Below are 44,023 nucleotides of genomic sequence, written 5' to 3' on the forward strand. Positions count from 1 at the left end.
GTACTCTTCCGCATTGACGATTCCACCTTCAAGGACCAGGTATCCAGGGCCAAAGCCACGCTGGAACAGGCCCGGGCCCAGCTCCAGCAGTTGAATTACGACGCGGAGATTTACAAGCCGCTGGCCGCGGAGAACGCCATTTCCAAGCAGAAGTATGAGGACACGCGCCTGTCCGCCATTGCCGCGCAGGCGCAGGTGCAGCAGGCCACCGCGGCCCTGGCCCTGGCGGAGAAGAATCTTTCCTATACGGTGCTTTATGCCCCCTTTGACGGGATTGCCGGCATTTCCAAGACGAACATCGGCGACTTGGTCAGCCCGGAGAGCGGCCCCCTCGCCATCGTTTCCTCCGTCAACCCCATCCGTGTCAATTTTGCCGTCACCCAGCAGGAATGGATCCAGCAGGCGGGCAAGAACGGAGATGAAGGCGTCCAGACGGGCAGCAAGCTGGACATTACGCTGAAGGACGGCACCAAGTACCCGGAACAGGCTACCGTGGTAGCCATTGACCGGGCGTTCAACCCCCAGACGGGCACCATCCGCGTGCAGGCGGACCTTCCCAACGGAAATTACCTGCTGCGCCCCGGCATGTTCATCACCGCCACGGCAAAGCTGGCTACCGTCCAGAACGCGCTGACCGTTCCGGCCAAGGCCCTTCTTTCCACCCAGGGCCGCTTTTTCGTCATCACGCTGGATGAACGCAACCACCCTTCCATCATCCCCGTACAGGCCGGAACCCAGGTAGGGGAGCGCCAGCAGGTCATCCCGCTTCAACCGGATTCCCTCACCCCGCAGAGCAAGGTGGTGGTGGATGGCCTTCTCCAGGCGGAAATGGCCTCCAGGAACCCGGCCGCACATCTGAAGGCCGTCCCCGCCAGCAACCCGTAAGCTCCTCTCCCCATGGCTGATTTCTTCATCAAGCGCCCCATTCTTTCCATCTGCCTCTCCATCATCCTTGTGCTGCTGGGGAGCTTTGCCATTCTGCGGCTTCCCATCTCCGAGTATCCGGATATCATCCCTCCCTCCATCCAGGTGACGGCCACCTATCCGGGCGCGGACTGCGAAACCGTGGTCAAGTCCATCGCCTCCCCCATTGAGCAGCAGATGTCCGGTGTGGACGGCATGTCCTACATGACTTCCGTCAATACCAACAACGGGCAGATGAGCATGATGATCCTCTTCGAAACCGGAACGGAGGCGAATATGGACCAGGTGCTTTCCTACCTGCGCTACGGGCAGGCCACCTCCCAGCTTCCGCCGGAAGTGAGCGAGCTGGGCGTCTCCCTGCGCAAGACCAGCGGACTGCCCGCCCTGGTGGTCAGCTTTTATTCCCCCCAGGGAACCTACGACGGCCTCTGGCTGGCGAATTACGCCTATATCAACATGGTGGACGCCATCAAGCGCGTGCCCGGCGTGGGCGACGTGCAGGTGTTCGGAGCCGGCCGTTATGCCATGCGCATCTGGCTGAATCCGGAAAAGATGGCGGCCCTGAACATCACGGCCCGTGACGTGATGCTGGCCGTGCAGGCCCAGAACGCCGTGAACCCCGCGGGCAAGATAGGCGCGCAGCCCGCGCCGCCGGACCAGCAGCTTTCCTTTACCGTGAAGGCCCCCGGACGCCTGACCAGCGTGAAGGAGTTTGAGAACATCGTGGTGCGCGGACAGGGCAGCTCCATTGTGCGGGTGAGCGACGTCGCCCGCGTGGAACTGGGATCGGAGACGTACAGCCTGAGTTCTTCCGTGAACGGCATGCCTGCCGCCTCCATCGGCATCTATGAAGCGCCCGGAGGGAATGCCCTCCAGATGGTGGACAATATCAAGGCCCTGCTGGAAAAGAGCAATTTGCCTCCCGGAATGGACTACCTGGTGTCCCTGGATTCCACCCTGGCCGTCCGCGCCGGCATTGACGACATCGTCAACACGCTGGTCACGGCCCTGGGCCTCGTGGTGCTGGTGGTGTTCATCTTCCTGCAGGGCTGGCGCGGCACGCTGATTCCGGCCTTTGCCGTTCCGGTCTCCATCATCGGCGCTTTCATCGCCTTCCCGTTCTTCGGTTTCTCCATCAACACTATCTGCCTGATGGGGCTGGTGCTCGCCATCGGCCTGGTGGTGGATGACGCCATCGTGGTGGTGGAGGCGGTGAAGAACCATATTTCCCACGGGGAAAAGCCCATGCAGGCCACCATCGCCGCCATGCGGGAGGTTTCCGGCCCCGTGGTGAGCACGGCCCTGGTTATCGCCTGCGTGTTCGTTCCCACCATGCTGCTGCCCGGCGTCACGGGCAAGCTGTTTGAGCAGTTTGCCGTCACCATCGGCACGGCCATCCTCATTTCCGCCTTCTGCGCCCTGTCCCTCAGCCCCACCCTGTCCGCCGGGCTGCTGAAATCGGGCCAATCAGATACCATTCCCCTGCTGGGACCGTTATTCAAGGCTTTCAACAACGGATTCGGCAAAGCGCGGGACTGGTACGTGAACGCCTGCGCGTGGCTCATCCGCCGCATGTGGCTTTCCATCCTGCTGCTGGCCGCCATGACGGCCGCGCTCTTCCCACTGGCCAAGCTCATTCCCACAGGTTTCCTGCCCAATGAAGACCAGGGCTACCTGTTCGGCGGCGTGGAAATGCCGGACAATACCTCCCTGAACGTCACGGAGGCCACCTCCGCACGGATTGAACGGATCATCCGGGAGAACCCCGGCGTGGAGGTGGTCACCACCGTGAACGGCTTCAACCTGATCAGCTCCGTCCAGAGCTCCTCCAACGCCTTCTTCTTCATTTCCCTGAAACCGTGGTCCGAACGGAAGGCTCCCGGGATGACGGCGGACGGCATCGCCGCCAGGCTGAAGAGCAAGCTGAACGCGGAGATTTCCTCCGGCATGGCGTATGTGGTGCCGCCGCCGCCCCTGCCGGGCGTGGGCACGTCCGGGGACGTCACCTTCCTGCTGGAAGACCGCCAGGGCATCGGCGAGAAATTCCTGGCCGCCAATACGGCCAAATTCATCGCGGCCGCCGGGAAACGGCCAGAAATCGCGGGCATCAGCAATTTCATGTCTCCCTCCAACCTTCAGTACAATCTGAATGTGAACACGGAACAGGCCACCCTCCAGAACATGAACGTGGATGAGATTTACGCGACCATCCAGGCGTACATGGGGAGCACCTTCCTGAACAACTTCAACATTTATGGCCAGGAATGGCAGGTGTACATGCAGGCGGACGCACCGTACCGGAACAACATCGACAAGCTTTCCATGTTCTACGTGCGCAACAATGACGGAGACCCGGTCCCGCTGGATTCCGTCATCAACGTCACGCATGGCTGGGCCCCGGAATTCCTGATCCGCCAGAACATGTTCAACAGCTCCCAGCTTAACGTCACTCCGGCGCCCGGCTATTCCTCCGGGCAGGTGATGGGCGCGCTGGAGGAAGTCTTTGCCCAGACCATGCCGGCAGGCATGGGCTATGACTATTCCGGCATGAGCTACCAGGAACAACAGGCGCAGAAGGGCATCACCATCGGCATGATCTTCATTGCCTCCGCCGTGTTCGTCTTCCTGATCCTGGCCTCCCTGTATGAAAGTTGGTCACTGCCCGTGGCCATCTTCATGACCGCTCCCATCGCCATCCTGGGCGCTTTCCTGGCCCTGTGGATATTCGGGCTGGACCTGAACATTTACTCGGAAATCGGCCTCATCGTGCTGATTGCGCTGGCGGCTAAAAATGCCATTCTTATCGTGGAATTTGCCGTGCTGGAACTCCGGCAGGGCACAGACCTGCTCACGGCCACGCTGGACGCGGCCAGAATCCGCCTGCGCCCCATCCTGATGACCTGCTTTGCGTTCATCATGGGCTGCCTTCCGCTGGCCCTGGCTACGGGCGCGGGAGCGGCGGCGCGGCAGGTGGTGGGCGTGGGGGTGATTGGCGGGATGATTACGGCCGTCTTCATCGGCGTATTCTTCATTCCCTCCTTCTTCTACCTGATTGCCAAACTGGCCAAGCTGGATAAGAAAGCGGCGCGGAAGCTCCAGGAAAAGGCGCAGGGCGCATCCGCTCCGGCAAAATAAAACGCCACCCCGCGGCACTCTCCACTCTCCACTCTCCACCCTACATCCAGAAGATCCACGCCCAGAAGGCCTTGACGAAGATGAGCACTCCGTCAATCAGCAAGCCTACCTTGACCATGGTCATCTGGGGGAATTTCCCCGTGGCATAGGCCAGGGCGTTGGGCGGCGTGGATACCGGGAGCATGAAGGCGCAGGAAGCGCCTATGCCCACCAGAAGCACCAGCGGCGTGGCGGACATTCCCATGGCGGCGGCCACCGTCACCATCAGGGGAGCCACCAGGGCAGCACTGGCCGTATTGGAGCAAAATTCCGTGAGTGACGAGATGAAGACGCTGATAATGAGCAGAATGACAAGGGGGTTCTGCCCCATGGCAATGGCGGATACCTGGTCCGCAAGAAATCCGGCCGCGCCTGTCTGGACGAGAATACTGCTGAGCGTGATGCCGCCGCCGAACAGGAGCAGAACGCCCCAGTCCGTATTTTTGGCAATGCCGCCCCAGTTGATGACTCCGCACAGGGGCAGGAGCACTGCGGCGCACAGCGCAATGAGCGTATCCATGGCCGGAATGCCGCCCAGCGCGGCGGAAAGGAAGCTGCTGCACATCCAGCTCCCCGCCACCAGCACGAATAGGACCAGCACGCGCACCTGTTTGGCATTCAACCGCGCGGCGGATTCCTCACTGTCTTCCGGGGTCATGTCCACATGCAGGCCCAGCCGCGGCCGGAAGAACAGGTACATCAGGAAGAAGACAATTACCCCGAACACCAGGACAAGCGGCATGGCAATCCGGAACCATTCCGCAAATCCCATGCCGAGCTCATGCGCCGCAATGGCATTGGGCGGGGAGCCTACCAGCGTTCCCATGCCGCCAATGGAAGCGCTGTACGCCACTCCCAGCACGGCAAAGGGAGCTGTGGTCTTGAGTTTTTCCGGAGGAATACGGTCCAGCAGGCCGATCACCAGGGGGAGCATCATGGCCGCCGTGGCCGTGTTGGACATCCACATGGAGAGGAAGGCCGTAGCCAGGAAGATCAGCACCAGCGCCATGCCCAGGCTTCCCCGGGCCATTTGAAGAATTTTCCCCGCCAGCCAGATGTCAATTTTCTGTTCATGAAGGGCACCGGCCATGGCAAAACCGCCAAAGAACAGAAAGATGGTGGGATCAGCAAAACCTGCCAGCGCCCTGGCTCCCGGAAGAATGCCCATGAACATGGCAAGCACCGGCACCATCAGGGCGGTTACGGTCACGTGCAGGGCCTCCGTCAGCCACAGGATGCCGATGAAGGTGAGTATGGCCAGCCCCCTGGCTACTTCCGGCTCCACGGGGAGCCACTTGAGCATGGCCAGGAAAAGAAGCACGTCAAATGCAATGATGATGTAATTGCGGTGCCCCTTGGCGGTGTCTGTAGTACGATGGCGCATATTTGAGAAAACAAGATGGTGTTATTTCTTTTTGTACGCCTCCGGGCGATAGAGTCAATATCATTCCGGAAGACCCCAGAAGAAGCCTCGTTTACATGTCATGAACCGGGGAAGAAGACGCCATTCAAAACCCCTCCCGTGCCTTCCCGGCGCGGGAGGGAAAATCCCTCCTCCCCTGCCCTTGACCCTTTTGAAGGCAGGAGGGTTCCGGGTATGCAAAAAGCCGCCACGCAAATACGCGGCGGCTTGTGAAAACTGTTTGATTGACGCACGGAGGGAGAAACCTCCGCCCGGGCAATTATTCAGCGGCGGGTTCGGCGGCCTTCTTGGCAGCCGGCTTTTTGGCGGGGGCCTTCTTAGCTGCGGGGGCCTTGGTTTCAGCCTTCTTGGCGGGGGCCTTGGCCGCGGTCTTTTTGGCGGGAGCTTCCTTGGCGGCAGGCTTGGCGTCCTTGGCAACGGGAACGGCCAGACGAATAGGCGTATTGGAATTCAACTTGGACTGTTCCTTCTTACGCTTGATGTATTCAACACGTCTGCGGCGCTTGGTGACTTTGCGGATTTGCTGTCCCATAGTGATAATTGCTATGATATTTACTAATTTTTAAGAGCTCCATGTGGCACATGGGCGTGGATACAACTACCAACCCCGCATGCCATACGCAAGCACAAAGCATTATTAAGGCACAGAAAGACCTCGGCACTCCCTGCTTTTCCCAACCGGGCCCCGGTAAACGGAACGGAGGGAAGCAGCGCGGAAAGGAGACGGCATTCTACCACAATTTCAGCGCGTCCACCCGTACCGGATGTTCCCACCGCAGGTGGTCCCGGATGGCGGCGGCAATGAAGTCCAGGCCGCGTTCCACCGCCGTGGCCAGCCCGTCCCCGGCGGCCAGCCGCGCCGCAATGGCGGCGGAGAGGGAACAGCCCGTTCCATGGGTGCTCACATCCTGCACGCGCGGACGGTTCCATTCCCCCAGAATGCGGCCGTCCGGCCCGGCCAGCACGTCCCGGCAGTCTCCTTCCAGATGGCCTCCTTTTAAAAGAACAGGGCACCCGTACCTGAGGGCCAGCCGCGCGGCGCACTCCGGCAGTTCATCTCTCCCGGGATTGGCGGAACTCCGGAGCAGGACGGCGGCTTCATCCAGATTGGGGGTCAGCAGGGCCGCGCCCGGCAGCAAAAGCTCTTCATAAACGGCTACGGCCTCTTCCCTCATCAGGCGGTCTCCCGCCGTAGCGATCATGACAGGGTCCACCACCACGGGAATATCCGTGCCGGAAAGCACCTCATGCACCGCACGGACAATGGCCGGAGAATACAGCATGCCCGTTTTTACGGCGGTTATGGGAAAATGCTCCAGATTAATCCTCACCTGGTCCGCGACCAAGGCCGGGTCCACCTCCTGAATGCCGCGCACCAGCCCCGGCACCTCGGAAACGACGCAGGTGACCGCCGTCAGCGCAAACGCCCCCATGGCATGGGCCGCCTTCAGGTCCGCCTGAAGTCCGGCCCCGGCGGAACAGTCTGAACCGGCAATCGTCATCATTACGGGAATACTCATGCCCCTGTTTTTAATCGGGAGGAGCGGCATTGAACATCCAAAAATCCGCGCACACCGCCTCAATGTCACAAATCCGGGTGGGAAAATGCCGCCGGAATGCCACAATCCGCCCATGACCCACGCCGCCCCAGCCCCGGAAGAGCAGGAATTCTGGCTTTTTATTCAGAATGAGCCCCTGCCCGTGGCGGAGGAATTGCAGAAGAACATGTTCCGCCTGGACGCCTGCTTCCGTCTGAACCTTTCCGGCGCGCCGGAACATGCTCCGGAGCATGTGCTGGAAGGAGAATACCTGGACGAAGAGGGGGAATCCCAGCTGGACGTGTTCTGGGTCATGGAGACGGACGACGCCCGGCAGGCGTTCAAAAGGGACCGCGCGGCCCTCCAGCAAATAGGGAGCCGCACCAAAATGCTGCGCTTCATACTGGAGGATGAATGCGCCCTGGGCCACGTTTTCGCCATGATCCACGCCATTCTGGAACACCGGGACGGCCTGCTGGTCATCCCGGACGGCCAGGGGAACATTATTCTGGAACGCAAACAGGCCCTGGATTTCCTGAACCGTGAGATACGGGAAGGCATTGCGGAAGACTAGCGTTCCTCCGTCCGCGGCGCGGAGGCCCCCTCCCGCTCCGCATTCAACTGGAGCGCCTTCTTTTTCCAGACTTCCGCCATGTCCGCATCCTGCCTGGTTCCCTTTCCGGTGCTGTAGCAGACGGAAAGCATCAGCATGGCGTTGACGTGGTCCTGCCCGGCGGCCAGCCGGAGCCAGTTGAATGCCTTTCCCTCGTCCACGGGAACGCCGGAACCATCCAGGTACGCCAGGCCCACGATGTACTGGGCATGGGCGTCCCCGGCGGAAGCCGCCTGTTCATACCATTTCATGGCGCGCTCCATGTCCTGCGGCACGCCCTCCCCCCTGGCATAAAGGTTCCCCAGGTACACGGAGGAAGGCGTATTGCCCCCGTTGGCGGCCTTTTCCAGCAGCACCAGTCCGGAGGCGGCATCCTTGTCAAAGCCCATTTTCCCTTCCATGTAAGCCCGGCCCAGCAGCCCCATGGCCGCAGGGTGCTCCTCATCCGACGCCTTGTGCCACAGCTCCAGCGCCTTGTTCGGGTCCCGGTTCACCCCGTCTCCCTTGAAATACATCATGCCCAGCATGTACAGGGCATTTCCCCGCTGGCTGCCGGGGCGTGCCAGCCCGTATTCAAACCATTCCCTGGCCGCCGCGGCGTCACGCTTGATGCCGGTTCCGTACAGGTACATGGCGCCGATGACCGTTTCCCCGGAATATCCGGACCCGGCCTCCGCCACGGAGTCACACCAGGCGCGCACATCCAGCGGGTGCGCCCAGCCGTTCTGCAATCCCTCCGCGTACAGGGCGGCCACATCATTGAGAGCCTTCACCTGCTCCTTGTCATTACCCTTCTTATGGGATGCGGCGGAGGCGGCGTCCAGACGGTCCTTCCATCTTCCGGCCTCCCCTTTTTCCGCCTTTTTCGCGGCAGGTTCTTCCCGCTCCCCGGCAGGGGCCCCCTGTTTTTCCCCGGAGACGGCCTTGCGGTCACACCCGCACCAGAGAAGGGATACGGAGGCGGCCACACACCCGGCAACAATTTTTTTCATCATGCCCATCACCATAGGACAGGCGCACGGGCGTGCCAAGAAGAGAAATGACGGAAATACCGCCTCCGGCACACGAAAACGCGCAAAACGCCGTCATGCGCCGCAGAAACGGGATTTTCTCTTTTATCATTGAATATTTCCCCTCTTTTTGTTTTACTGAAACCAGTTCAACCACTAATGAAATTTGCACCGCGCCTGTATCTCCTGACGTGCCTGGGCCTGGCGTCCCTGGGATGGTTCTGTGGCGGAGCTTCCGCGACGGAACTGCCTGTAAAGTACATTTTTGAACTGTCGGACGAGCCGGTAAAGGTCCGTCCCGGCAAAATAGACACCAAGAGCGTTTTCTTCCCCAAATACGCGCGCGGCACCTCTCCGGAAGCCCTCAAACGGCAGGCAGCCCTGTTCCATTCACAAATAAGGCACACGGCTCCCAAAAGCAGCCCCGCCATTGATATCCACATGAATGACGACAGGATGGAAAGGGACGGCAACGCCCTGTCCGGCTATGAATTCCACCACACGGACGACCGGAAGGAAACGGTCATCACCACCGAACCGCCGGACGAGGAAATCTGGCTGAACGACGGCGACCCGGACAGCCCCTTCTTCCACACACCCCGTTCCGCCACCAACACGGAAATCCGTGAAATATCCTCGCCGTCCGACGTCTGGCCCGCCTGGAACGAAGCGGAGGTCAACCTGAACATGAACCTTCAGGAGTCCGCCCCGCGTCCCTTCGTGATCCAGCCGGCTCCGTCCGGGGCCATCCGCACCATCATCAAATCCTTCAACGGAGCCGTTTTTGAAGCGGACGCGCAGCCCATGCATCCCGTGTGGGACCAGCTGCCTCCGGGCTATGTGCCTATTCCGGCGCTACCCGCCTACCAGCCCACCGTACTGAGAAAATTACAGTAGGGCCGGACGGAAAATCAGAACTTGAAACGGACGGCGCCGAATACGCTCCAGCCGTTGAACGCCTTGGCCATTGCGGAATCCACCCGGCTGGTGACGTACTCCACCGCCAGCATCAGCTTCACCGCATTGACCGCTTCCGGGCACAGGTAGCAGTTCAGCCCCAGGTAAAAGGAATGCATGCTGTCCACCCACCCGGGATAATGGGTGACGCTGGGAGCGTACCGGGTGTTCAGTTTCACGGAACGGTTGCCGAACGAACACTGGTACTGGAATACGCCTTCCAAATGGGGTGAAATCCGGTAAACGGGCTGAAGAACCAGGCCGTACACATTCTTGGCGCCCGGCTGGCCCACAATCCCCACGCCCGCCAGCAGGTTTCCCATCACGGAAAAAGCCCCCCGGCTGGCATCCCAGCTCAGGGAAATAACGTCCTGGGCTCCCGTTCCGCAGTAATCGGAAGTGGAAGGAATCTTTCTTCCCCGCCATTCCGTAAAATTATGCGCGTACTGGTAACCCAGGGTCTGGCTGTCCCATGCGGGGGACGCCACCTTCCATTTCATGGCGTTCAGGGCAAACACGTTGTCTGCGGAATGGAACTGTATTTCATCCTTCAGGTCCGTGCCGTTCGCATTCAGATAAATGCCGTAGGAATGGTACAGGCTCCTGGCGTTCTTCTGGAAATTGGCCTCCAATCCCCAGTTGGAGATGGGAATCAATTCATTGCACAGGGCGGACCTCTCCACCGTCTTGATCCGGGAGGATGCCAGGCAGTATTCGGACGTCAGGTGCGGAGTCAGCTTCCCGGCCCTGAACTTGACGCCGGGCACGGTCTTTTCCAGATAAAGTTCATACAGGGACCACTCCGTGCGGCTGCCGGTCCATTCCCCGCGCACTTCACGGTGGCGGCCCTCCAAGTCCCCCACGTTCGTCAGGTTGGACAGGCGCCAGGAGCCGTCCCCCATCACAACATCCCCGCCCAGGTAGGCGCGCCGCCACTCGCTGTTATGGCCGCCGGAGGAGGGGCAGAACTTGTTGGCCCCGTTGGAACTGACGGCGGCCGTCTGGTACTGGCCGATCAAGGTCAGCTTCACTTTTCTAATCCAGGAAGAATCACTCCGGTACAGAACGGGGCCGCGGTCCAGCACACGGCACAGGGACGGAAGGGGCGCGCCCGGCACCGACTGGGGCTGCGTTATTCCCACGCCGGCCTCCGCTGCGGAAAAAGCGGCGCACCAGCAGACGGCAAACAGGCCGTTTCTCAGAAAAAGAGACTTCATCACAGCATCAACAACAGGTTGCAGGACGGACACCTTAAGGGGGCGTTCCTGAAAATCAAGCCCGGATGTTTCTTTTGCCATTGCAGTTTTCCCGCGGGACGTGCTATGAAAACGGGCAGACATGAATACCCAAACGCGCCCCTCCCTCTGGAAATACTTTATCCTGTGCCTCACCAGGAATTACTGCTCCTTCTCCGGAACGGCCCCGCGGCGCGAATTCTGGGGCTTCTACCTCTTTCTGTACCTCTTCTCCCTGATTTTCGGCATAGCCGCCGCAGTCCTCTTTGCGGCGGCGCTGCCGTGGGGGGAGCTGAAAGGAGTACATGACCAGGCTCAAATGCAGGCCATGCTCTTTCCGCACATCGCCTCCTTCGTCCTCGTCGTGCAAATCATCATGATGGCCTTCTACCTGCCCATCTGGGGAGTCACCATCAGAAGGCTCAGGGACGCGGGATTCAGCACGGCATGGGGTTACGGCTACATGGCGCTGGGCATCATCGGCCTGCTTAACTGGGCTGTGCTGGACCGCTTCCAGTACGAGGGCGGCCCCGTGACGCAGTTCCTGGGCATCCTTTCCTCCGCTTACTGGCTGCTGCTCATCATTCTGGCATGCTTCCCCTCCCGGCCTGCTGCGGAGGACACGCCTGAATAACCACTTCCCGCTCCTGCGGGGAAAGGCCGTAAATATCTTCCACCAGCCTGTTCATTCGTTCATCGTCCTCCGGACAGTAGGAGGCATGCAGGGCCCCGGACAGCCTTTCCGCCTCCTCAAGCATGTCCGGATGGGGCACGCGGACGGGGGCCCGGAGGATAGGCGCCGTATCCATCTGGAACGCATCCCCCTGCATTTTCCCCCGCAGGCGGAACCAGAACTGCATCAGCCTGGAATTCAACAGGGCCGCCAGGTACTTCATGCTCACGCGCTCCGTACGGATTACGTTAAAGGACATCATCACGTACGCTTCCCGTTCCGTGTAGGTGAACGTGGGCCGCGCACATTTGCGGGCGGCGAGAATTTTGGGTCCGGATAAAAAGAACTCCTCCCTTCTGGGCCAGTGCACATGGTAATACTTCATGCGGCCCATCCTCGTTTCCCTGCGGCGCTCCATCAGGGGGCGGAACCTTTCCAGATGGCGAATCAGCGTCACTGCCTGGTCCGAGCCATTATCCGGGGTCAGGTACAGCAAAACCTTCTCCGGCTCCTTCAGGGAATACCTGCCTGCCAAGACAGGCTCATACAGGGGTTTGAGAAAACGCCGTTCCCGTTCCGGCAGCCCATGGAAGTAATCCCGCGGAACCACAAATACCCCATCCCCCCTCCGGATTCCGGAGCGGAGCGCCGCTTCCGGCTCCAGGCTCTCCAGCGCACGGGAGGAAACAACGTCCGGATTCGGTACAATCCCCTGGGTGATTTCCTTACGGCCATCCAGCCTGAAATTCCCGGCAGCCTCCATCTTTTCCAGAACGGCCCATTGGGCGGCAGAGCAAAAAGACAGCCCCTCCTCCACGCACGTCCCGGCATCTTCCGGCAGAGGAAACTGACGGTAAGGCTCATGTTTCAGAAATGCGTCCACTTCTTCCATGGGACCGCAAAAGCGCCGGTATTCCGGAACCAGCGGACCGGCTCCGCCTCCCCTCCTTTCCGCCAGAATGGTCATGGTATGGACCCGCGCGTTTTCAAACACCCGGCAGGCCCCGAAATCCGACAGGCGCAGCAAACTGCAATCCGCCAGCAGCTTGCGGCGCAGGGGAGCCGCCCCGGCATTCGCCATCCACTTGTTGGGGACAACCAGGTGCATTACTCCCCCCGGCCTCAGGGCATCCAGGCCCACACAGGCGAACACGTACCAGTAATCCATGCGGGAAGAACAGAAGGAGGCCAGAGGAGAGGATTTCAGCCGGGCAAACAGCTCCCTGTTTCCCTTTTCCCCGACAAAGGGGGGATTTCCGATGACAAGGTCAAAGCCCCCGCCCTCCATCACCGCGGCAAGCCCCTGCCGCCAGACGCCGCCCGCGGTCAAATCCAGGCTGTCCCCGCACAGGAGATGGTCCCGGAAAACGCCCTCCCCACCCGCGGCCAGCAGCGCGCATTGAAAACGGAAACGGGCCACGTCCAGAGCCTCCGGAGAAATATCCACCCCGTAAATATTCTCTTCCAGAATGGAGCGGATTAAATCCGCTTCCGGACATTCCGGCTCCAGGCGTTTCCTGCGGCGTACAAGCTCCTGAAGCATTCCCATGGCAAATGCCCCGGCCCCGGTGGACAAATCCAGAACCCGGATATTTTTCAGCAATGCGGCTTCTTCACCACTCCCGTAGTGCGGCAATCTGGAATCCAGCCAGAGGGACACCGCCGCCCGCACCATCCGGCGTACCAGGAATGCCGGGGTATACACAGTCCCGGAGCGGGGGGCATCCGCCAGGGAGCGTTCCAGCAAACTCCCCAGTACGGACGGGGTGACAGCGCGGAAATCATCTTCCTCCCGCAGGGAAAACGCGAACCCTTCCGGGAGAAGGCATTCATCCCCGGCGCACCGCTTTAACAATTTTCCCATGAGCGCCGCTTTCAACCGCTCCCATACTTCAGGGCAGCTCCCGCCGCCTTTCTCCGGCAGGAAACACCGGGCCATGAAACACTCCTGAACGCTGCGCTCCTTCACTGCCGTATTCCTACACCACCCAACTCTTCCACGCAATCAAAAGGGGCGGTATCCCAAAATCCCGGCGGGGAGCCGCTTCAGGCACCGGCCTTGTTTTATTACTCTGGAAAATGAGCTGTTATCATGTATTCTCGGCACAATATTGACGGTACCGGCCAATCCCCGGCAACAGAATCACCAACCCCATGAAAAAAAACCTGTTCAAAAGATTTTTCCTGATTACATTAATTATTTTAATCCCGATCTCAATTATTCTGTTTACAAAAAACAACCGCGTCCATATTCAAATTGAACTAACGTCTGGAGAAACTGTTTTTTCCGGAGATGTAGCAGTGACTCAAAACCCGTATTTTTTAAACTTCTCTTCTGACAACATCAAGGAATTCCTGGCGGGAAATGACATTAGGGACGCGGATCAAATAACCATTCGCCATGACGGCCATATGATTTACCAGGGGTATAAAGGCTATCTCAGGCCGTTAGACGGTTCTCAACAATGGGGGCTGCCCGGCAGAGTTATTAAAGACGGCAACATCCTGGCCGACATGTTCGCCATTTCCCATTATTACAATGGCCATATTTTCGACGAGCCGTATTCCAACCAGTACTTTCTTGAGATGTCATGCGTGGATGAAAATGACCCTTTCCCCATGTACGGGGAAAACCCGTAACCGGCAGCGCGGGGATACAGGAATAAACGGCTGCAAACATCCGAATTGACGGAACAAACCGTTTTTTCAAACAAAGTCCGGCTTGCTGAGGGCAAAGCCGGACTTAAAAAAGAAGTGGTACCCCGTCACGGGCTCGAACCGTGGACAAACTGATTAAGAGTCAGCTGCTCTACCAACTGAGCTAACGAGGCACTTGAATGCAGTGGCGTTCCTTGCCGGAACAACCGGATGGTACCCCGTCACGGGCTCGAACCGTGGACAAACTGATTAAGAGTCAGCTGCTCTACCAACTGAGCTAACGAGGCATGTATCCGGCAGTTCCCCACGATGTGTTCCAACTCTGAAGATGGAGCCACTGGTCGGAATTGAACCGACGACCCACGCATTACGAATGCGTTGCTCTACCCCTGAGCTACAGTGGCATCGCGAGAAGCGCGGAGGTAAGTAACCATAACAGCCCCCTTTTAGCAAGTCTTTTTTGCAATAAGGCCGTTTTTTTGCGCCTTGAATCCGGAATTGGAGACAAGCGCGGCGGTTGACAGTAGAAGAGCTTGCATAGGAGGAGGAAACATGGTGGAGTTCATGTCCTCAAAGAGCTTTACTTTCCTTACTTATCATGAAGGCATATTACATTTTCCAGCAGGCGGACGAACAGACCATCAGCGACATTCTGGACTGGATGCGCAACCAGGAACGCGCCATTTACCGCGCCGCCGTACGTGAACTGGGCGCCCTGAAAAAGCTCCGCCCGGAGTTCATCCAGCGCAAGCCCCTGAAGGAACAGTTTTCCTTCATCCAGAAAATGCTGGGATGGAAGCCCAGCAATGAAATAGGCGACCACCTGCTCCAGGTCTGGCTCCTGCGCAAGCACCAGGACATGCTGGTTACCTTCCTGAACACGCTGGGCATCCCCCATGACGGCAACGGCATTGTCAACGAACTGCCGGAAACGCTGGACAAGGAAAAGCTTTCCAAAGCCGTGGACGAATTGTTTGAAAAGTACTCTCCCGGCGTGGCGTCCGTATACCTTCAGATGTTCCAGCTCCAGACGGAAGACGGCTGGGATGAACTGGCCGAGGTCCTGGCGAACGATCCCCGCGTCACCATTCGCTGATTTTTATCATCCTGCTCCCGTGAAGGGAATATTGGAGCCGCTCCGGAAGGGAGCGGCTCTTCTTATTTTACATTGACTGTCAGTCAATATACTGCTATCTGCGGCAGTACCCTATGAAACGTTTCCTCCTCCTGCCGGCGGCATGCCTGCCGCAGCCATTACCTGCCGTCAGGAGGAAACACCGTCCGGCGGCTCCGGACGGAACGTCCAGCCCTCATCCCCGTGATACACCATCATGCGGGTCATGCCGCCGTCAATGACCAGGTTTTCCGCATTGACGAAGCCGGAACGGCAGAGGAAGAAGACAGCCTGGACAATATCCTCCGGCGTTCCGGCGCGCCCGGCAGGATGCTGGAGCGCGTCTTCCCGTGACAGGGGCCCGAATGCCCCCGTATCAATCCAGCCTGGGCTGATGCTGTTCACCCGGACGCCGAAGGGAGCCAGGCTCATCGCGAGGGCGTGGGTCAGGGAGACGAGGGCGCCCTTGGCCGCACTGTAGCTTTCCGTGTCCTTCTGGGACATGGAGGCGCGGGTGGAGGCGATGTTGATAATGGAAGCGCCGCGGGAAAAATGATCACGGAACAGAAGGCTGAGCAGGTAGGGGGCGGAGACGCCCACGCGCAGAACTTCATTAAAGTCCTCATAAGAGCAGCCGGAAAGAATGCCGCGGCGCGTGATGCAGGCATTGTTCACCAGGACATCCACATGAGCGAAGTGGTCCAATACCTTTTCCGCGAAAAAACGCACGTCCTCTTCCGCTCCCGCATCCCCCGTCACGCAGAGATGGCCCTCTCCCGGCAGTTCCTCCAGCAGGGCGGCCGTTTCCTCATGCCTGACATCCAGCACTGCCAGCCGTGCGCCTGCCGCGGCATACGCCTCCGCGATAGCGCGGCCGATGCCGGAAGCGCCGCCCGTCACGACCACAACGCGGCCGGAAAAATCAATATCCGTCATGGACCGATTTTCCTGTTCCACCGGTGGATGTCAATAGGCTCTCTCCGGCATGCCACTCTTACTGCGTGTACATCACGTAGCGGTAAAAGCCCATGGCGCGGGAAAGAAGCGGAGAACGGCTCACCACGTCCGTCTCCACAATGAGATGGGCCATAGTGCTGGAAACAGCCATTTCCGCATCCTCCGCCCGGCGGCTGATCCGCTCCATATCTTTGGTTTTCACCATGTTCATCCGTCCGGATTTCTGAAAAATATCAACAACGTAGCGCAGCCTTTTCAGTTTGGCCACCACTTCCACCACCTCCATGGCGCGCTGGTCCGCCGTCGCGGGGTCCTTGATGCCCCCCAGGAGAAACTGGACTCTCTCCAGGCACAGGCAGAATTCCTCCATGGTCATGATGGGGTCCGCCCAGAATTCCTGAAAATCCATCAGCCTGGGCTGTTCCATTTCAAGGCTTACCACCGCTTTCTGCATGGCGGGGGAATCGTACATCCTGACAGTCGCCAGCTTCAGCAGGACCCGGAACGCCCGTTTGCGGTCTTCATCCGCCTTCCTCCTCATCTTCTCCAGCCCGTTATGGTAGTACCGTTCAAATCCGGGAATCCATGTCCTGTACTCCTTTTCCAGCCGGCTGATATTGCCCACCTGCTCCTTGACCATGCGGCCCTGGAGGGCTACGGACACGGCATAGGCTTCCGCCGCCACTTTATTATCAATCCCTTCCAGCATGTCCACCATGGCGGAATACTGGTCCAGATAAGCTTTCAGGAACGGCAGAATCCTGTCGTTCAAATACTGGGCCATTCGTTCCTCCGTCAGGTTGAGCCCGTACTTTTCCAGCCCCTCCCGGATCAGGCCGGAATCATAATACCCGAGTTGATGAATCTTCAGCAATCCCTCCATCATCCGCTCGTGGGCCTGGTCCACACGCTCCTGAAGAATGGAATGAAAGGCGGGATGCTCCTTCCGGGACTCTTCATGCACACGCGGGTTCAGGATCATCAGCCGCCCGCAGTTCATGTCGTAAAGCTTCAGCCTTTCCGTCAGGCGTCCCAGCTCCTCCATCGCGGCTTCTCCCATGGCGCGGTCCTGAATGGAGGCGACCAGATCCGTCATCTGCTCCACATCCTTCAGGCGCAGGGAAAGGAGCTCTTCATAAGATTCCACCGGGGAAAGCTTTCCAGAGTCGCCTTCTTCAACGTATTCCGGCTTATCCTCCTTATCCCCGCAGGAAGACAGCGCCAGCAGGCACGCCCCCCCCGACAGCGTTAAACTTAAAAACAGGGAAAAACGGGGACTGAGCTTCATAGGAAAGTGGCGTTGACGAGGGGATTCTGCCCCCACCCGCATCGGGCAACAGAATTACCGTAAGAAAGCGGCCCCAAAGTGCAAGGCCTTTTCACTTCATCCGGAAAAAACATTTCCGCAGGCTTGAAGCGCGGAAATGTTTTTTTAATATCATGAACGCTCTTCTGAAAGAGGAGGTCTCACCTTATTACCCACTCCATCATACCTGCCGTGATTCTTAACATTCTTCAGTACGGGCATCCTCTTCTGCGGGAGGAATGCAGCCCGGTAATCCATATCAGCAGCGACATTCTTTCTCTTCTGGACGACATGCAGGAAACCCTGGCCCAGGGGGGCATAGGCCTGGCCGCTCCGCAGGTGGGAAAGCCCATCCAGATGGTTACCATCAATATCCCCGCCACGGATACCACCACTACCTGGCTGGAGGTAGACGGGCGCCCGGCTACGCTGGAACAGATCATGCCCCTGAATTTCATCAATCCCGTTCTGCACCCCTTCGGCAAAAAAGTGCCGTACCGGGAAGGCTGCCTGAGCATCACCAAGGTTTACGCGGACATTATGCGCCGTTCCTGCGTGAAGGCCGTTCTGACGCTGATGGACGGGCGTACCGTGACCATCAAATGCAACGGGCTGCTGGCCCGCTGCCTGCAGCATGAGGCGGACCACCTCCATGGCGGCCTGTTCACGGACCTGGTTTCCCCCCAGGACCATGACAAGGTAGTGCGCAGGCTCAAGCTGACCCACCCGGACGCCTTTGAGGAAGACGATGACAGCTACGCGCGCCGCATGAAGGAGGAGCGCCGCGCCCACGCCCGTGAGGCCCATACGCCGCTCCCGCCCAGAAAAACGGCCTGACGTTCCGCCCTATTCCGCCACCCAAAAAAATGCCCCGGCTTTCCACATGGAAAAACCGGGGCTTTCGTTAACATGGTAAAAAAGGCCGGGCAGATCAGACAATCCAGTCCAGAACCACCTTGCCGGACTTGCCGGAATTCATGGCTTCAAAGCCTTCCCGGAATTCCGTGTAAGGCAGGCGGTGCGTGATGATGGGCGCTATGTTCAGGCCGCTGCGGATCATGGAATCCATCTTGTGCCAGGTTTCAAAGATTTCACGGCCATAAATGCCCTTCATCTTCAGCCCCTTCCAGATAAACTTGTTCCACTCGATGCTGGAACCGTCCGGCTGGATGCCCAGCAGGGAGATGTTGGCCCCGTTGCGGGAACTATCGATAATGTCTTTCAGGCAGGACGGAGCGCCGCTCATTTCCAGGCACACGTCAAACCCTTCCGTCATTTCCAGCTCCTTCATCACGTCCTCCAGTTTTTCACGGGTCACGTTTACGGTGCGGTCCGCGCCCAGCGTCTTGGCCAGGCTCAGGCGGAAATCATTGATGTCCGTAATAACTACCGTTTTGGCGCCGGCCTTCTTGCAGACGGCGGCGGCCATGCAGCCGATGACGCCCGCACCCGTAATCAGGACGTCCTCGCCCACCATGTCCCAGGAGAGGGCCGTATGGACGGCGTTGCCCAGGGGGTCGAAGATGGAGGCGATTTCCATCGGAATGCTCTTGTGGATGCGCACCACGTTGTCCTGGGGAATGGAAAGATACTCCGCAAAGCAGCCGGGCCTGTTCACGCCCACGCCCTTCGTGTTCGGGCACAGGTGCTTCTGGCCGGAACGGCAGCTCCGGCAGTGGCCGCAGACGATGTGGCCTTCCCCGGAAACGATCTCCCCGGGCTTGTATTCCGTCACGGAAGAGCCTACGGCTTCAATCACGCCGCAGAACTCATGGCCCACGTGCATTCCCACGGGAATGGTCTGCTGGGCCCACTTGTCCCAGTTCCAGATATGAAGGTCCGTGCCGCAAATGGCTGTTTTATGAATTTTAATCAGGACATCGTTCGGGCCGACTTCCGGGATGGGAACATCCATCAGTTCCAAACCGGGGCCTGCCTGCGTTTTTACAAGAGCTTTCATGCCCCTCATTCATGCTCTTTTTCCCCTGCGGCGGCAAGCTCAAAATTCACTTCCGGAGCGCCGGAAAACAAGTGCCGGAACGTGGCGGAACGCCCTTCCCCGGCCGTGCCGCTCCAGTACGGAAAAACTACGGAAAGGATTCTCCGGAAAGGCATTCCTGTTCAATCAACAATTCAGACACACACGCATTTTGCCCTTTCCAATATTGCCGAACCATGATACCAAGGCATACAGGTTCACCCGTTGAACGCTTACTCCATTTACAGAATCATGGCGAAATCATTCTTACCCACCATTTTCGAACATCCGTATGAAATCGACCCCAAATACGGAAAAAGCGTAGCGTACTTCTCCATGGAATACGCCATTGACAATTCATTCAAAATCTATTCCGGCGGCCTGGGCTACCTGTCCGGCTCCCACATGCGCAGCGCCCATGACCTGCGCCAGAACCTCGTAGGCGTCGGCATCCTGTGGAGCTACGGCTATTATAACCAGATCCGGGCGGAAGACGGCTCCATGGCCACGCAGTACATGCGCAAGAACTACCCGTTCCTGGAAGACCACAATATCAAATTCCTCATCCACGTCTGCGGCGCGCCCGTCTGGGTAAAGGCCTATTTCCTGAATCCGGAAACCTTCGGCACCGCCCCCATGTTCTTCCTTTCCACGGACCTGGAGGAAAACGACGAGGAAAGCCGCAACATCTCCCGCCGCCTGTATGACGCCAACGGCTTCACCCGCATTGCCCAGTATGTGCTGCTCGGCAAGGGCGGCGCCCGCCTCTTTGACGAACTGGGCATTGAACCGGAAATCTACCACCTGAATGAAGCCCACGGCCTGGCCGCCGCCTTCCACGTGCTTGCCAAGACCGGCAGCGTGGAGGAAGTGCGCAAGCGCTTCGTCTTCACCACGCACACGCCGGAGGAAGCCGGCAACGAAAAGATGGACGTGAACACCATGAACACGTTCTCCTTCTTCGACGGGCTCTCCATGGAACAGGTGCGCGCCGCCGTAGGCCTGACGGACAACACGTTCAACTATACGCTGGCCGCCCTGCGCCTTTCCCACATCGCCAACGGCGTTTCCAAGCTCCACGGCGAAGTTTCCCGCCAGATGTGGAAGGATTATGAAGGCGTATGCCCCATCATCCACATCACGAACGCCCAGAACCAGAAATACTGGCAGGACCCGGAACTGGCGGAAGCCTTCCAGGCCCGCAACAAGGAAGCCTTCATCCGCCGCAAGCGTGCCCTGAAGAAAGCCCTCTTCCGCATGGTGGGGGAACAGACGGGCCGCGTCTTTGACCCGAATTGCCTCACCATCGTCTGGGCGCGCCGCTTTGCGGCCTACAAGCGTCCGGACCTGGTCACCGGCAATCCCACCATGTTTGAACGCATGCTCCAGCGCACCAACTACCCGGTGCAATTCATCTGGGCCGGCAAACCCTACCCGATGGACCACGGCGCCATTGAAATCTTCAACCGCCTGAATGACATGACGGCCAAATATCCCCGTTCCGCCGTCCTTACCGGCTATGAACTGGGCCTGAGCCGCTACCTGAAGAACGGGTCCGACGTGTGGCTGAACAATCCCGTGGTCACGCGCGAAGCCTCCGGTACCTCCGGCATGTCCGCCGCCATGAACGGCTCCATCTCCGTCTCCACCAATGACGGCTGGATCTGCGAATTCGCCAAGGACGGGGAAAACTGCTTCGTCATTCCGGAAGCGGCCCCCCACCTCTCCCCGGAAGCCCGCGACCGCTCCGACCGCGACAACTTCTACAACATCCTGGACGACAAGATTCTCCCGCTCTACTACGATCACAACGACAAGTGGATGGACATTGTCTTCAATGCGATGACGGACATCTATCCCGAATTCGACTCCGACCGCATGGCGGACCAGTACTACACGGAAATGTACAACAGCTAGGAAAACTCTTTTCCCGCTTTCATGCAACGGCCGCCCTTCCCTGTGGAAAGGCGGCCGTTCCTGTTCAGGCCTGTTTCAAAAATCCGGGGAACGGAGCTGAACGCCCCTCAGCAAGGCGCGGGCTATTTGGGCTCCTCTTCTTCACCGCCGGCGTCAATCGCAGACTTGTCCGCAGGGTGCTTGCGGCGGTGCGCAAAAATATTCTCCTGCTGCCACACGCGGGAAAAGGCGGACGTGATCAACCCCGTGGAAATGGCAATGATGGACACGGCTATGAACATGATCACCCCGGTAAAAATGCGCCCCATGGGCGTAATAGGCACCAGGTCGCCGTAGCCCACCGTACTCAGGGTCTCCACGGCAAACCACAGGGCGTCAAAAAAGGAGCGGAACTTCTCCGGCTGGGCGTCGTGCTCCGCAATGTAAATGCCCAGGGACGTAACGTACAGCATGAACAGGATCACGGAGAAGAACAGGAAGAACTCATCCCGGATCAGGTAAAAGGCCTTTTTAAAGCTGGCCGCGGTCTGGTTAAACCGGGCCAGCTTGAAGATGGCCAGCACGCGGACAATCCGCAGGGAATAAAGAATCTGCCAGTCCAGCCCGAAAAACATGCCCAGGAACGGCACGCAGACAATAAAATCCAGAATGCCCATGCCGCTGAAAATATAAGTCTTCCGCGGCTTGGCGCACAGCACCCGCAAGATATACTCAAACACAAAGAAATAGCTGATCCAGTAATTCACCTTGGCCGCAATGCGGCCTACCAGCGGGTGAACGTCCGGAATGGCATTCAGCGTGTACAGCATGAACCATACCAGGATCAGCACCCTGACGATGTTCTCCCAGGGGCCGAAATTGGCTGCTCCTTGCTTGGTGCGGGTAATCAGGGGCATGGCGGGAATCAGGAATGAAGGGCGGCCTTCCACTCGTCAGCCTTGAAACCGACGCAAATCCTCCCGTTGGTGATCAGAATGGGGCGTTTGACCAGCATGCCGTTGGTAGCCAGCAGCGCTATCTGGTCATCCAGGCTCATGCCGGGAAGCTTGTCCTTCAAACTCATGCTCTTGTAAAGCAGTCCGCTGGTATTGAAAAACTTCTTGGACGGCAGGCCGCTCTCTTCAATCCAGGTCCGGAGTTCCTCCGCCGTGGGGTTCTGCTCCACAATGTGGCGGTCCTCATAGGAAACGCCCTGCTCATCAAGCCATTTTTTGGCTTTCTGGCAAGTCGTGCACTTGGGATATTCAATAAACAAGGAAGACATACCTGCACGCTAGCCCCGCAAACACACCGGGTCAAGCGGCCAGCACAGCCATCCTGCCGTCATGACTTGATTGGAGCACGCCGGGCGCCTCCGCCATGAAAATGGCGACCCCTGAAAGAAACCGCCGCAGGAAGGCTCCGGCGCTCCGGAACGTCAAAGCACCATGGCGCTTCCCAGTTGCGCGATGGAAACGGGATTGGGCTGCCGTTCCCTGAGCGCCTCAGCCAGGGCGCGGGAGGCCTTCTCCTCCCCGTGCGCCAGAATGATATTCCTTTTGGGCCCTCCCGTCCTGTCAAAATATTCCAGCAACTCTCCATGGTCCGCATGGCCGGAGAAGGAATCCATCTCCCGTATCCTGGCCCGGACGGTGTACTGCTTGCCCAGAATGGGAACCTCCTTCCACCCGTCCATGATCTTGCGGCCCAGGGTATGTTCCGCGCAATAGCCCACAAAAAGGACCGTATTCTTCGGATTGCCGATGTTGTTCGCCAGATGGTGCAGGATGCGCCCCGCCTCACACATGCCGGAAGCGGAAATGATGATGGCCTGCTCACTCATCTTGTTCAGATTCTGGGATTCCCCCACGGAGCGGATGAGCCGCAACTGTTCAAAGCAGAACGGCTCCTTTTCCCGGAACAGGAAATCATACACCTCCTTGTTGAAGCACTCCGGGTGAATACGGAAAATCTCCGTGGCGCTCACGGCCATGGGACTGTCCACATATACATTCAGGAGGGGAAGCCTGCCTTCATGGTATGCCCGGTTGAACAGGTAAAGAAGCTGCTGGGTGCGCTCCACCGCAAAGGCGGGAATGTAAATGCGGCCGCCCAGGTCCAGAGCCTCCCGGATCACCCTGCAAAAGGCCTCGTCATCACGGGAGGGGGCTTCATGGAAACGGCCTCCGTAAGTACTCTCCATCAGCAGGATGTCCACATCCGGAACGGGCACGGGATCACGCAGGAGTTCATTATCCCCTCTCCCCACGTCTCCGGAAAACAGGAAGCGCTTCTTCCGCCCGTCTTCCCGGTCCTCAATATCCAGGCACACCTGCGCGGCCCCCAGAATATGGCCCGCATCATAAAACGTGAGCGTCACGCCCGGAACGACGGGGATGGAACGTTCATACCCGATATTCACGAACTGGCGCATGCACCGTTCCGCGTCCTGTTCGGAATAAGTAGGGTAAACTTCCGGCTGCTGAATGCCCCGGCGCTTATTCATCTTATTGATAAACGCGCAATCGTGCTCCTGGATGCGGGCGGCATCCGCCAGCATGATCTGGCAAAGGTCCCGGGTAGCAAACGTACTGTAAATATTCCCCTGAAACCCCTGCTTCACCAGATTGGGAAGATTGCCGGAATGGTCAATGTGCGCATGGGAAAGAATAACCGCATCCACCTCCGCCGGAGAAAAATAAGGAAAATCCTTGTTGATGTGCCAGGCCTCCTCACGCCGCCCCTGATACATGCCGCAATCCAGAAGAATCCTGCTCCCATTCACCTCCAGCAAATGCTGGGACCCCGTCGTCGTACCTGCCGCGCCGCAAAAATGAATTTTCATTAATACATGTGTACAACATGCCTCCGGTCAACGCAAGAAATCAGTGCCTTCCGGGATGATGAATTTCATATGCCCGTGCCCACAATTTCAAGTTCCCTGCATTGACTTTCTCCCATCACAATTCTTCATGCCCACGCTGCACGTTTTCCTTAAAAAATTCTTACCCCGCGGAGGGGGCCCTGAACCGGGAAAAGCAAAAAGCTGGTTGCCCTTCAAGAAAGGCCAAACGTAAAAATGGCCAGAAATGGAAGAAATCATGAAATAGACGGAGAAAGAGCTGCAATGAAATCCACTCTTCTTTCTATTTTCAATAATTCAATTCCTCATACTCTCCACGGCGAACCGGGAATAGACCGCCTTCCATCACCCCAAAAAGAATGATGGCCAATTCAGACAAGTTGTTCAAATCCATTCATTCCGGAAAGCCTTAAAAGCGGACTTCCATGCCCGTTCCACAAAAAATCAACGCAGCCGCCCATGAGGCTAATGCAGGATCATATGATTTCACCTTCACATCCGCCAGCCCGGCGGGATGCTTCAAGGAAATCCGCGGAAAAAGGATGGGAAAATCCCGCCAGGTTATGATTGCCGCGGCGCGATAGAAGTTATTTATCTTCCGGCTTGGTTTCCAGGGGCTTCTCCACTTCCACGTCAATGGGCTGGGAAAGCTCGGGAGAAGGACGGGACTCCGGCTTGGAGGCGGGAGCATCGCTCATGGTTTCCTTCTCCGTCTTCAGCAGTTCTTCTTCAAACTCGGACTTGGCCTTCTTGAATTCTCCCAGGCTCTTGCCCAGGCCACGGGCGAATTCCGGGAGTTTCTTAGCGCCGAACAGCAGGAAGACAATCACCAGAATGGCGATAATCTCCGGCGTTCCCAGTCCAAAAATTGCTAACGTGTTCATCATGGAGTGCTACGGTCTTTTTAACAGATTTTTTTCATGCCGGATACCTCATAATACGCTTCATGCGTCATCGGAGGATTCCTGTTCCTGTTTTTGCTGCTCCGCAAGCCTTCTGACGGCAAAACGGTGGAAACGCCAAACGACCAGGAAGATTACCAGGGAAAGCGCAGCCATGCTGCCCCACAGCAGCCAGAACGCGGCGGAGGCCGCCCCTTCATCCCCCAGTTCTCCAGCCTGGTTCCAATAATAATAGGACAGCACCGGATTCCAGGACAGGGAACTGCCGGGCAGAAGATGGAGCCGCGCCATGCGGTTCATGGCCGGCAGATAGGCCGCCTGGGCGGAGGCTTTCATCAGGGAATCCCCCTGCGCGTCATCGCCCCGTGTATAATACACCTGGGCCAGCATGTACATGGCCTTGGGGTCCCCCGTAGCGTCTGCCGCGCGCCGCAGCAGCCTGTAGGCTTCATCTGCATCCAGTTCCCCGCCTTTCCCGTTCTGGAGCAATTCCGCAGCCTTCAGGGCAGCAGGGGGGTAACCGATGGCGGCGGCTTCACGGTACAGGGCCAGCGCACGCGCCGCCTGTTCTGCGGAAGGGGTTCCTTCCATCAGCATATCAGCCAGGGCCGCCATGCTGTAGGGGTCTTTCCATTCCGCGCCTTTTTCAAACCAGTTGAGGGCTTTTTCCCGGTCAGGGGGCATATGCCTGCCGTCCCGGTACATCATGCCCAGTTCCATTACGGCACCCAGATCCTTCCGGCTGGCCGCCTTTTCAAACCATTCCACGGCCTTGGCCGCGTCCTGCGGGACGCCCAGGCCATCCCGGTACTTGAACGCCAGAAGCCCCTGCGCCGTCAGGTTGCCGCTTCCCGCTGCGTGGAGAAGGTACGGGACCGACTTTTCCGGAGAGCTGTCCGGAACCAGCTTCCGTTCATAAACAAGGGCCGCCCACAACGCCGCCTTGGAGTCACCGGCGTCCGCCTCTTTCCTCCACGTTTGAAGGGCTTTTTCATAATAGCGGGCTGCCGTTTCCTCATCCTTCGGACCGCCCGTTCCCCTGGAGGCCATTACAGCCACCTGGTACTGTGCCGCGGCATTGCCGCTGTCAGCGGCGCGGGCAAACCAATACCGGGCCTTTTCCAGATTCTTGGGATACAGGCGGCTGCCTGTATAAAACAGCTTGCCCAAATCCAGCATGGAATCCACGTCACCGCCATTGGCCTCCTTCTCTACCAGGGAAACGTATTCAGACATCCATTTGGACGTTTCCGGGGCATTTCCCTCCACATCATAGTGCACCGCCAGCTCCCGCGCGGCAGCCTTATCCCCGTTCAGGGCTTTCTCCCGGAGGCCGGACAGATAAGCCCCAAAATCCCCCTCACCGGCTGGCGCCGGGGAGGGAGCATCCTGAGATGCATGAAGCGGAGGCTGAACGAGGCACAGCCCCCACAATCCGGCAAGGAGCCACCATTTGCAATGCTTCTTCATACCGGAACAAGTCAATCATTAACGGCCCCTGTTTCCGCGGGAGAAACCGCCGGAGGACCTGCCGCCAAAGCCCGGTTTGCGAAAACCTCCTTCACGGCGCTGGAAACCTCCCTCGCGACGGTCTCCTCCGAAACCGCCTTCACGGCGCTGGAAGCCACCCTCACGACGGTCTCCTCCGAAACCGCCTTCACGGCGCTGGAAGCCTCCTTCGCGACGGTCTCCTCCGAAACCGCCTTCGCGGCGCTGGAAGCCTCCTTCACGGCGGTCACCTCCGAACCCGCCTTCACGGCGTTTGAAGCCTCCCTCGCGGCGGTCTCCTCCAAATCCGCCTTCACGGCGCTGGAAGCCTCCTTCGCGACGGTCACCACCGAATCCGCCTTCACGGCGCTGGAAACCTCCTTCGCGACGGTCTCCTCCGAAACCGCCTTCGCGGCGCTGGAAGCCACCTTCACGACGGTCACCACCGAATCCGCCTTCGCGGCGCTGGAACCCACCCTCACGGCGATCTCCACCAAATCCGCCTTCACGGCGTTTGAAGCCTCCCTCGCGACGGTCTCCTCCGAATCCGCCTTCACGGCGCTGAAAGCCTCCTTCGCGGCGGTCTCCTCCGAATCCGCCTTCACGGCGCTGGAAGCCTCCTTCGCGGCGGTCTCCTCCGAATCCGCCTTCACGGCGTTTGAAGCCTCCCTCGCGGCGGTCTCCTCTGAATCCGCCTTCACGGCGCTGGAAGCCTCCTTCACGACGATTTCCACCGAATCCGCGTTCACGGGGACGGAACCCGGAATCATCCCGAAGGTCTTCACCTTCCTTGATTTCATCCTCGTCCTCCGTATCCGCAAAGCGGGTCTTCATTTCCGGAGTAGGTTCATAAGAATCCCCGGCTTCAAAATCTTCCGGATTAAATACATAACCTTCATCGGAATCAGCGTTCTTCCCGCTCTGTTCTCCCTTGGCGGAAGTCCCGGCGACAAGCTGGGAAGCGCCCAGGTACTTGCGCTGGCGGGGAGGATTCTTCAGCAGAAGGGCTACATCCGCATCATCCAGGAATCTCCAGCTTCCGGGTTCCAGATCACCCCCCCACAGGGAACCGATGCGCACGCGCACCAGCTTGCGGACTCGGAGGCCCAGGCACTGGAACATCTGGCGCACCTGGCGCTTCAGCCCCTGTTCCAGAACAATGCAGGCACGGCGCGCGGAAGCGCGGCAGACGTACTTGGCCTTGGCATTGCCTTCCGGAATGCGGACTCCGCGCAGGAACTGCATCAGCACGGAATTGTCAAAATTCTGATCTACCGTCACCCAGTATTCCTTCTCAATCCCGCCGGTGGGGTGGGAAAGGGTCTGGGTCAGTTCCCCCTTGTTCGTCATGATCAGGAGGCCTTCGGAATCGGCATCCAGCCGTCCCACGTAATTCAAATGGCGCAGGCGCGGCGGCAGCAGGTCGTAAACAGTGCCTATGGCCCCCTGGGCTTCACGGCTGCATACGTACCCGCGGGGCTTGTTCAACAGCACCACGACTTCCTCCATGGGGGTCATGTGGCGGCCGTCCACTTTCACGAAATCTTTCTCCGTCACCCTCATTCCGGGCGTATCAATAACCTTCCCGTTCACTTCCACGCGTCCTTCCTCAATCAGTCTGTCGGCCACCCGGCGGGAATCAATGCCGCAGGATGCGAGGAATTTATTAATGCGGATACCTCCGTTTTCTTCGGAGCCATGTTGTTCTTCACTCATATTGGTATAATGTCCGCTATCTCAGCGGATGGTTTTGTATTGTTTGTATTACGGCAATTTGCGCCCCCAAAAAAAGAGGGAAGGCCTTCTTTGCCGGAAGAAAAAAGCCTCTCGGTTCATAGACATCCGAGAGGCTTCCTGTATTAGGAAAATGACTTGCCGTTCATAACTCCGCCGGGAAACTCTCCGGAGGGGGTAAAAGCAGGCTTAAGCTTCATGCTTGGTCTTCGGCAGGCCGAGGGGGCTTTGGCCCTTCTTCCATTCGCCGCGTTCCTTGAGAAGCTTGACGCGTTCAAAACGCTTCAGGACGGAACGCTTGCCGCCTACGGTACCGGTTGCTTTGAGGCTGGAATGCTTGGACATGATCTTGTGTTTTGTAAAAGGTTCAGAAAGGTGCTTTACACCACCCTCGCGGTGGCAGGCGAGGTCTTATAACGGAAGGCCCCGGTCTTGGCAAGAGAAATTTGACGCGCCGGTCAAATATCTCATTCCATGGCATCCTCCGGATGCGTCTTCAGCCACTCCCTCCATAAATCCGGACGGTTCAGCCGCGTACGCTCCAGGGACTTCCCGTGCTTCCACTTTTCAATGGCGGGGTGGTTGCCGCCCAGCAGAATGTCCGGAACGGCCAGCCCGCGGAACACGTTCGGCTTGGTATAGGCGGGAGCCTCCAGAAGACCGTTGGAAAAAGACTCCTCCACGGAAGAGCGTTCATCCCCCAGCACGCCGGGAATCAGGCGCGCCACGGCATCAATCACCACCACAGCGGCAATCGCCCCGTTCGTGAGAATATAATCCCCTATGGACAGCTCCACATCCACCAGTTCTTCCACCACGCGGTGGTCCACCCCCTCATAATGCCCGCAAAGGATGATGAGGTGGCCGCCGGATGCGGCCAGCTCCCCGGCCAGGGACTGATTGAAGGTGCGGCCCTGCGGAGTCATCAGCACCACGCGCGTCTCCGGCCTGCGGAGCTCCTCCACGGCGGCAAAAATGGGTTCCGGTTTCAGCAGCATGCCCTGCCCGCCTCCGCAAAGGTAGTCGTCCGTCTTGCGGTGTTTGTCCACCGTCCAGTCACGGATGTTATGGCAGCGCACCTCCACCAGCCCCTTTTCACGGGCCTTCCCCAGGATACTGCCGCCCAGGGGGGCTTCCACCATCTCCGGGAACAGGGACAGAACGTCAATAATCAGTTCAGCGGCCATAAGGGAAACCTTCAGCGTTCGCGCTTGTGGCCGCGCAGCATGGCCTCAATAAAGGGGTCCAGGTTGCCGTCCATCACGTCCTGAATATTGCCGGACTCCACGCCCGTGCGCAAATCTTTGACCATCTGGTAAGGCTGGAAGACATAGGAACGAATCTGGTTGCCCCAGCCGATGTCCCCCTTCTCACTATACTGGCGGTCGGCTTCAGCCTGCTTTTTGTCTTCCTCAATCTGGTACAGCTTGGCGCGCAGCATGTTCATGGCCTCCTCCTTGTTCCGGAGCTGGCTGCGCTCGTTCTGGCAGGCCACAATCACTCCGGAGGGAATGTGCGTGATGCGCACGGCGGTTTCCACCTTGTTCACATTCTGGCCGCCCTTGCCGCCGGAACGGTAGGTGTCCACCTTCAAATCCTTATCCAGAATCTCAATATTGATGGAATCGGAAACTTCCGGCGTGGCATCCAGGGAAGCGAAGGAAGTGTGCCGCTTCCCTGCGGAATCAAAGGGAGAAATGCGCACCAGGCGGTGAATGCCGCGCTCATTCTTCAAATAACCATAGGCGTACTCTCCATCCACCTTCAAGGTCACGGAACGGATGCCGGCGTCATCCCCGTCCGTACTTTCCAGATAAGTCACGGAAAAACCGCGGCGCTCACACCAGCGGATATACATGCGCAGCAGCATGGACGCCCAGTCACAGGCTTCCGTGCCGCCGGCTCCGGCGTGGATGGTCACGTAACAGGAGGCTTGGTCCTGCGGACTGTTCAGCAAAGTCAGCAGCTCAAAATCCGCCAGGGATTTCTGCCATTTGGCAAACTCCTCCACGGCCTCGCGGCCCAAGTCGTCGTCGTCCGCCTCCTGGGCCAGTTCAATGGTGGCGTCAATATCCTCCAGCCTGGACTTCAGCCTGGAAAAGGCCTCCATTCTGTGTTTCAAGGGGTTCACTTCCGCCATCAGCGCCCGGGCGGCATTCTGGTCATCCCAGAAATCCGGTGCGCTCATGCGTTCGTCCAACTCGGCCACTCGTTGTTGAATGCCGGCCAGGTCAAAGATAGCTCCCGAGCTCGGAAAGACGGCTGTGCAAAGCAGCCGTGTCGAGCGCCGAGAGATCTGCAGCGATATGGGGATCCATGCGCGGGAACCTACCACGAAACGGCTGAACGGAAAAGGGCAAAATACCAATTCCCGCGGTCATGCGTTTTCATGGGGAAATTTCCTGTGGAGAACTTCGGAGGGTTTCTTCCAGGACCGGAAAAACGGGCTGCAAAGCTTGCGCCCCAACCGGGCTTTTCCAGTTTCCGGCCTTCATCAATTAACAGCCTCCAAAACACAGCGGAGGCTTAATTCAAATCCCGCTGCCACCGGAACTAAACACTTACCGGGCGGAATCCTCCCCGGCGCCTTCAAAAGGCCGTATCCGGCAGGACTTGAGCTTTTCAATCTCCTCAAAAGTCATGATATGCTCAATCTGGCAGGCAACCTCATTGGCGCGTTCTTCCGGAAGGGCAAGCTCCTCCCGCAGAAAATCAAACAGGATGCCATGGCTGACAATGATTTTCCCGGCGATCCGGCGTCCCTGGGGGGTCAGCTTGACCGGAGCGTACTGCGTATATTCCACCAATCCCATGTCCGCCAGCTGCTTCACGGCAGACGTCACGGAAGGCATCTTTACCTTAAGCATCTCTGCAATATCCCGCACCTGGGCCGTTCCGCTCTTTTCAGACAGCAGCCCGATGGCCTCCAGATAATCCTCATTGCTCTTGGTCAGCTCCAACATGGTATAAGAGAACAGTTAATCCCTTAGGCGAAACTAACTCAAGACTTTTTCCATTCAAATTTGGAATGAGAAAAAAAACCGCCGCGAATATCACTATTCGCGGCGGTTAAATCAATCAGTGAATTACGGAGATAAGCTTACTTCTCTTCAGAAGGGCTCCATTCCTCGTTTTCACGGGTAGCCAGGTTGAAGGCGTGTTCCAGACCCACCATGTCGCTGCTCGGGCGGAGAGCTTCAAAGGAGGCGGTTTCACGGCGGAGCTGTTCGGTATCGTAATTGACGGCCTTAATGGAAAGACCGATGCGGCGTTCGATGCTGTCCACCTTGATCACGCGGGCGGTGATTTCATCACCAACCTTGATCACGTCCTTCACGCGTTCCACGTGGTCTTCGCTAAGCTGGGAGATGTGAATCAGGCCGTCGATGTCCCCGTTCAGGTTCACAAAGGCGCCGAAGCTGGCGATCTTGGCCACCTGCCCGGTCACCATGTCGCCCACCTTGAAGCGGTCGTTGATGGATTCCCACGGATCGGACTCAAGCTGCTTGATGCCAAGGGAGACACGCTGGTCTTCCTTCTTGATTTCCAGAACGATGGCTTCCACTTCGTCGCCCTTCTTGAGGACTTCGGAGGGGTGGTTGATCTTGCGGGTCCAGCTCATGTCGGACACGTGGATCATGCCGTCGATGCCTTCTTCCAGGCCCACAAAGGCGCCGTAGGGAGTAAGGTTGCGGACCTGCCCCTTGATAACGGTGCCGATCGGGAAGCGGGATTCGATATCCGCCCAGGGATTGTCTTCCAGCTGGCGGACGCCGAGGGAGATTTTCTGTTCCTTCACGGAAATGGAAAGCACCACGGCTTCGATTTCCTGGTCCAGCTTCAGCACGTCGCTCGGACGGGTGATTCTCTTGACCCAGGACAGTTCGGAAACGTGCACCAGGCCTTCCACGCCCTTTTCCAGCTCCACGAAAGCGCCGTAAGGCAGGAGCTTGGTCACGCGGCCCTTGACATGGGAGTTGATCGGGTACTTGCGTTCGATGTCCGCCCAGGGGTTGTCCGTCATCTGCTTCAGACCCAGGGAAACGCGTTCCTTTTCACGGTCCACTTCCAGAATCACGACTTCCAGGGACTGGCCGATGTGGAGCATTTCGCTCGGGTGGTTCACGCGGCCCCAGCTCATATCCGTGATATGAAGCAGGCCGTCCATGCCGCGGAGGTCGACAAAGGCGCCGAAGTCCGTGATGTTCTTCACGAGGCCTTCCACCTTGTCGCCTTCCTTGACGGTTTCAAGGAAGCGCTGGCGCTGGTCGGCGCGTTCGGCTTCGATCACTTCGCGGCGGGAAAGGACGATGTTCTTGCGGTCGTCGTTCACTTTGACGATCTTGAACTCGTAAACCTTGCCCACGTATTCGTTCAGGTCGCGCGGAGGAATGATATCCACCTGGGAACCGGGGAGGAAGGCTTCCACGCCAACGTTGACCATAAGGCCGCCCTTGACGACGCTCTTCACTTTACCCTTAACCAGGCCGCCATCGCGGTACACGCCCACGATCTTATCCCAGTTCTGCTTATGGGCGGCCTTTTCCTTGGAAAGGACGACGATGCCTTCGTCGTTTTCGAGGCGTTCCAGAAGGACCTCGATCTGGTCCCCCACTTCAATCTCCTCGTCTTCAAACTCGGAAATGGAAATAGCGCCTTCGGACTTGTAGCCGATGTCCACCAAAACGACTTGGGGACGGATTTCCTGGATGGTTCCGGTAACGATGGAACCTTCACGCAATTCGCGGAACTTGCTGTCAATAAGTTCCGCCAGTTCAGTTGTGCTCATTTAAATGGTTGATGAGTTAGTATTGCCGATTTTTCTCATGGCCCCTTATTGGCCGGCGGGCAATCGGGGCGCCTTCCCCCGCCGGGCGAAAAATCGGTTGCCTTCAATACCAGTTCCAGGCAAGAACTCAAGGCTTTTCTTGAAAACTCCTTCCGATTTTTTCCCGCCCCTGCGGCGCCCCGCCGGACAACGACGAAAACGAGCGTACAAAAACCTTGTAGCCCTTCCTTCCCATGTTAAATTCCGGTTAATGAAAAAATGCGGAACCTCCGCATTCATCAACCATCCCTGCCGCAACGCCATGAAAAAAATCATCCTTGCCCTGATCGCCGCCGGGCTGTCCTCCACAGCCCTTCTTCACGCCGCGGAAACCGTCAAACTGGACAAGCCGGACCTGGAACGGGGAGCGCCCGTTATGAAAGCCCTGTCCGACCGTCAATCCATCCGAAGCTTCTCTGAAAAAATGCTCTCTCAAAAGGATCTGTCAGACCTGCTCTGGGCCGCCAACGGCGTCAACCGGCAGGAATCCGGGAAACGCACTGCCCCATCCGCCATGAACCGCCAGGACGTCAAAATTTACGTATGCACGCAGGACGCCTCCTACCTGTATGACCACAAGGCTCACGCCATGGTTCCCGTCAGCGACGGGGACGCGCGCCCGGCGGACGCTCCCGTGTGCCTCGTCCTTGTGACGGACACGGCGGAACCATGGGCGGCCATGGATGCGGGCATCGTCTCCCAGAACATCTCCATCTTCTGCTCCGGAACGGGGCTGGCCACCTACCCCCGGGCCAGCATGAACAAGGATGCCCTGGCAAAGGCCCTGAAACTAGTCTCCCCTCAAACGCCCATGCTCTGCCATCCCGTAGGGTATAAAAAATAACAACTTCCGGTTCCGTCTGCCGGATGGTCCGGGAGAAGGGCCATCCGGAACCGGGAGGGAATTCCGTAACCGGCAGAATCAGGGCTCCGGCAGAATATCCACGTAAATGCCGGGAGAGCTCCCTTCAATGGGCATCGCGCCCACCGTCCGGGCATAAAATTCCGCAGGCCCTACCCCGCCGATAATCCCGTAGGCATGCCCCAACTCCCGGAGCGCGTTCAATGCGGAAACCAGCAAAACCTTGCCCACGCCGCTCTTGCGGGACTCCTCCGCAACCCCCATGGGACCGAGAAAGCCGCGCGCCGTCACGTCATAGCACGCAAAGCCGAGAATCTTCTTTTCCCGTGTAGCAATATAACAGGAAACAGGCTGGCGGCTAAAGGCGGTCTTTGCCTCACTCACCCACTTGGGAGAAAAATTCCTCCCCACCCAGTCAGCTACCAGATGGCGTTCATAAACCCCCGGCCGCCGGATCAGAATGCCTTCCTTTCCAAGCTTCCGAAGCTCTTCTTCAATACCGGGCAAATCATACAGCCGTACCAGCATATCCATCATAACCCCGGCACCCTATCACAACCAAGTTCTGGCGCGAATAAAAAAAACTGGACAAACCCTCCTTTCACCCGTAGACTTCGCCGCACCACAACAACGAGCTGTAGCGCAGGCTGGTAGCGCGCTTCGTTCGGGACGAAGAGGTCGCAGGTTCGAATCCTGTCAGCTCGACCACTTTTTAAAAGCCGCCTCCGGGCGGCTTTTTATTGTTTAAATATTGAATCTCTATCAATTTTACACCTTGGCAGCCCTATTCTTCTATCATCTTGCATTAAGGTGAATAAATCGCGCTATACTGATGAAATTTAACCCCTTGATAGGGCCGAATTCATAGGAGCAACCCCCTAAAAGCCGAGTCTGAACGGACAGACGTCAAAGCCATTTACAAATTCAGAGGAAAGAACGCCCTTGGAACCGAAGGCCTCAACTCTCTGGAATGCAAAATCAATACCGACACAGGAACACTCTACGACATCTAAAATCCCAAGGTTGGAGAATGAACCTTCTCCACAAAAAGCCCCGCTCATATTTCATGAGCGGGGATGATTCAAATTAAGTCGAAGCAAGAAGGGAAGACCGGATTACTCGCCGGATTCCGGCTGGAAGCGGGCAGCTTCCGATTCCTCAGCAATTTTGGCCGGTTCAATATGGAGGAGCTTCCGGAAACTGTCCATACCGTCTTCATCATCTATTTTCAAAGGATTCATGAACATCGTACTCAAAGAGCCCGTCAAAGTTCCCTGCTTGTCCTGTTTGAGTTCTTTTGAGTTCAAGAAGACATACCACAGCTCCCCCTGTTCCTGCGTAGAAATAAAACGATGCCCCTCTTCCTCCCTGATCAACCCGGAGGGTGGCAAGGATTCATCCTTCCGGTGAAGGATAAGAATGCCGCCCACGGGAGCAGTTCCCCGGAGCGTTTGTACAATACGGGTTTGAGAAGCTTTATCCCACAAATGACCTTTTCCTTCCGGTAATGGTACATACCTGGATTCATACACACAGACTAAAAGTACGGTGTCTGAATTTTTCAAATGGCGGGCAAGGACATCCTCTTGTGATTCGTGGACAATATCCTTATCTTTTAAGAGATCAGCATGAGAATATGTTACCGACAGAAGAGATAACAAGAATGCTGGGATAAAAAAAATATTCCTCATACTTCAAATAGTATAGAGATGGATATCAAGACAAGTCAAGGGTAATTAGAAAGATAACCTTTCCAATAAAAGGGGAGCGAGATTTCTCACTTCCTGGTAATAATCCCAATTTGAGTTATTTCTCTTACTCAAGAGATGACCGGTATAACAGCCAAACTCCACCTGATACGTAATACCCTATTTCCTGATTATCCCCAGGGCACAGGCCCACATGTCCAGAATGCCCAAAGATGACAATATCTCCTGATTGTGGAGTGGAATAATCTGTACTGTCATCATAATCAAATCCCTTACAACCGAGATTCGTCATGATCGTGTTTTTTAAATGGTTGATCATTGCTTCTGCATTGACAACAATATGTTTGCCTAATGCCGCAGGATCACTTTCAGGAGTCATACCGGGATTAAGGATGGAAATATCTCCGCCCATCAGCTCAACGTTATCAGCGGCAGGTTTTCCATTGCCGTATTTAACATCAGCCAAGCGATAACCACAGCGATTAAGAGCGATACTTAAGCGGGTGGCACATGTATCTTGCCCTGCCATTTTCTTTGCGACTTTTTCTCCGAATTTCTCCCAAACTCTATTTTTATCTTCGGGAGTAATGGTAAGATAATCTACAAGGCCGGCATAGTTATTGAGGAGTTTTTGAGCTTCTTCTTTTGTCATCAAGTTTTTAGGTGCGTCAATTTCCCAAAGTTCCAGATCGACTTCTCCCATCTTGGGAACGAATTCCTCTGCATTGGGATATGGGGCGATGGCTTCCGGGACTTCCTCGTTCCGGTGCTGGAGCTTGGTATAGTGGAATCCTTTCTTGAGGTGTACGGGGTCTCCTGTCTTGGATTTGGATGAGTTCGTGCCCGTGATTTCCACGACCTTCTGGCCGTTGATTTCAATGTAGCCGTTATCATCCAAAGTGACGGAGAAAGTATAATCTCCTTCTTCCGCGATGCGGATATAGCCTTCCCAGTTATGGGCGACGGTTTCTTCCGTCTTGTGCCATGCGATCTTGGGGGCGGCTTTTTTCGTCACCTTGTAACGGCGGTTGTTCTCAGCATCCAGCGGGTGAAATGGTTTAGTTGATATAGCCATAATGTTATGTTTTCTAATCGTTTATTGTTGAATTAACTGAACATTCAGTATCATAGATACCTTGAAAAATTTCTCGTTCCTTATCAACACGTTTAACACGTAGTCTACCCGTCATTCGACACGTGAAGGAAAAGGCTAAAACTGCACGATAATCAAGCGGAAAATAAAGGGTCTGAAAGGGGTACAAGAAACACAACCATTGATTATCAATAGCCAAAAATTGAATTCTCTTCGTTCGGGACGAAGAGGTCGCAGGTTCGAATCCTGTCAGCTCGACCACTTTTAAAAAGCCGCCTCCGGGAGGTTTTTTTATGGACTGATTAAATCAGTCATCCGTCAAATTTCCCATTGCCCCGCGCCCGCTTCTTTCCCTAAAATATAGGTAATGAGTGAATACTACCTGAAACTCCCCGGTGATTCCCAGCCGAGAGCCTATTCCGAATATGAGGTCCGCGAATTTCTGGGACAGGGAGTGATCGACTCAACAACGCTCACCTGGAAACAGGGTATGGCTGGATGGCTGCCCGTGGAACAGGTTCTGCCGGCCATGTCCCCCGCCCCGGAAAAAATCCGGGATGAAGAAGAGGAAAGCCTCCCGAAAGACCAGCCATACCGTTTGCGGTATCCCCTGGCGGGACTTGCCAGATTATCCATCCTGGCATGCATCGTCCTGCTCCCCTGCATGCTCTGGAGCAGTTGGATTGTCTTTTCCAACAATACCGCCAGCTATGAGGAAATCCAGGCGGCTATTCAGCAGAGCATGGCCCAGCTTCCTTCCTCTGTAGCGCCGATGGTCTTCCTCTTCAGCATTCTGTTCATTCCTTCCCTGCTGATCCAACTGATCTGGCTGTACCGGGCGTGCGCCAATGTTCATGGCTTCCACATTCAGGGACTCCGGTTCACGCCTTTCCTGAGCGTTCTCCTGAGCTGCATGCCCGTAGTAGGCATGGTGCTGAATGCCCTGATTCTTCAGGAGCTGTACCGGGCATCCAAAAATCCGGCGGAGTGGATGCTGCAAACTCCGTCCCGCTCCCTGCGCTTGTACCTGCTCGTTACCACGGCACTGACCCTGTGCGCACTTTTCCCCTTTGGGGCGGAACATTACCTGGCGGCATTCCTGGTAATTGGCTCCCTGATGACGGCGGCCACCGTGCTGTGGCTGGTCTGCGTCCTGCAAATCAGCCGGAAACAGCAGGAGCTGGTTTCCAAAAATACGGACACGCGGCCCTGACCGCCGGACATCCTCCGTTCAGCGCCCTTCCTTCTTCCCCGTGTCCGGCTGGCCATCCGGCAGGATCTTGTCCAGAGCTTCCATGCTGTTGTCCCTGTACAGGTTTTCCAGCAGTTTTTCCCATCCCGCCGCCATTTGAACCTGTTTCAGGGCAATAATGGGATCAGGCATCACCATGCCAGGAGGGGGGGCGTACTGTTTCAGCACTTCATCCGGGTTGATCCGGTTGAATATTGTCTTTCCATAACCCGGCATCCCCGCTTCATGGGCAATGGATTCAACCATTTCAAAATGCAGATGGGCCAGATAATTCCCATGCGCCGTGCCTACGGTGCCGATCTGCTCTCCGCGGCCCACCAGGGAACCCAGGGGAATATCACTGACGGTTTTCAAATGGGCATACAGGCTCTGCACAAAACGGCCGTCCGGCAGGCGGTGGAGCAGCACCACCACATTGCCCCAGTCAGGAGAAGGTTCGCCCGCGTAAACAAGCAGGCCGCGCCCGGCGGCGCGCACCGGAAGGCCTTCATCCGTGTTCTCCCCGCCAATTCCATTCAAATCCTGTCCGGTATGCCGTCCGCCGCGCGGGACATTCATGTCCCCCAGTCCCTGAGCAACGTAGGTAAACGCGCCATTCTCATCTCCCAGCGGGGACGTAAACACATCTGCCAGCGGGGCCTTGGCCAACTCCTGGGGAGTAAATAAAATCATCCTGTAATCTACAGGGACGGGAGCGGACAAGGGTACATCCTCATCATAAATATTATGGCGCATTCCTGCCTCCAGAGAGGCGGCGCGGCTAGCCTTGTACCAGGCAAACGCCGTTATCAGGACACAGGCCGTTCCCAGAAGGCCCAGGATGACGCGGGATGTCGTCTTGTCTATCATCGTCCCGACTTTATATCCACTCCGCCGGATTTACAACCCCAAGATGGTCAGTCCAGCGTCTGCGGGAATTTTTCAGCCCACAGCACGCGCGCCGCGCGGATGTCTTCCGCGGAGGCGCGGCCTGAAAGTTCCCAGACCAGCGGGACTCCATGCGGGAAAAAGGGCAGCAGGCGTTCAAACGGCACCCCGCCGCCCAGCAGGGGGACCTGATGGTCCCGGGCCGGCCACTTGACGTCGTTCACATGGCCCCCTATTAAATGGGAGGACATTTTGCGAAGAAACTGCTCATGATTCAGGATGAGCAGATTGTGCTTTCTCTGAATATGGCCGAAGTCATGCCAGTAACCAATGAAGGGGTTTTCACCAAACTCCTGCATCAGCAGGGCCATTTCATCCTCACTGGGAACCTGCTCATAATGGCTGCGCCCCTCTATGCCCAGTTTTACGCCAAGTTCCGCGGCGCCGGGGAGAAGCTGCCGGATGGCTTCACGGGCGCGCTCCAGGTAAACGGGGGCCAGCCGGTTGCGGCGGCGCACAAACTCCCCCTTGGTTCCGGCGAAAGACTCCGTTCCCACCATTCCCTGCCGCGCCAGGCTCTGCAAATGGGCCGTATCCGTACGCTTCACCAGAGGCTCCACCGTACCCATGTGCAGGACAATGTATCCGGCCCCCAGGGCCGCGCCCTGTTCCATGGATTTTTTCGTCAGTTCAACCGCCTTGCTGCGCACCTGGGGCAGATCCGCTGTAAACGGCCTGCTGTCCGGTGCGTCCCCCACCTCGTCAATCGGAGCAGGGAAATAATTATGAACGCCGGCCACCTGCACCTTCCCTGCTTCCACCGCCTTCATGATACCCGGCAGGAGGGACAGCTTGATGCCGTGGGAAAGCTCCACATGGTCAAATCCCAGGGAGAGGATTTCATCAATCATCTCTTCCCCGTCCTGGTGGCGGTGGGAATTCCAGCATGTAGAAAATACCAGCATGGGTTAAAATAAATTATGATGACTTGATGGAACCCGGCTCCGTATAGGAATCCTTCATCCACTCCTTGACAGCGGCAGTCATACTGCCGGCCACGTCTGCGCGGGGTTTAACGAAAGCGGGAACAAACCACGGGAATGCGCCCACCAGATCATGAATCACCACCACGTCCCCGTCACACGTATGGGCGCCGGATCCAATGCCCAGCGTGGGAATGGGGGAATGGACGGTAATCTGACGGGCCGCATGGGGCGTTACTCCTTCCACGACCACGGCGCAGGCGCCCGCCTCTGCCACGGCTTTTACGTCCCTCACCAGGGCTTCCGCCTCCGCGGAGGATTTCCCCTTAATCTTGTAACCGCCTTCCTCCAGCACCTTCTGTGGCAAAAGGCCGATGTGTCCCACCACGGGAATGCCGGAATCTACAATGGCGCGGATCTTTTCCGCCTGGGATGCCCCACCTTCCAGTTTGACGGCGTCCGCTCCGGCCTGAAACAGCCGCCTGGCGGATTGCACGGCCTCCTCCACCGTATCATAGGTATGAATGGGCATATCCCCCACCAGCAGAGCGTTCTTTACGCCGCGAGCCGCAGCTTCCACATGGTGGAGCATGTGGTCCAGCGTCACGTGGGTGGTATCCGGGAACCCCAGAAGCACCATTCCCACGGAATCCCCTACCAGGACAATGTCCACGCCGGCTTCATCCAGAAGACGGCCCGTAGGATAGTCATAACCGGTTACCAGCGTCACGTACCGCCTGTTCTTGCAGGCGCGGATGCGTTCCGCTTTTTCAAGAGATTGATTCATGATGTTCAGTAAACAAGCAGTTACCAGCGTTCCAAAACCAGGAGCGGATCAGCCTCATCCGTATCCAGTTCCGCCAGCAGCTCGGCAACCGTCTTATCCTGCCGGGGCAGAATGAGGTCCGGCCTGATGTCGGAAAGAGGTTTCAGGACAAACTTTCTGAGATGGGCCCTGGGATGGGGAAGGATCAGGCGCGGGGAATCATTCACCACCATGTCTCCCACATAAATGATGTCCACGTCCGCAGTACGGGGCTCGCAGCGGATGCCGGAGCGGACGCGTCCCAATGCACGTTCTATACCCTGGCAGTGCACCAGCAGCTCTTCCACCGTGCCCGGCCAGGTAAACTCCACCACGGCATTCAAATAATCATCCGCGCCGTGCGGGCAGCCCTGGGGACTGGTAGCATACAGGGAGGATTGTAAAAAAGGATCGTCGGACAGGCTCATCTGCAGCAGATGGTCCCGGGCCTGGACCATCAGGCTGTTCTTGTCCCCAAGATTGGAACCCAGTGCGATGCCGGCTCTCTTCATCACGCAAAAAAGCGCCATGGCCGCTCCGGGAAAGAAGGACGGCCATGACGCCGGAAAAATTACAGTTCAGACAGGCCCAGGACGTCTTCCATGGTATACAGTCCCGGTTCCTTTCCCTGGAGCCAGAGGGCGGCGCGAACCGCTCCGGAAGCGAACGTCATGCGGCTGGACGCCTTATGGGTCAGTTCCAGGCGTTCGCCGTCAGAGGCAAACACCACGGTATGGTCACCCACTACATCCCCCCCCCGCAGGGAATGCATGCCTATCTCCTTGGCCGGACGCGGTCCCACCAGGCCTTCGCGGCCAAAGACTACGCTGTCCTCATAATTCCGGTCAATGGCGCCGGACAAAATTTCAGCCAGGGTCCGGGCCGTGCCGGAAGGAGAGTCTATCTTGTGGCGATGGTGCATTTCCATCACTTCAATGTCACAACTGTCTCCCAGAATCTGGGCCGCCTTGCGCGTCAGCCAGAACAGGGCGTTCACTCCTGCGGAATAATTGGAGGCAAACACGATCGGGATGGATGCGGCTGCATCCATAATTTCCTGCCGTTCCAGAGCCGTATGGCCCGTGGTGCCGATCACCAGGGGCTTGTTATTGGCCACGGCTTCAGCCAGCAGGGTGCTGGTGAAAGCATGGTGGGAAAAATCAATGACGACGTCGCACTTGGCGAGGGCCGGATAGAGCTCCTGGCCCTGGTCATGCGTGGCGCCCACGCAAGTGTCCGGATTCTGCGTCACCGCCTCCTGGACGGCCTGGCCCATGCGGCCGGAAATACCTGTAACAAGAATGGAAATCATATAATTGAGATATTAAAGAACGTTGAAACGTTGAAGAAGAGCGGAAAGCTGGGCCTCCTTCTCTTCCGGCAAAGGAACCAGGGGGAGGCGCACGCCGGGCTGAATATCGCCTCTCAGCGCCAGGGCCGCCTTGATCGGGACCGGGTTGCTGTCCAGCGTCATCAATCCCTTCATGAGGGGATAAAACGTCTTCTGGAGGGAAAGCATTTCTCCCATATTCCGGTCCAGTCCGGCCTTCACGATGGAATTCATGATGCCGGGAACCAGGTTGGAGGCCACGGAAACCAGACCGCTGGCTCCGCAGGCCATAAAGGGCACCGTCAGGCCGTCATCACCGCAAAGGACGGTAAAATCTTCAGGAACCACCTGCATGAGCTGGTTCACGCGGTCCACGCTGCCGCCTGCCTCCTTCACGCAAATGATATGGGGGCAGTCCCTGGCCAAGCGGCCAACCGTCTCCACACTGATCTCAATGCCGCAGCGGCCCGGAATGCTGTAAAGCATGATCGGGAGCCTGGTGGCGTCCGCAATGGCCTTGAAGTGGGCATAAACGCCATCCTGGGAAGGCTTGTTGTAATAAGGGCATACCTGAAGCGTACCATCCACGCCCATCTTCTCCGCCTCCTGCGTCATGTGGATGGCCTCTGCGGTGGCATTGGCCCCCGTGCCGGCGATCACCTGGATGCGGCCCGCAGCGTACTTGACGGCCAGTTCAATCACCCTCAAGTGCTCTTTTACAGTCAAGGTGGGGGATTCTCCTGTGGTGCCCACGGCCACAATGCCGGCCACGCCGGCTGCAACCTGGGCTTCCACAAGCATTCTAAAAGCCTCTTCATCGAAACGGCCGCCGATAAAAGGAGTCACAATTGCTGTATAAAGACCTTGAAACTTCATAACTTTACTTGGAAGCATACTATCTTAACAGACACTTTTTGTCACGACAGAATACAGAAATATGGCACGCCTATCAGGCATCCAGAAACACCGTCCGTGAACAGGCGGAACAAAATTCCAGGTAGGACTTGAGAAAGGAGAGGGACGTTTCCGGACGGGCACCCTGCCTCCAGGCGGCCCTTCTCCCATTGACTACAATGTATTCCCGGTGGATATGCCTTCCTTCACTACCGCACAGGAACAGCACCGCCGCACAGGCGGAGGACGCCAGCCTGGAATGCGAGACATGCCGGAATACCGGGCGGTGAATCACCACCTGGCTCATTCTGACATCACTCCGGTTCAGGCTATCTTCCATCCCGGTCTCAGCCTCTTTCCACCTCACCTTCCTTTCGGAACGGGAAACCATATGAACGACCGTGGCGCCGGAAACAAAAGCATGCTCCAGCAAAACGGTCAGGTGGCCGCGTGCGGAATAATTCAACCCCTTCACCTTAACAGCAGCATCTTCACAGGTAAGCAGATAATCCACGCGCCCATACAAGGTGTGCACCAGTCCAGCAAAGGAAGCCAGATCGGGTGAATGGTCCAGCCGCCCGGACATGGCGAAGTGATTGGCTCCCGGAAGACAGCCGACCACGCGGGAGGACTCTTCACCGGACTCATGCAGCATGGCAACCGCAATTCCCTGGCAGGCAAATGCCCTAGCCGCCAAATATCCTATGTTGCCGGCGTTCCCCAGAATGACGGCAACAGGTTTCTGAATAATAGGAGATTTCATACGCCGCCATTCTGAAGAAAGAACGAATTCCGTCAATATCCAACACACTCTTAAACCGTTAAGAAAGAATGAGGAATAGTTAAGGAAATATTATAATGCACCTTTCTTCTGATAAGCAAGAGGAGGTGAGCAATCCTTGCTAGTTTCTTTTGTTTTACCCCAGTATTGAGATCAGAAGAGGAAGAAAAAGACAC

41 protein-coding genes and 5 tRNA genes (1 of these 46 running past the window's edge) are annotated in these 44,023 nt (G+C 57.4%); 13 read left to right on the plus strand and 33 right to left on the minus strand.

The window, feature by feature from the left end; all coding sequences use genetic code 11:
* Positions 1 to 885: the 3' portion of an efflux RND transporter periplasmic adaptor subunit gene (locus HHJ06_RS08440; protein WP_215428908.1), read on the plus strand. It extends 273 nt beyond the left edge of the window; the window shows 885 of its 1,158 coding nt (coding positions 274–1,158); its start codon lies beyond the left edge, outside the window; its stop codon occupies positions 883 to 885.
* 12 nt (positions 886 to 897) lie between these two features.
* Positions 898 to 4,059 (plus strand): efflux RND transporter permease subunit, encoded by a 3,162-nt coding sequence (locus HHJ06_RS08445; RefSeq protein ID WP_215428909.1) that lies wholly within the window; start codon positions 898 to 900, stop codon positions 4,057 to 4,059.
* A gap of 40 nt (positions 4,060 to 4,099) precedes the next feature.
* On the opposite strand, the gene HHJ06_RS08450 is transcribed toward HHJ06_RS08445, so the two are convergent.
* The 3 genes from HHJ06_RS08450 to thiD form a co-directional block, all read right to left on the minus strand.
* Positions 4,100 to 5,482: an SLC13 family permease gene (locus tag HHJ06_RS08450; protein WP_215428910.1), complete on the minus strand. Its 1,383-nt coding sequence runs from the start codon at positions 5,480 to 5,482 to the stop codon at positions 4,100 to 4,102.
* A 298-nt stretch (positions 5,483 to 5,780) separates the two neighbouring features.
* Positions 5,781 to 6,053 (minus strand): hypothetical protein, encoded by a 273-nt coding sequence (locus HHJ06_RS08455; RefSeq protein WP_180972225.1) that lies wholly within the window; start codon positions 6,051 to 6,053, stop codon positions 5,781 to 5,783.
* Positions 6,054 to 6,252: 199 nt separating this feature from the next.
* A complete protein-coding gene (gene thiD / locus HHJ06_RS08460) occupies positions 6,253 to 7,041 on the minus strand; it encodes a bifunctional hydroxymethylpyrimidine kinase/phosphomethylpyrimidine kinase (protein WP_215428911.1) in 789 nt (262 codons plus the stop codon).
* A 112-nt stretch (positions 7,042 to 7,153) separates the two neighbouring features.
* On the opposite strand from thiD, the gene HHJ06_RS08465 reads away from it, so the two are divergent.
* Positions 7,154 to 7,633, plus strand: coding sequence for a hypothetical protein (locus HHJ06_RS08465; RefSeq protein ID WP_215428912.1), 480 nt, complete (start codon positions 7,154 to 7,156; stop codon positions 7,631 to 7,633).
* Here the strand turns inward: HHJ06_RS08465 and HHJ06_RS08470 are convergent.
* On the minus strand, positions 7,630 to 8,667 hold the full coding sequence (locus HHJ06_RS08470; RefSeq protein ID WP_215428913.1) for a tetratricopeptide repeat protein: 1,038 nt from the start codon (positions 8,665 to 8,667) through the stop codon (positions 7,630 to 7,632). The genes HHJ06_RS08465 and HHJ06_RS08470 overlap by 4 nt on opposite strands.
* 174 nt (positions 8,668 to 8,841) lie before the next feature.
* Here HHJ06_RS08470 and HHJ06_RS08475 point away from each other — a divergent pair, with 174 nt between their 5' ends.
* On the plus strand, positions 8,842 to 9,579 hold the full coding sequence (locus HHJ06_RS08475) for a hypothetical protein (RefSeq protein ID WP_215428914.1): 738 nt from the start codon (positions 8,842 to 8,844) through the stop codon (positions 9,577 to 9,579).
* Positions 9,580 to 9,593: 14 nt separating this feature from the next.
* Here the strand turns inward: HHJ06_RS08475 and HHJ06_RS08480 are convergent, their stop codons facing one another.
* Positions 9,594 to 10,856, minus strand: a complete 1,263-nt coding sequence (locus tag HHJ06_RS08480; RefSeq protein WP_215428915.1) for a hypothetical protein — start codon at positions 10,854 to 10,856, stop codon at positions 9,594 to 9,596.
* Positions 10,857 to 10,977: 121 nt separating this feature from the next.
* Here HHJ06_RS08480 and HHJ06_RS08485 point away from each other — a divergent pair, with 121 nt between their 5' ends.
* The gene (locus HHJ06_RS08485; protein ID WP_215428916.1) at positions 10,978 to 11,508 is read left to right on the plus strand and encodes a DUF805 domain-containing protein; all 531 of its coding nucleotides are present in this window, start codon (positions 10,978 to 10,980) and stop codon (positions 11,506 to 11,508) included.
* On the opposite strand, the gene HHJ06_RS08490 is transcribed toward HHJ06_RS08485, so the two are convergent.
* Positions 11,456 to 13,411 carry an Eco57I restriction-modification methylase domain-containing protein gene (locus HHJ06_RS08490; protein WP_215428917.1) on the minus strand — a complete coding sequence of 652 codons (1,956 nt, stop codon included), beginning with the start codon at positions 13,409 to 13,411 and terminating at the stop codon, positions 11,456 to 11,458. The genes HHJ06_RS08485 and HHJ06_RS08490 overlap by 53 nt on opposite strands.
* Positions 13,412 to 13,701: 290 nt before the next feature.
* On the opposite strand from HHJ06_RS08490, the gene HHJ06_RS08495 reads away from it, so the two are divergent.
* Entirely contained in the window at positions 13,702 to 14,187 is a 486-nt protein-coding gene (locus HHJ06_RS08495) for a hypothetical protein (protein ID WP_215428918.1), read from the plus strand.
* Between the two features lie 115 nt (positions 14,188 to 14,302).
* Here HHJ06_RS08495 and HHJ06_RS08500 read toward each other — a convergent pair.
* The 3 genes from HHJ06_RS08500 to HHJ06_RS08510 form a co-directional block, all read right to left on the minus strand.
* Positions 14,303 to 14,378 (minus strand) — tRNA-Lys (locus HHJ06_RS08500).
* A gap of 38 nt (positions 14,379 to 14,416) precedes the next feature.
* Positions 14,417 to 14,492 (minus strand) — tRNA-Lys (locus tag HHJ06_RS08505).
* A 42-nt stretch (positions 14,493 to 14,534) separates the two neighbouring features.
* Positions 14,535 to 14,609 (minus strand) — tRNA-Thr (locus tag HHJ06_RS08510).
* Positions 14,610 to 14,803: 194 nt separating this feature from the next.
* Between HHJ06_RS08510 and HHJ06_RS08515 the strand changes: the two genes are divergently transcribed.
* Positions 14,804 to 15,301 carry a hypothetical protein gene (locus HHJ06_RS08515; protein WP_215428919.1) on the plus strand — a complete coding sequence of 166 codons (498 nt, stop codon included), beginning with the start codon at positions 14,804 to 14,806 and terminating at the stop codon, positions 15,299 to 15,301.
* A gap of 168 nt (positions 15,302 to 15,469) precedes the next feature.
* Here HHJ06_RS08515 and HHJ06_RS08520 read toward each other — a convergent pair whose 3' ends face one another.
* Positions 15,470 to 16,255: an SDR family oxidoreductase gene (locus HHJ06_RS08520; RefSeq protein WP_215428920.1), complete on the minus strand. Its 786-nt coding sequence runs from the start codon at positions 16,253 to 16,255 to the stop codon at positions 15,470 to 15,472.
* Between the two features lie 58 nt (positions 16,256 to 16,313).
* Positions 16,314 to 17,564, minus strand: a complete 1,251-nt coding sequence (locus HHJ06_RS08525; RefSeq protein ID WP_215428921.1) for a hypothetical protein — start codon at positions 17,562 to 17,564, stop codon at positions 16,314 to 16,316.
* 210 nt (positions 17,565 to 17,774) lie between these two features.
* Here HHJ06_RS08525 and def point away from each other — a divergent pair, with 210 nt between their 5' ends.
* Positions 17,775 to 18,419 (plus strand): peptide deformylase, encoded by a 645-nt coding sequence (def, locus tag HHJ06_RS08530; RefSeq protein ID WP_215428922.1) that lies wholly within the window; start codon positions 17,775 to 17,777, stop codon positions 18,417 to 18,419.
* A gap of 94 nt (positions 18,420 to 18,513) precedes the next feature.
* Here def and tdh read toward each other — a convergent pair whose 3' ends face one another.
* Positions 18,514 to 19,551: an L-threonine 3-dehydrogenase gene (tdh, locus tag HHJ06_RS08535; RefSeq protein ID WP_215428923.1), complete on the minus strand. Its 1,038-nt coding sequence runs from the start codon at positions 19,549 to 19,551 to the stop codon at positions 18,514 to 18,516.
* Between the two features lie 261 nt (positions 19,552 to 19,812).
* Here tdh and glgP point away from each other — a divergent pair, with 261 nt between their 5' ends.
* Positions 19,813 to 21,477 carry an alpha-glucan family phosphorylase gene (gene glgP, locus HHJ06_RS08540; protein ID WP_022396089.1) on the plus strand — a complete coding sequence of 555 codons (1,665 nt, stop codon included), beginning with the start codon at positions 19,813 to 19,815 and terminating at the stop codon, positions 21,475 to 21,477.
* 122 nt (positions 21,478 to 21,599) lie between these two features.
* Here the strand turns inward: glgP and HHJ06_RS08545 are convergent, their stop codons facing one another.
* From HHJ06_RS08545 to HHJ06_RS08595, 11 genes are all read right to left on the minus strand, one after another.
* A complete protein-coding gene (locus HHJ06_RS08545; protein ID WP_215428924.1) occupies positions 21,600 to 22,373 on the minus strand; it encodes an ion transporter in 774 nt (257 codons plus the stop codon).
* 8 nt (positions 22,374 to 22,381) lie between these two features.
* Positions 22,382 to 22,741, minus strand: a complete 360-nt coding sequence (locus HHJ06_RS08550; protein ID WP_215428925.1) for an arsenate reductase family protein — start codon at positions 22,739 to 22,741, stop codon at positions 22,382 to 22,384.
* Positions 22,742 to 22,894: 153 nt separating this feature from the next.
* Positions 22,895 to 24,301, minus strand: a complete 1,407-nt coding sequence (locus HHJ06_RS08555; protein ID WP_215428926.1) for an MBL fold metallo-hydrolase RNA specificity domain-containing protein — start codon at positions 24,299 to 24,301, stop codon at positions 22,895 to 22,897.
* Positions 24,302 to 24,906: 605 nt separating this feature from the next.
* Complete coding sequence (tatA, locus tag HHJ06_RS11875; protein ID WP_215428927.1) at positions 24,907 to 25,206, minus strand: Sec-independent protein translocase subunit TatA/TatB; 300 nt, start codon at positions 25,204 to 25,206, stop codon at positions 24,907 to 24,909.
* 57 nt (positions 25,207 to 25,263) lie between these two features.
* A complete protein-coding gene (locus tag HHJ06_RS08565) occupies positions 25,264 to 26,691 on the minus strand; it encodes a tetratricopeptide repeat protein (RefSeq protein WP_215428928.1) in 1,428 nt (475 codons plus the stop codon).
* An 18-nt stretch (positions 26,692 to 26,709) separates the two neighbouring features.
* A complete protein-coding gene (locus HHJ06_RS08570; protein WP_215428929.1) occupies positions 26,710 to 28,425 on the minus strand; it encodes a pseudouridine synthase in 1,716 nt (571 codons plus the stop codon).
* Positions 28,426 to 28,632: 207 nt separating this feature from the next.
* Entirely contained in the window at positions 28,633 to 28,788 is a 156-nt protein-coding gene (locus HHJ06_RS08575; protein ID WP_012419301.1) for a small basic protein, read from the minus strand.
* A gap of 122 nt (positions 28,789 to 28,910) precedes the next feature.
* The gene (gene trmD, locus HHJ06_RS08580) at positions 28,911 to 29,630 is read right to left on the minus strand and encodes a tRNA (guanosine(37)-N1)-methyltransferase TrmD (protein ID WP_215428930.1); all 720 of its coding nucleotides are present in this window, start codon (positions 29,628 to 29,630) and stop codon (positions 28,911 to 28,913) included.
* An 11-nt stretch (positions 29,631 to 29,641) separates the two neighbouring features.
* Positions 29,642 to 30,761 (minus strand): peptide chain release factor 2 gene (gene prfB / locus HHJ06_RS08585; protein WP_343206612.1). Its coding sequence is split into 2 segments (ribosomal slippage): positions 29,642 to 30,676 and positions 30,678 to 30,761, totalling 1,119 coding nucleotides; the frame shifts between segments, so codons are not numbered across the junction.
* 243 nt (positions 30,762 to 31,004) lie between these two features.
* A complete protein-coding gene (locus HHJ06_RS08590; RefSeq protein ID WP_215428932.1) occupies positions 31,005 to 31,406 on the minus strand; it encodes a metal-dependent transcriptional regulator in 402 nt (133 codons plus the stop codon).
* Positions 31,407 to 31,543: 137 nt separating this feature from the next.
* On the minus strand, positions 31,544 to 33,232 hold the full coding sequence (locus HHJ06_RS08595) for a 30S ribosomal protein S1 (protein WP_102712389.1): 1,689 nt from the start codon (positions 33,230 to 33,232) through the stop codon (positions 31,544 to 31,546).
* Between the two features lie 301 nt (positions 33,233 to 33,533).
* On the opposite strand from HHJ06_RS08595, the gene HHJ06_RS08600 reads away from it, so the two are divergent.
* Positions 33,534 to 34,115, plus strand: coding sequence for a SagB/ThcOx family dehydrogenase (locus HHJ06_RS08600; protein ID WP_215428943.1), 582 nt, complete (start codon positions 33,534 to 33,536; stop codon positions 34,113 to 34,115).
* Between the two features lie 78 nt (positions 34,116 to 34,193).
* On the opposite strand, the gene HHJ06_RS08605 is transcribed toward HHJ06_RS08600, so the two are convergent.
* The gene (locus HHJ06_RS08605; protein ID WP_215428933.1) at positions 34,194 to 34,670 is read right to left on the minus strand and encodes a GNAT family N-acetyltransferase; all 477 of its coding nucleotides are present in this window, start codon (positions 34,668 to 34,670) and stop codon (positions 34,194 to 34,196) included.
* Between the two features lie 94 nt (positions 34,671 to 34,764).
* Between HHJ06_RS08605 and HHJ06_RS08610 the strand changes: the two genes are divergently transcribed.
* Positions 34,765 to 34,841: transfer RNA gene (locus HHJ06_RS08610), tRNA-Pro, on the plus strand.
* A 407-nt stretch (positions 34,842 to 35,248) separates the two neighbouring features.
* Here the strand turns inward: HHJ06_RS08610 and HHJ06_RS08615 are convergent.
* A complete protein-coding gene (locus HHJ06_RS08615) occupies positions 35,249 to 35,824 on the minus strand; it encodes a hypothetical protein (RefSeq protein WP_215428934.1) in 576 nt (191 codons plus the stop codon).
* Positions 35,825 to 35,948: 124 nt separating this feature from the next.
* Entirely contained in the window at positions 35,949 to 36,917 is a 969-nt protein-coding gene (locus tag HHJ06_RS08620; protein ID WP_215428935.1) for a PA14 domain-containing protein, read from the minus strand.
* Between the two features lie 168 nt (positions 36,918 to 37,085).
* Here HHJ06_RS08620 and HHJ06_RS08625 point away from each other — a divergent pair.
* Together HHJ06_RS08625 and HHJ06_RS08630 are read left to right on the plus strand one after the other, a co-directional pair.
* Positions 37,086 to 37,196, plus strand: a tRNA-Ser gene (locus HHJ06_RS08625).
* Positions 37,197 to 37,302: 106 nt separating this feature from the next.
* Positions 37,303 to 38,148, plus strand: a complete 846-nt coding sequence (locus HHJ06_RS08630) for a GYF domain-containing protein (protein WP_215428936.1) — start codon at positions 37,303 to 37,305, stop codon at positions 38,146 to 38,148.
* An 18-nt stretch (positions 38,149 to 38,166) separates the two neighbouring features.
* Here the strand turns inward: HHJ06_RS08630 and HHJ06_RS08635 are convergent, their stop codons facing one another.
* The 7 genes from HHJ06_RS08635 to HHJ06_RS08665 all read right to left on the minus strand — a co-directional run bounded on the left by HHJ06_RS08635 (position 38,167) and on the right by HHJ06_RS08665 (position 43,829).
* Positions 38,167 to 39,036, minus strand: coding sequence for a M23 family metallopeptidase (locus HHJ06_RS08635; RefSeq protein WP_215428937.1), 870 nt, complete (start codon positions 39,034 to 39,036; stop codon positions 38,167 to 38,169).
* 47 nt (positions 39,037 to 39,083) lie between these two features.
* Complete coding sequence (locus tag HHJ06_RS08640) at positions 39,084 to 40,019, minus strand: sugar phosphate isomerase/epimerase family protein (protein WP_215428938.1); 936 nt, start codon at positions 40,017 to 40,019, stop codon at positions 39,084 to 39,086.
* 13 nt (positions 40,020 to 40,032) lie between these two features.
* Positions 40,033 to 40,824 (minus strand): 3-methyl-2-oxobutanoate hydroxymethyltransferase, encoded by a 792-nt coding sequence (gene panB, locus HHJ06_RS08645; protein ID WP_215428939.1) that lies wholly within the window; start codon positions 40,822 to 40,824, stop codon positions 40,033 to 40,035.
* Between the two features lie 20 nt (positions 40,825 to 40,844).
* Positions 40,845 to 41,354, minus strand: a complete 510-nt coding sequence (folK, locus tag HHJ06_RS08650; RefSeq protein WP_251841474.1) for a 2-amino-4-hydroxy-6-hydroxymethyldihydropteridine diphosphokinase — start codon at positions 41,352 to 41,354, stop codon at positions 40,845 to 40,847.
* Between the two features lie 59 nt (positions 41,355 to 41,413).
* Positions 41,414 to 42,154, minus strand: coding sequence for a 4-hydroxy-tetrahydrodipicolinate reductase (gene dapB, locus HHJ06_RS08655; RefSeq protein ID WP_102712377.1), 741 nt, complete (start codon positions 42,152 to 42,154; stop codon positions 41,414 to 41,416).
* Between the two features lie 12 nt (positions 42,155 to 42,166).
* Entirely contained in the window at positions 42,167 to 43,048 is an 882-nt protein-coding gene (dapA, locus tag HHJ06_RS08660; protein WP_215428941.1) for a 4-hydroxy-tetrahydrodipicolinate synthase, read from the minus strand.
* 73 nt (positions 43,049 to 43,121) lie between these two features.
* Entirely contained in the window at positions 43,122 to 43,829 is a 708-nt protein-coding gene (locus tag HHJ06_RS08665) for a hypothetical protein (protein ID WP_215428942.1), read from the minus strand.
* Positions 43,830 to 44,023: the final 194 nt, after the last annotated feature.

It is taken from the genome of Akkermansia muciniphila (assembly GCF_018709685.1).
In the GTDB taxonomy this organism is placed as follows: Bacteria; Verrucomicrobiota; Verrucomicrobiia; order Verrucomicrobiales; family Akkermansiaceae; genus Akkermansia; species Akkermansia muciniphila_E.

Coding starts and splice junctions, on each gene's coding strand:
- HHJ06_RS08520 (WP_215428920.1), bottom strand. CDS start 16,255: ATGACGGATATTGATTTTTCCGGCCGCGTTGTGGTCGTGACGGGCGGC.
- folK (WP_251841474.1), bottom strand. CDS start 41,354: ATGAAGAGAGCCGGCATCGCACTGGGTTCCAATCTTGGGGACAAGAAC.
- dapB (WP_102712377.1), bottom strand. CDS start 42,154: ATGATTTCCATTCTTGTTACAGGTATTTCCGGCCGCATGGGCCAGGCC.
- HHJ06_RS08550 (WP_215428925.1), bottom strand. CDS start 22,741: ATGTCTTCCTTGTTTATTGAATATCCCAAGTGCACGACTTGCCAGAAA.
- HHJ06_RS08665 (WP_215428942.1), bottom strand. CDS start 43,829: ATGAAATCTCCTATTATTCAGAAACCTGTTGCCGTCATTCTGGGGAAC.
- tatA (WP_215428927.1), bottom strand. CDS start 25,206: ATGATGAACACGTTAGCAATTTTTGGACTGGGAACGCCGGAGATTATC.
- HHJ06_RS08590 (WP_215428932.1), bottom strand. CDS start 31,406: ATGTTGGAGCTGACCAAGAGCAATGAGGATTATCTGGAGGCCATCGGG.
- HHJ06_RS08515 (WP_215428919.1), top strand. CDS start 14,804: ATGAAGGCATATTACATTTTCCAGCAGGCGGACGAACAGACCATCAGC.
- HHJ06_RS08640 (WP_215428938.1), bottom strand. CDS start 40,019: ATGCTGGTATTTTCTACATGCTGGAATTCCCACCGCCACCAGGACGGG.
- HHJ06_RS08485 (WP_215428916.1), top strand. CDS start 10,978: ATGAATACCCAAACGCGCCCCTCCCTCTGGAAATACTTTATCCTGTGC.
- HHJ06_RS08635 (WP_215428937.1), bottom strand. CDS start 39,036: ATGATAGACAAGACGACATCCCGCGTCATCCTGGGCCTTCTGGGAACG.
- HHJ06_RS08445 (WP_215428909.1), top strand. CDS start 898: ATGGCTGATTTCTTCATCAAGCGCCCCATTCTTTCCATCTGCCTCTCC.
- HHJ06_RS08575 (WP_012419301.1), bottom strand. CDS start 28,788: ATGTCCAAGCATTCCAGCCTCAAAGCAACCGGTACCGTAGGCGGCAAG.
- HHJ06_RS08490 (WP_215428917.1), bottom strand. CDS start 13,411: ATGGGAAAATTGTTAAAGCGGTGCGCCGGGGATGAATGCCTTCTCCCG.
- tdh (WP_215428923.1), bottom strand. CDS start 19,551: ATGAGGGGCATGAAAGCTCTTGTAAAAACGCAGGCAGGCCCCGGTTTG.
- HHJ06_RS08455 (WP_180972225.1), bottom strand. CDS start 6,053: ATGGGACAGCAAATCCGCAAAGTCACCAAGCGCCGCAGACGTGTTGAA.
- HHJ06_RS08595 (WP_102712389.1), bottom strand. CDS start 33,232: ATGAGCACAACTGAACTGGCGGAACTTATTGACAGCAAGTTCCGCGAA.
- HHJ06_RS08480 (WP_215428915.1), bottom strand. CDS start 10,856: ATGAAGTCTCTTTTTCTGAGAAACGGCCTGTTTGCCGTCTGCTGGTGC.
- panB (WP_215428939.1), bottom strand. CDS start 40,824: ATGAATCAATCTCTTGAAAAAGCGGAACGCATCCGCGCCTGCAAGAAC.
- HHJ06_RS08465 (WP_215428912.1), top strand. CDS start 7,154: ATGACCCACGCCGCCCCAGCCCCGGAAGAGCAGGAATTCTGGCTTTTT.
- HHJ06_RS08495 (WP_215428918.1), top strand. CDS start 13,702: ATGAAAAAAAACCTGTTCAAAAGATTTTTCCTGATTACATTAATTATT.
- HHJ06_RS08555 (WP_215428926.1), bottom strand. CDS start 24,301: ATGAAAATTCATTTTTGCGGCGCGGCAGGTACGACGACGGGGTCCCAG.
- HHJ06_RS08615 (WP_215428934.1), bottom strand. CDS start 35,824: ATGAGGAATATTTTTTTTATCCCAGCATTCTTGTTATCTCTTCTGTCG.
- thiD (WP_215428911.1), bottom strand. CDS start 7,041: ATGAGTATTCCCGTAATGATGACGATTGCCGGTTCAGACTGTTCCGCC.
- HHJ06_RS08525 (WP_215428921.1), bottom strand. CDS start 17,564: ATGAAGCTCAGTCCCCGTTTTTCCCTGTTTTTAAGTTTAACGCTGTCG.
- HHJ06_RS08545 (WP_215428924.1), bottom strand. CDS start 22,373: ATGCCCCTGATTACCCGCACCAAGCAAGGAGCAGCCAATTTCGGCCCC.
- dapA (WP_215428941.1), bottom strand. CDS start 43,048: ATGAAGTTTCAAGGTCTTTATACAGCAATTGTGACTCCTTTTATCGGC.
- HHJ06_RS08630 (WP_215428936.1), top strand. CDS start 37,303: ATGAGTGAATACTACCTGAAACTCCCCGGTGATTCCCAGCCGAGAGCC.
- HHJ06_RS08620 (WP_215428935.1), bottom strand. CDS start 36,917: ATGGCTATATCAACTAAACCATTTCACCCGCTGGATGCTGAGAACAAC.
- HHJ06_RS08565 (WP_215428928.1), bottom strand. CDS start 26,691: ATGAAGAAGCATTGCAAATGGTGGCTCCTTGCCGGATTGTGGGGGCTG.
- HHJ06_RS08570 (WP_215428929.1), bottom strand. CDS start 28,425: ATGAGTGAAGAACAACATGGCTCCGAAGAAAACGGAGGTATCCGCATT.
- HHJ06_RS08470 (WP_215428913.1), bottom strand. CDS start 8,667: ATGATGAAAAAAATTGTTGCCGGGTGTGTGGCCGCCTCCGTATCCCTT.
- glgP (WP_022396089.1), top strand. CDS start 19,813: ATGGCGAAATCATTCTTACCCACCATTTTCGAACATCCGTATGAAATC.
- trmD (WP_215428930.1), bottom strand. CDS start 29,630: ATGGCCGCTGAACTGATTATTGACGTTCTGTCCCTGTTCCCGGAGATG.
- HHJ06_RS08600 (WP_215428943.1), top strand. CDS start 33,534: ATGAAAAAAATCATCCTTGCCCTGATCGCCGCCGGGCTGTCCTCCACA.
- HHJ06_RS08605 (WP_215428933.1), bottom strand. CDS start 34,670: ATGATGGATATGCTGGTACGGCTGTATGATTTGCCCGGTATTGAAGAA.
- HHJ06_RS08475 (WP_215428914.1), top strand. CDS start 8,842: ATGAAATTTGCACCGCGCCTGTATCTCCTGACGTGCCTGGGCCTGGCG.
- HHJ06_RS08450 (WP_215428910.1), bottom strand. CDS start 5,482: ATGCGCCATCGTACTACAGACACCGCCAAGGGGCACCGCAATTACATC.